Origin of the sequence: Allokutzneria oryzae (genome assembly GCF_042429765.1) — a bacterium.
GTDB classification, from domain to species: domain Bacteria; phylum Actinomycetota; class Actinomycetes; order Mycobacteriales; family Pseudonocardiaceae; genus Allokutzneria; species Allokutzneria oryzae.
On the sequence record NZ_JBHLZU010000005.1, the window covers coordinates 57672 to 114617 of the forward strand.

Annotated in this window: 51 protein-coding genes and 2 pseudogenes (2 of these 53 running past the window's edge); 32 read left to right on the forward strand and 21 right to left on the reverse strand. The window is 70.8% G+C overall.

Going from position 1 to position 56946, the window contains the following annotated elements; translation table 11 throughout:
• Positions 1-648: pseudogene (locus tag ACFFQA_RS05610) on the forward strand (ABC transporter ATP-binding protein); its annotated part reaches 1212 nt to the left of the window's first position; the annotation flags it as partial.
• A gap of 299 nt (positions 649-947) precedes the next feature.
• Here the strand turns inward: ACFFQA_RS05610 and ACFFQA_RS05615 are convergent.
• Positions 948-1664, reverse strand: coding sequence for a sugar isomerase domain-containing protein (locus tag ACFFQA_RS05615; RefSeq protein ID WP_377850552.1), 717 nt, complete (start codon positions 1662-1664; stop codon positions 948-950).
• Between the two features lie 171 nt (positions 1665-1835).
• Here ACFFQA_RS05615 and ACFFQA_RS05620 point away from each other — a divergent pair, with 171 nt between their 5' ends.
• Genes ACFFQA_RS05620 through ACFFQA_RS05630 form a run of 3 tightly spaced genes read left to right on the forward strand, consistent with a single transcriptional unit; the run spans position 1836 to position 4252 of the window.
• Positions 1836-2291, forward strand: a complete 456-nt coding sequence (locus ACFFQA_RS05620) for a GNAT family N-acetyltransferase (RefSeq protein WP_377850553.1) — start codon at positions 1836-1838, stop codon at positions 2289-2291.
• Positions 2292-2316: 25 nt separating this feature from the next.
• Complete coding sequence (locus ACFFQA_RS05625; protein ID WP_377850554.1) at positions 2317-3072, forward strand: DeoR/GlpR family DNA-binding transcription regulator; 756 nt, start codon at positions 2317-2319, stop codon at positions 3070-3072.
• A complete protein-coding gene (locus ACFFQA_RS05630; RefSeq protein WP_377850555.1) occupies positions 3065-4252 on the forward strand; it encodes an MFS transporter in 1188 nt (395 codons plus the stop codon). Before ACFFQA_RS05625 ends, ACFFQA_RS05630 begins: the two co-directional genes overlap by 8 nt.
• On the opposite strand, the gene ACFFQA_RS05635 is transcribed toward ACFFQA_RS05630, so the two are convergent.
• Positions 4227-4772 carry a CGNR zinc finger domain-containing protein gene (locus tag ACFFQA_RS05635; RefSeq protein ID WP_377850556.1) on the reverse strand — a complete coding sequence of 182 codons (546 nt, stop codon included), beginning with the start codon at positions 4770-4772 and terminating at the stop codon, positions 4227-4229. The two genes, ACFFQA_RS05630 and ACFFQA_RS05635, sit on opposite strands and share 26 nt — an antisense overlap.
• 25 nt (positions 4773-4797) lie before the next feature.
• Here ACFFQA_RS05635 and ACFFQA_RS05640 point away from each other — a divergent pair, with 25 nt between their 5' ends.
• Both ACFFQA_RS05640 and ACFFQA_RS05645 read left to right on the forward strand, forming a co-directional pair.
• The gene (locus tag ACFFQA_RS05640) at positions 4798-5022 is read left to right on the forward strand and encodes a hypothetical protein (RefSeq protein WP_377850557.1); all 225 of its coding nucleotides are present in this window, start codon (positions 4798-4800) and stop codon (positions 5020-5022) included.
• Between the two features lie 140 nt (positions 5023-5162).
• On the forward strand, positions 5163-5651 hold the full coding sequence (locus ACFFQA_RS05645; RefSeq protein ID WP_377850558.1) for a DUF2505 family protein: 489 nt from the start codon (positions 5163-5165) through the stop codon (positions 5649-5651).
• 303 nt (positions 5652-5954) lie between these two features.
• Here ACFFQA_RS05645 and ACFFQA_RS05650 read toward each other — a convergent pair whose 3' ends face one another.
• A complete protein-coding gene (locus tag ACFFQA_RS05650; RefSeq protein ID WP_377850560.1) occupies positions 5955-6479 on the reverse strand; it encodes a DinB family protein in 525 nt (174 codons plus the stop codon).
• Positions 6480-6627: 148 nt separating this feature from the next.
• On the opposite strand from ACFFQA_RS05650, the gene ACFFQA_RS05655 reads away from it, so the two are divergent.
• Positions 6628-7359 carry a TetR/AcrR family transcriptional regulator gene (locus ACFFQA_RS05655; protein ID WP_377850561.1) on the forward strand — a complete coding sequence of 244 codons (732 nt, stop codon included), beginning with the start codon at positions 6628-6630 and terminating at the stop codon, positions 7357-7359.
• On the opposite strand, the pseudogene ACFFQA_RS05660 reads toward ACFFQA_RS05655, so the two are convergent.
• Together ACFFQA_RS05660 and ACFFQA_RS05665 are read right to left on the reverse strand one after the other, a co-directional pair.
• Positions 7315-7695 (reverse strand): annotated as a pseudogene (locus ACFFQA_RS05660) (CPBP family intramembrane glutamic endopeptidase); the annotation flags it as partial. The gene ACFFQA_RS05655 and the pseudogene ACFFQA_RS05660 sit on opposite strands and share 45 nt — an antisense overlap.
• Before the next feature lie 585 nt (positions 7696-8280).
• Positions 8281-8952 carry a GbsR/MarR family transcriptional regulator gene (locus ACFFQA_RS05665; RefSeq protein WP_377850562.1) on the reverse strand — a complete coding sequence of 224 codons (672 nt, stop codon included), beginning with the start codon at positions 8950-8952 and terminating at the stop codon, positions 8281-8283.
• A 149-nt stretch (positions 8953-9101) separates the two neighbouring features.
• On the opposite strand from ACFFQA_RS05665, the gene ACFFQA_RS05670 reads away from it, so the two are divergent.
• The gene (locus ACFFQA_RS05670) at positions 9102-9917 is read left to right on the forward strand and encodes a class I SAM-dependent methyltransferase (RefSeq protein WP_377850563.1); all 816 of its coding nucleotides are present in this window, start codon (positions 9102-9104) and stop codon (positions 9915-9917) included.
• Positions 9918-10206: 289 nt separating this feature from the next.
• Here the strand turns inward: ACFFQA_RS05670 and ACFFQA_RS05675 are convergent, their stop codons facing one another.
• Entirely contained in the window at positions 10207-11097 is an 891-nt protein-coding gene (locus ACFFQA_RS05675) for a ferredoxin family protein (RefSeq protein ID WP_377850565.1), read from the reverse strand.
• Positions 11094-12512 carry an MFS transporter gene (locus ACFFQA_RS05680; protein WP_377850566.1) on the reverse strand — a complete coding sequence of 473 codons (1419 nt, stop codon included), beginning with the start codon at positions 12510-12512 and terminating at the stop codon, positions 11094-11096. The genes ACFFQA_RS05675 and ACFFQA_RS05680 overlap by 4 nt, the downstream gene beginning before the upstream one ends.
• 66 nt (positions 12513-12578) lie before the next feature.
• Here ACFFQA_RS05680 and ACFFQA_RS05685 point away from each other — a divergent pair, with 66 nt between their 5' ends.
• From ACFFQA_RS05685 to ACFFQA_RS05710, 6 genes are all read left to right on the forward strand, one after another.
• Positions 12579-13475, forward strand: a complete 897-nt coding sequence (locus tag ACFFQA_RS05685; protein WP_377850567.1) for a LysR family transcriptional regulator — start codon at positions 12579-12581, stop codon at positions 13473-13475.
• A complete protein-coding gene (locus ACFFQA_RS05690; protein WP_377850568.1) occupies positions 13472-14716 on the forward strand; it encodes a glycosyltransferase in 1245 nt (414 codons plus the stop codon). Before ACFFQA_RS05685 ends, ACFFQA_RS05690 begins: the two co-directional genes overlap by 4 nt.
• 51 nt (positions 14717-14767) lie before the next feature.
• Entirely contained in the window at positions 14768-16720 is a 1953-nt protein-coding gene (locus ACFFQA_RS05695; RefSeq protein WP_377850796.1) for a hypothetical protein, read from the forward strand.
• A gap of 239 nt (positions 16721-16959) precedes the next feature.
• Positions 16960-19080 carry an MMPL family transporter gene (locus tag ACFFQA_RS05700; RefSeq protein WP_377850797.1) on the forward strand — a complete coding sequence of 707 codons (2121 nt, stop codon included), beginning with the start codon at positions 16960-16962 and terminating at the stop codon, positions 19078-19080.
• A gap of 2 nt (positions 19081-19082) precedes the next feature.
• On the forward strand, positions 19083-20318 hold the full coding sequence (gene mshC, locus ACFFQA_RS05705; RefSeq protein ID WP_377850569.1) for a cysteine--1-D-myo-inosityl 2-amino-2-deoxy-alpha-D-glucopyranoside ligase: 1236 nt from the start codon (positions 19083-19085) through the stop codon (positions 20316-20318).
• Between the two features lie 142 nt (positions 20319-20460).
• The gene (locus ACFFQA_RS05710) at positions 20461-20718 is read left to right on the forward strand and encodes a hypothetical protein (RefSeq protein WP_377850570.1); all 258 of its coding nucleotides are present in this window, start codon (positions 20461-20463) and stop codon (positions 20716-20718) included.
• A 2-nt stretch (positions 20719-20720) separates the two neighbouring features.
• Here the strand turns inward: ACFFQA_RS05710 and ACFFQA_RS05715 are convergent, their stop codons facing one another.
• The 5 genes from ACFFQA_RS05715 to ACFFQA_RS05735 all read right to left on the reverse strand — a co-directional run bounded on the left by ACFFQA_RS05715 (position 20721) and on the right by ACFFQA_RS05735 (position 28749).
• A complete protein-coding gene (locus ACFFQA_RS05715; protein ID WP_377850571.1) occupies positions 20721-21299 on the reverse strand; it encodes a class I SAM-dependent methyltransferase in 579 nt (192 codons plus the stop codon).
• Entirely contained in the window at positions 21286-22818 is a 1533-nt protein-coding gene (locus tag ACFFQA_RS05720) for an MFS transporter (protein WP_377850572.1), read from the reverse strand. Before ACFFQA_RS05720 ends, ACFFQA_RS05715 begins: the two co-directional genes overlap by 14 nt.
• Before the next feature lie 163 nt (positions 22819-22981).
• The gene (lysX, locus tag ACFFQA_RS05725; protein ID WP_377850573.1) at positions 22982-26398 is read right to left on the reverse strand and encodes a bifunctional lysylphosphatidylglycerol synthetase/lysine--tRNA ligase LysX; all 3417 of its coding nucleotides are present in this window, start codon (positions 26396-26398) and stop codon (positions 22982-22984) included.
• 297 nt (positions 26399-26695) lie between these two features.
• On the reverse strand, positions 26696-27835 hold the full coding sequence (locus tag ACFFQA_RS05730) for an MFS transporter (protein ID WP_377850574.1): 1140 nt from the start codon (positions 27833-27835) through the stop codon (positions 26696-26698).
• Positions 27832-28749 (reverse strand): PAC2 family protein, encoded by a 918-nt coding sequence (locus ACFFQA_RS05735; RefSeq protein ID WP_377850575.1) that lies wholly within the window; start codon positions 28747-28749, stop codon positions 27832-27834. Before ACFFQA_RS05735 ends, ACFFQA_RS05730 begins: the two co-directional genes overlap by 4 nt.
• Positions 28750-28892: 143 nt before the next feature.
• Between ACFFQA_RS05735 and metH the strand changes: the two genes are divergently transcribed.
• The 8 genes from metH to ACFFQA_RS05775 all read left to right on the forward strand — a co-directional run bounded on the left by metH (position 28893) and on the right by ACFFQA_RS05775 (position 37349).
• Entirely contained in the window at positions 28893-32468 is a 3576-nt protein-coding gene (gene metH / locus ACFFQA_RS05740; RefSeq protein WP_377850576.1) for a methionine synthase, read from the forward strand.
• 10 nt (positions 32469-32478) lie between these two features.
• The gene (locus ACFFQA_RS05745) at positions 32479-33159 is read left to right on the forward strand and encodes an HAD family hydrolase (RefSeq protein WP_377850577.1); all 681 of its coding nucleotides are present in this window, start codon (positions 32479-32481) and stop codon (positions 33157-33159) included.
• 67 nt (positions 33160-33226) lie between these two features.
• Positions 33227-33628, forward strand: coding sequence for a hypothetical protein (locus ACFFQA_RS05750; protein WP_377850578.1), 402 nt, complete (start codon positions 33227-33229; stop codon positions 33626-33628).
• Entirely contained in the window at positions 33628-34215 is a 588-nt protein-coding gene (locus tag ACFFQA_RS05755) for a DUF3558 domain-containing protein (protein WP_377850579.1), read from the forward strand. Before ACFFQA_RS05750 ends, ACFFQA_RS05755 begins: the two co-directional genes overlap by 1 nt.
• 246 nt (positions 34216-34461) lie before the next feature.
• Positions 34462-34863: a hypothetical protein gene (locus tag ACFFQA_RS05760; RefSeq protein WP_377850580.1), complete on the forward strand. Its 402-nt coding sequence runs from the start codon at positions 34462-34464 to the stop codon at positions 34861-34863.
• A gap of 11 nt (positions 34864-34874) precedes the next feature.
• Complete coding sequence (locus tag ACFFQA_RS05765; protein WP_377850798.1) at positions 34875-35450, forward strand: DUF3558 domain-containing protein; 576 nt, start codon at positions 34875-34877, stop codon at positions 35448-35450.
• Positions 35451-35453: 3 nt separating this feature from the next.
• Positions 35454-36650 (forward strand): hypothetical protein, encoded by a 1197-nt coding sequence (locus ACFFQA_RS05770; protein WP_377850581.1) that lies wholly within the window; start codon positions 35454-35456, stop codon positions 36648-36650.
• A gap of 3 nt (positions 36651-36653) precedes the next feature.
• A complete protein-coding gene (locus ACFFQA_RS05775; RefSeq protein ID WP_377850582.1) occupies positions 36654-37349 on the forward strand; it encodes an ESX secretion-associated protein EspG in 696 nt (231 codons plus the stop codon).
• Here the strand turns inward: ACFFQA_RS05775 and ACFFQA_RS05780 are convergent.
• Positions 37327-37887, reverse strand: coding sequence for a GrpB family protein (locus ACFFQA_RS05780; protein WP_377850583.1), 561 nt, complete (start codon positions 37885-37887; stop codon positions 37327-37329). The genes ACFFQA_RS05775 and ACFFQA_RS05780 overlap by 23 nt on opposite strands.
• Positions 37888-38162: 275 nt before the next feature.
• Between ACFFQA_RS05780 and ACFFQA_RS05785 the strand changes: the two genes are divergently transcribed.
• Both ACFFQA_RS05785 and hisG read left to right on the forward strand, forming a co-directional pair.
• On the forward strand, positions 38163-38426 hold the full coding sequence (locus ACFFQA_RS05785) for a phosphoribosyl-ATP diphosphatase (RefSeq protein ID WP_377850584.1): 264 nt from the start codon (positions 38163-38165) through the stop codon (positions 38424-38426).
• A 19-nt stretch (positions 38427-38445) separates the two neighbouring features.
• The gene (gene hisG, locus ACFFQA_RS05790; RefSeq protein WP_377850585.1) at positions 38446-39294 is read left to right on the forward strand and encodes an ATP phosphoribosyltransferase; all 849 of its coding nucleotides are present in this window, start codon (positions 38446-38448) and stop codon (positions 39292-39294) included.
• A 15-nt stretch (positions 39295-39309) separates the two neighbouring features.
• Here hisG and ACFFQA_RS05795 read toward each other — a convergent pair whose 3' ends face one another.
• Both ACFFQA_RS05795 and ACFFQA_RS05800 read right to left on the reverse strand, forming a co-directional pair.
• A complete protein-coding gene (locus ACFFQA_RS05795; RefSeq protein ID WP_377850586.1) occupies positions 39310-40509 on the reverse strand; it encodes a galactose oxidase in 1200 nt (399 codons plus the stop codon).
• A gap of 82 nt (positions 40510-40591) precedes the next feature.
• Positions 40592-41347 carry a YlbL family protein gene (locus tag ACFFQA_RS05800; RefSeq protein WP_377850587.1) on the reverse strand — a complete coding sequence of 252 codons (756 nt, stop codon included), beginning with the start codon at positions 41345-41347 and terminating at the stop codon, positions 40592-40594.
• A gap of 160 nt (positions 41348-41507) precedes the next feature.
• On the opposite strand from ACFFQA_RS05800, the gene ACFFQA_RS05805 reads away from it, so the two are divergent.
• Positions 41508-42512 (forward strand): LacI family DNA-binding transcriptional regulator, encoded by a 1005-nt coding sequence (locus ACFFQA_RS05805; protein WP_377850588.1) that lies wholly within the window; start codon positions 41508-41510, stop codon positions 42510-42512.
• Between the two features lie 20 nt (positions 42513-42532).
• Positions 42533-43780 (forward strand): ABC transporter substrate-binding protein, encoded by a 1248-nt coding sequence (locus tag ACFFQA_RS05810; RefSeq protein WP_377850589.1) that lies wholly within the window; start codon positions 42533-42535, stop codon positions 43778-43780.
• A gap of 1 nt (position 43781) precedes the next feature.
• On the opposite strand, the gene ACFFQA_RS05815 is transcribed toward ACFFQA_RS05810, so the two are convergent.
• From ACFFQA_RS05815 to ACFFQA_RS05825, 3 genes are all read right to left on the reverse strand, one after another.
• Entirely contained in the window at positions 43782-44078 is a 297-nt protein-coding gene (locus tag ACFFQA_RS05815; protein ID WP_377850590.1) for a holin, read from the reverse strand.
• Between the two features lie 27 nt (positions 44079-44105).
• A complete protein-coding gene (locus tag ACFFQA_RS05820) occupies positions 44106-44708 on the reverse strand; it encodes a glycoside hydrolase family 25 protein (protein WP_377850591.1) in 603 nt (200 codons plus the stop codon).
• A gap of 137 nt (positions 44709-44845) precedes the next feature.
• Positions 44846-45745 (reverse strand): RecB family exonuclease, encoded by a 900-nt coding sequence (locus ACFFQA_RS05825; RefSeq protein WP_446681671.1) that lies wholly within the window; start codon positions 45743-45745, stop codon positions 44846-44848.
• 122 nt (positions 45746-45867) lie between these two features.
• Here ACFFQA_RS05825 and ACFFQA_RS05830 point away from each other — a divergent pair, with 122 nt between their 5' ends.
• On the forward strand, positions 45868-47007 hold the full coding sequence (locus ACFFQA_RS05830) for a site-2 protease family protein (RefSeq protein WP_377850592.1): 1140 nt from the start codon (positions 45868-45870) through the stop codon (positions 47005-47007).
• Between the two features lie 60 nt (positions 47008-47067).
• On the forward strand, positions 47068-47898 hold the full coding sequence (locus ACFFQA_RS05835) for a tRNA (adenine-N1)-methyltransferase (protein WP_377850593.1): 831 nt from the start codon (positions 47068-47070) through the stop codon (positions 47896-47898).
• Between the two features lie 66 nt (positions 47899-47964).
• On the opposite strand, the gene ACFFQA_RS05840 is transcribed toward ACFFQA_RS05835, so the two are convergent.
• Together ACFFQA_RS05840 and ACFFQA_RS05845 are read right to left on the reverse strand one after the other, a co-directional pair.
• Positions 47965-48918 (reverse strand): Rv0361 family membrane protein, encoded by a 954-nt coding sequence (locus ACFFQA_RS05840; protein WP_377850594.1) that lies wholly within the window; start codon positions 48916-48918, stop codon positions 47965-47967.
• A 37-nt stretch (positions 48919-48955) separates the two neighbouring features.
• Positions 48956-49432 carry a hypothetical protein gene (locus ACFFQA_RS05845; RefSeq protein WP_377850595.1) on the reverse strand — a complete coding sequence of 159 codons (477 nt, stop codon included), beginning with the start codon at positions 49430-49432 and terminating at the stop codon, positions 48956-48958.
• A 414-nt stretch (positions 49433-49846) separates the two neighbouring features.
• Here ACFFQA_RS05845 and arc point away from each other — a divergent pair, with 414 nt between their 5' ends.
• The 4 genes from arc (at position 49847) to ACFFQA_RS05865 (ending at position 56614) form a co-directional block, all read left to right on the forward strand.
• The gene (gene arc, locus ACFFQA_RS05850) at positions 49847-51649 is read left to right on the forward strand and encodes a proteasome ATPase (protein ID WP_377850596.1); all 1803 of its coding nucleotides are present in this window, start codon (positions 49847-49849) and stop codon (positions 51647-51649) included.
• Positions 51650-52001: 352 nt separating this feature from the next.
• Positions 52002-53207: an MFS transporter gene (locus ACFFQA_RS05855; RefSeq protein ID WP_377850597.1), complete on the forward strand. Its 1206-nt coding sequence runs from the start codon at positions 52002-52004 to the stop codon at positions 53205-53207.
• Between the two features lie 145 nt (positions 53208-53352).
• The gene (locus ACFFQA_RS05860) at positions 53353-54114 is read left to right on the forward strand and encodes an ABC transporter ATP-binding protein (protein ID WP_377850598.1); all 762 of its coding nucleotides are present in this window, start codon (positions 53353-53355) and stop codon (positions 54112-54114) included.
• Positions 54115-54118: 4 nt separating this feature from the next.
• Positions 54119-56614, forward strand: coding sequence for an FtsX-like permease family protein (locus tag ACFFQA_RS05865; RefSeq protein ID WP_377850599.1), 2496 nt, complete (start codon positions 54119-54121; stop codon positions 56612-56614).
• A gap of 53 nt (positions 56615-56667) precedes the next feature.
• Here the strand turns inward: ACFFQA_RS05865 and ACFFQA_RS05870 are convergent, their stop codons facing one another.
• Positions 56668-56946: the 3' portion of a helix-turn-helix domain-containing protein gene (locus ACFFQA_RS05870; protein WP_377850600.1), read on the reverse strand. 264 nt of this gene lie beyond the right edge of the window; 279 of the gene's 543 nt are visible here — the last part of the coding sequence; its start codon lies off the right edge, out of view; it ends in the stop codon at positions 56668-56670.

Consider the following 56946-nt stretch of genomic DNA (forward strand, 5'->3'; position numbering starts at 1 on the left):
CAGCTCGTCGCGCTCGTCGGCTCCTCCGGCGCGGGCAAGTCCACCATCGCCAGCCTGGTTCCCCGGCTCTACGACGTGAACTCCGGCGCGGTCCGGCTGTCCGATGTGGACGTTCGGGAGCTGTCGTTCGAGTCGATCAGGCAGACCGTGGGCGTGGTCACCCAGGACGGGCACCTCTTCCACGACACCATCGGCGCCAACCTGCGCTACGCGCGGCCGGAGGCCACTGACGAGGAGATCTGGGACGCGCTGCGCGGCGCCCGACTCGCCGACCTGGTGCGCTCCCTGCCGGATGGCCTGGAAACCGTTGTGGGAGAACGGGGTTACCGGCTCTCCGGCGGTGAGCGGCAGCGGTTGACCATCGCCAGGCTGCTGCTGGCGCGGCAGCGCGTGGTGATCCTCGACGAGGCCACAGCGCACCTGGACTCGGAGTCCGAGGCGGCCGTGCAGGAGGCGCTGGCCGAGGCGTTGTCCGGCCGGACCGCGCTGGTGATCGCGCACCGGCTGTCCACGATCCGCGCCGCCGACCAGATCCTGGTCGTGGAGGCGGGGGAGATCGTGGAGCGCGGCACGCACGACGAGCTGCTCGCCGCGAACGGCCGCTACGCCGAGCTGTACCGCACGCAGTTCCAGGACGCGCCTGCCTCCGGCGCGGCGGTTCCGGCGGCGCTGCCGCACTCGCTCGACGACTTCGGCGCGTTGTGGCGGCGCAGCCTCGTCGACGTCCAGCGGGTGCTCCCGACCCGGTTGCGGCTCGTGCTCGACGGGGGCAAGGGGACCGAGGCGCAGCTGCGCGACCTGGTGCGGCGCGAGGAGGAGTGCTGCCCGTTCTTCGCCTTCACGGTGACGCGGGACGGCGACCGGCTCGTGCTGGACACCGACGTGCCGGAGACCGCGGCCGTCATCCTCGACGAGATGGCGACCGCGGCCCTGGAGTCACGCGGGGATCAGGCCAGCCTGGGGACGCGCTTGCCGTAGTGCGCGAGCAGGTCCTTGTTGGCCTGGTCGCCGCCCTCGGTGTTGGCGCTGCGCCACAACGGCAGCTCGATGCCGTCGCGTTCGGCCCGCGTGTGCAGTCCGACGAGCAGCAGGTTCCACACGAACATCGTGGACAGCGAGGACAGCGGCGCGGTGACCGGCGCGGCGGCCGGGTGGGCGGCGTCGCCCGGCGGGACCAGGGTGTCCAGCACGATCGAGGACTCGGCGGCCAGCGTGGTGCCCGCCCGCTTGGGCGCCGCGGCGCTGGCGGGCCCGGAGGTCACGCCGATCACCGGCAGCCCTGCGGCGCGCCCGGCCTTGGCGAGCTCGACGGGGTAGGGGTTCACACCCGAGGTGGAGAAGACGATCAGCACGTCGTTCTCGTCGAGCGGGTCCTCTGCCAGCACCTCGGCGGCGAGGCCGCTCCGCCGCTCGGCATCGGTGCTGGACTTCGCGCCGTGCATGGGCAGCAGGTCGGGGTGGTAGAGCGGCCGCACGCAGGACAGCCCGCCCGCGCGGTAGAAGGTCTCGGCGACGGCCGCCAGCGAGTGGCCCGCGCCCGCGGTGACGATCAGCCCGTCCGAGGTGATCGCGCCCAGCAGCGCGTCGATCGCCCGTTCCACGGTGTCGGCGTTGTGCCGCTCCACCGCGCTGAGGTGCTCGTGCACCGTCCCGGCGTATCCCATCCCAACCTCCGCACTCTCCGACTCCCACGTGGTCTAAACCACTCCGCCACCCCCTGTCAACCCACCGCCATTCGCGGGCTTATGGACCGCTGAGCGCGCTCGAAAAGGTCCATAAGCCCGCGAATGGCGTCATTTGCGTGGGGTGTCAGGGGGTGGTTCTACGGTGCGGGGATGAGGGAGATGCGGATTCGGCCCGCGCGGCCGGTGGACGCCGAGGGGATCACCTCGTTGCTGCACGCCTCGTCGGCTTACCAGGGGCGGTATTCGTCCATTTTGGACGGTTATGAGTTCACCGAGGACCAGGTGCGGGACACGGTGTGCTTCCTCGCCGAGGATGCGGACGGGCGGCTGGCCGGGTACTACAGCCTGGTCCCCGACCCGGCCGAGCTCGACCTGCTGCTGGTCGCCGACGCCGAACAGGGGAGCGGGCTGGGGGCGCGGCTGGTCCGGCACATGCTGGAGCAGGCGAGGAACCTCGGGCTGGCCTCGGTGCGCGTGGTCTCGCACCCGCCCGCCGAGGGGTTCTACCTGCGCATGGGCGCCCGCCGGGTGGGCGTCGTGCCGCCGAGGCCGCCCAAGGTGGACTACGAGCGGCCCGAACTGGTCTGGGACCTGCTTGTCGAATGAACGACTGCCGTGTTCGTATGAACAGGTGGAGAGTGCGCAACGGTATGAACTGATCGCGGGTGCGCTGCGGGAACGGGAGCGGGTGGAGGTCGCCGAGCTCGCCGAGCTGACCGGCTGCTCGGAGATGACCATCCGCCGCGACCTGGACGTGCTGGAGCGCGACGGGCTGCTGCGTCGCGTCCGGGGTGGGGCGGTGAGCACGCTCAGCGGGGAGGAGGCGCCCTACGGTGTGCGGACCCGCCAGCGGGTTGACGCCAAGCAGCGGATCGGCAAGGCGGTCGGCGAGCTGCTCGACGACGGCGAGAGCGTGGTGATCGACGCGGGCACCACGACGCTGGAGGTCGCCCGTGCGGTCGCGGGCCGCAGGCTGACCGTGCTGCCGCTGTCGCTGCACATCGCCAACGCCGTCAGCGAGGTCCAGGGCACCAAGCTCGTGCTGCCCGGTGGTGAGGTGCGCCCGCGCGAGCTGACCTTCCACGGCCCGCTCACCCTCCATGCTTTCGACCGGATGCGCTTCGACACCGTGGTCCTCGGCATCTGCGGGGTCACCGCCGAGGACGGCGTGACCGCGTACGACCTCGCTGACGCCGAGACGAAGGCGGGCGCGATCCGCGCGTCCACCAGGGTGATCGCCGCGACCGACTCGGCCAAGCTCGGCCGGATCGCCTTCGGCCGGGTCTGCCCGGTCAGCGACCTCGACGTCCTGGTCACCGACCGGGACGCGCCATCCGACCAGCTAGACCGGTTCCGCGAAGCCGGTGTGGAGGTGCACCTTGCCTAGTCCCGACTCCGCGCTCGCCGTGCCCGGCCCGGTGCGCGCCGCGCGCCGCGCCACCTCGGTGGTCTTCGGCGTGCACGCGGGCCTGTTCGCAGCGTGGACGCCGCACATCCCGCTGGTCAAGGAGCGCCTCGGAGTGGGAGACGGCGTGCTGGGCGTGCTCTTGCTCGGCGCCCCGCTCGGCGCGCTGCTGGCGATCCTGCTCGCCGGTCCGATGATCGCCCGCTGGGGCAGCAGACCGATGATGATGGTCACCGCCGTCGGCTACGGCGGGGTGTCGTTCCTGCTCGGCCTCGCCGACTCCGGGGTCGCGCTGTTCCTCGCGCTGATGGTGTGGGGCGCGTTCCAGAGCGCGCTCGACGTGGCGATGAACGCCCAGGCCGTGCTCGTGGAGCGGCACTACGACCGACCGGTCATGTCCAGCTTCCACGGGTTCTGGAGCCTCGGTGGTTTCATCGGGGCCGGTGTGGGAGCGCTCGCAGTGGGCGCGAACATCGGTCTGACGGCGCAGATGCTGGTGCTGGGCGCCCTCTTGGTCGCTGTCGTGTTCGGGGCCGGCCGGGTGCTGCTGAGCGGTGACCACTCCGAGGTGAGCGACGATCAGCCCAAGGTCCGCACCCGCGACGTGTTGCGCGACGGCCGGTTGCTGGCGCTGGGAGCGCTCATGTTCGCCGCGCTGCTGTGCGAGGGCGCTGCGGCGGACTGGGCCGCGATCTACCTGCGCGACTGGCTGGACACGACGGCGTCCTTCGCCGGAGCGGGCTACTCGGTGTTCGCGGTCGCGATGTTCGCGGGCCGGGGGATGGGGGACCGGTGGGTCGCCAAGCACGGCCCGCGCCTGGTGGTCGGCGGCCTCTCGGCGCTGGCGGCCGTGGTCTTCGCCGTGGGTCTCGCGGTGGCGCAACCGTGGGCCGCGCTGCTCGGCTTCGCCGCGCTCGGCCTCGGCGTGGCGTGCGCGGTGCCGGTGGTGTTCTCCAGCGCGGCCGAGCTGCCCGGCAGGCATCCCGCGCAGTCCATCGCGGCGGTCTCGGCCATCGCCTGGCCCGGGTTCCTGCTCGGCCCGACGGTGATCGGCGGCCTCTCCGAGGCGGTCACGCTGCCGTTCGCGCTGCTCCTGCTTCCGTTGCTGTGCATGGCGATCGCGCTCGGCGCGCGGCTCATCCTCCGGAGCCGCCTCGGGTGAGGCCGGCACGGGCGCGGTGGTCGGCGACGTAGACCCGGTTGGCGCACTGCGTCGAGCAGAACCGCCTGCGGCCGTTGCGCGAGGTGTCGATGAACACCACCGTGCAGCCCGCGCGGTCGCAGCACCCCAGCCGCCCGCCACCGGACGCGCAGATCACGTGCGCCAGTCCGGTGGCGGTCCGCGCCTTCACCCGCTTCACCACGTCGTCGGTGTCCAGGGAGTAGTGCAGGTGCGGTGTCATCTCGCCCTCGTGCCGCGCGATGGTCGGCCGGATCGCCGCCTCGTCGAGCAGCTGGTTGACCGTGGAGATCCGCACGTCGAGGTCATCGGCCTCGAAGGCGACGCGCAGTTTCGCCGCCCACGCGAGGAGATCCGCGGTCTGCGCGGCGTCGACCACGGGCTGGCGGGTGTTGTAGGACTCCAGCAGCTCACCCATCTCCGGCGGGCTGATCGCCGGGTCGGCGTTGACCAGTCCGACGGCGAGCGAGGCCTTGTCGCTGCCGTAAGGGTTGATGTGCACTAACCCATGACAGCAGGCTGGGGGCATGCAGCGCAATGAGATTCCGGACGCGGTGGCCTGCCCGAACTGCGGATGGCCCGTCGGGGACGCGGGCCCGTCGACGATGTCCTCGCACCTCACCTCCGCCGGCGCGGTGCGATACGTGCGCTGTGTCTGCGGCCTGCGCCTGGTGCTGCTGGGCGGAGCGCTCGTCGGCACCGCCGGGTCGCCGGACGGGCCACTCGCGGTCGGTATGTCCACAAAGGACTGACCGGTCGCGCCACGACGCCCTCCGCCTCGTTTGCCGTTGGCACGGTGAGAAATCCCGGATTGGGCGCATGCCCTACACGTGCTGTGCCGACCGGGTGGCGGGTCTTCCACGGAAGATCAACGCGTTCCTACCGTTGCCGCATGGGCAGATTCACGATGGCGCACGAGGTCTCGACCGACGAAGCCGGGTTCTGGGCGCTGTTCCTCGACGACGAGCTCAGCAAGCAGGTGTTCGTGGGCGAGGTGGGCTACCACCGCTGGGAGGTCGCCGACCGCTCGGGTTCGGGGCAGGACACGAAGCGGACGGTGGCGTTCGACCCCGCCCGCTCGTGGCCCGGCCCTGTGCGGAAGCTGTTCGGCTCCTCCTACGGGGAGACCGAGAAGGCCGGGTTCGCCGCGCCGGGGGTCTGGACGTGGGCGCGGACGCCGTCGGTCCAGAGCGACAAGATCCGCATGGAGGGCGCGCTCCGCGTCGAGCCCGTGGCCGGAGGCAGATGCCGGGCGGTCGCCGAGGTCGCCGTGGAAGCCAGGATCTTCGGTGTGGGCGGCCTCCTGGAAAGCAGCCTGGAGAAGGCGTTCCGCGAGGACCAGAACCGCCTCGTCGCCGCCTACAACCGCCGCCTCCGGTAGGCCTTGCCCCGCACGTCGCCCCGCACGTCGCCCTGGTGCCGCCCTGCTCCGCGTGCTGGCGTGGTCAGACTTTTCGCGTTTTGTCACCTTGATGCGCAAAAGAGCGCTCCCATTTCGCATTAAGGCTACAAAACGCGAACGAAGGGGTGGGGGCGGTGGGCGGTGGGCGGCGGGGAAGGGGGGAGTCGCTATTTGCGGGCGAGGCCTGGGACCTGCCCACGCGTTTCGGCGCGGCGATGGGGTGCCGGACACTGCCTGGGCGATGTCCGGCCACAGCCGGTCGTGATCGGGTAGGGGCGACGGTCACGCGGAGGAGGCGCGGATCATTCGGATCTCGCCGATCTCGGCGACGTTCTTCATCAGCTCGGAGTTCACCCAGGCGATCATGTGGGCAACGCGGTGCTCGGGGTCGTTCTGCCACGGGAACGGGGCGACCGGGTCGAGGTCGGCGTCGGTGAGCCGGTCCAGCACCGCCACCCACTCCGCGCGCAGCTCGCGCAGCCACGTCACGGCCCGCTCGCCGTCGCCGGGCCAGGTGATCTCCGTCCGCTCCCTCGGCGCGTGTCCGCACGCGTGGTCCAGCGTGACGCTCCACCACCAGCCGATGTGCCAGGTGAGCCAGGCGATCGTGGGGACCGGGACGGGGTCGAGCTCGGCCTCGTCCCAGTCCGGCCGCCACGCGCCGTCGGGGTGGCGCCGGACCGTCCAGCAGACGGCGGCGGGCTCCCACAGGAAGTCCTCCTCGACCAGTCGCTCCAGGTGGAACTCGAACAACGACCAGGTCAGGTCGAACTGCCAATGCAGCAACGAACAACGCGAAGCGGACACGGCGGAGACCATGGCACACCGGGTCGGCACCCTCGAAGCGGTTTTCGCGGGCGTGCCGGCCGTCCGGGGCCAAGATCCGCCCCGACGAGCGAGAACGCGACCACCACAGCTAGGGTGGTCGTGTCGTGGTGGCGGGTCGGGGACGGCGATGACTTCTGGAGCACGGGCACACTCGCGGCGCGAGCTGCTCGCCGACGCCGCGATCGAGGTGCTGGCCAGGGAGGGCGGCCGAGGCCTCACCCACCGAGCCGTCGACCGCGAGGCCGAGGTGCCGATCGGCACCGCCAAGAACTACTTCCCCACCCGCAATTCCCTGTTGGTCGCGGCGGCGCAGCGGATGGCGGACGAGCACGACGCGGCCGTCCAGGTCCTGCGGGAGACCACCCCGGCCGGTGTGACGCCGGACCAGGTCGGCGCGCTCTACCCCGCGATGCTGGCGCGGGCGCTCTCCGGTGACCGCACCCAGACGCTGGCGATGTTCGAGCTCTACCTGGAGGGTGTGCGCCGTCCCGAGGTGCGCGCCGCGCTCGGCGAGATGGTCAAGGCCAACGCCGAGGGCGTGGTCGCGGTGCACCGATTCGCCGGTCTGGACACCACGCCGCGCGACGCCGGGCTGCTCGACGCCTACTTCCTCGGGGTGTCGATCTCGTTGCTGGCGTTGCCCGACGACGCGTTGAGCGCGCTCGGCATGGACGATCCGCACACCCTGGGCCGGGCGCTGTTCGCCGCCGCCGTTCCCGGCGTGTCAGACCATCGCGATGATCATGCCGATCGGTGCGTTGACCAGGCCGTGGGCCAGGACGAGCGCCCAGGGATTGCGGTGCAGGGACCAGAGATAGCCGAGGAAGATCCCGGCGACCCCCTGGTTGACCACGACTGAGTCCAGGTCGATCGGCAGGCCGTCGCCGCCTTGGATGGCGACGTGCCACGACGCCCACAGCAGCGAGCTGAGCAGGATCGCGGGCCAGCGCCCGTACCGGGACTCCAGCCTGGTCTGCAACCAGAAGCGGTAGAACACCTCTTCCAGGAACGAGTTCGCCAGGAACACGAACAGGACCACCAGCAGGTCCGGTGCGCGGCTTCCGGTCCACGGCGTGAGCGTGGAGACCAGTCCGATGTAGACGGCCACAGCCAGCAGCGGGCGCAGCCAACGGCCTCGCAGATCCACTGTGGACCATTCCCGCCATGTGACCTTCACCAGCACGAGCGGGATCATCAGGAGCAGCAACCACTTCAGGCCGACGAACCACAGGTCTCCGCGCGGCGAGAGGTAGTAGCCCACGGCGAAGGCGACCGCGAGCCCGGCCAGTGACCAGGCCTGTGAGGTGGTCTTGCGGGGTTCTGTTCCTGCGAACGGATCGGGCGCGGGGTTTTTGGGCGGTAGCAGCCAGGCCACCAGAAACCCTGCCAGCACTGGGATCCACACCAGCCACAGTGGACGGGTGTCGTCATGGTCGGCGGTGTAGCGCACCCCTGTGTTGCCGGTGAGGAGCACCGTCAGCAGCGCCGCTGCGTACACCGCGACCCCGCCCAGCAACAGCACCCTGCCGGTTCTGTTCTCCCCCACGGTGATCAGCCTAGGTCGTGTCCTGTAAGTGGTAACACCGCCTCACTCCCCTGGAGCCCTCTCGCGCGTGCCCCCATTTCACGTTATGGAGCCTTAACGCGATTTGGGAGCGCTCTTTTGCGCAATAAGGTGACAAAACGCGAAAACGCCGACCACGTTGGCCAGTCCACGTGCGCACGGGGGTACGGGGGCGGTGCGCCGCATAGGGGATCGGGACGGCTTGCAGGACAGGCGCTAGTGAGTGACGCGCTCCCGCCATGTCCTCGCCGTCACCATCATGTCGTGGTGCACGACCTCGAAGAACTGGCTCATCTCGGTCAGTCTCGCGGCGAAAGGGGTTTCCGCGTCGAGCAGGGCCGCGCTCGCCTTCGCCTCCTCGGCCCAGCTCCGCATCGACTCCGCGCTGTGCAGCCACGCGCGTTCCCAGATGTCGCCGTCGACGACGTACCGCTCCCGCCGGCCGTCGCGTTCGCGTCGCACCATGCTCAGCTGTTCGAGCCAGCTGATCGCCTTGGACACCGACGCCGGGCTGACCTGGAGCCGCCGCACCAGCTCCGCGGCAGTGCGACCGCCGGTCCCCGCGCTGAACAGGCACACCAGCACCCGGCTCGTCATCTTGGGGAAGCCGGTCAGCGTCATCTTCTCCGCGAAGCGCTCTTCGAGGTCGTCGGTGACGTTCCTCCGTGGCGGTGGGGTCGTCGGTGGTCGTCTGCTCGCGCGCACATCGGCCGCCTGCTGCGCGTGGTCGGCGCGGTAGTGCTCCGGTCCTCCGTTGCGAGCCACCTCGCGGCTGATCGTCGACGTCGGGCGGCCCAGCTCTCTGGCGATCTCGGCGTAGCCCTTGCCGTGCGCCAGCCCGGCGGCGACGCGGTCTCGATCGGTGTGGGTGAGGCGTCTTCCCGGCATGTGCCCAGTGTGCTTTCACCCGCAGCTCATTGCAACTATGTCGTCGTTGCATTTCCGTTCACCACCATTGCAAACAGGTATTTCCGGGTTGTTGGTCCACCGTTGCGGGGTGTAGCTTTCGAATTGATGAAACAGAAAAGGAGGGGCTCATGGGAATCACGGCCGAGCACCTGACACCGGTGCAGGACACGCTCTTCATCACGCTCATCAACAGGGCTGCCGACGCCGCGCTGCCGCGCCCGATCCTCGGGGACACCACGGCGGCCGAGCTGGTCAAGGAGATCGACCACGACTACGCCAAGCTCGCGCAGGGGGCGAGCATCGTCGGGCAGGTCGCACTGCGGGCCCTGCTGCTGGACCGAGCCGTGCGGCGGTTCGTCGCCGAGCACCCGGACGCGGTCGTCGTCGACCTCGGCGCAGGGCTCGACAGCAGGATGGTCCGCATCGCCCCACCGGCGACCGTCGACTGGTACGACGTGGACTTCCCCGAGGTCATCGCGCTCAGGGACCGCTTGCTGCCGCCGTCGCACACCGTTGGCGCGTCCGTCGCCGATCCCCATTGGCTGGACGGGATCCCCCGCGACCGGCCGACAGTGGTCGTGGCCGACGGCCTGTTCGCGTTCCTGTCCGAGCAGGAGATCAGCACGCTGTTCCGCGCGTTGACCGACCACTTCGCCAGCGGGGAGCTGGTGTTCAACGACTACGGCCGGATGGCGTTCGCCCTGTGGCTGATGCGGCTCTTCCCGCGCACCAGGGGCATCACCGACCTGCGGAGCTACGCCGGGTTCAACGACCCGCGCACGCCCGAACGCTGGGCGCCGCGACTGCGGCTCGTCGAGGAGACCAGCCTCGCCCACGTCCCCGAGGTCGACCTGTTCCCGCTGTGGCTGCGCGTGACGACGCGATTGTGCGGACACGTCAAGGCGATCGCCCGCAAGGCCAGGATTCTGCGCTACCGCTTCTAGTCGTGTCCCGCACGTGGCAACCCCACCTCACCACCCCCTGACGCCCTCACCACCCCCTGACGCCCTCACCACCCCCTGGCGCCCTCACCACCCCCTGGCGCCCTCACCCCCCTGGCGCCCTCTCCACTCCGCGTGCCTCCTTTTCGCGTTTTGTAGCCATAGCGCGAAATGGGAGCGCTCTTTCGCGCATCAAGGTGACAAAACGCGAGAAGCCCGGCCGCGCCAGCTGGTCCATGAGGGCGGGGGCGGTGGTGCCTCGGGGGGATCGGGACGGTTTGCGGGGCAGGTGTTAGAGGATCGCGCGGAAGGACACGGGTTCCGTCGGGGCCTTGCCGCAGCTGTTCGCGCGCGGAGGCCGCTGGATTTCCTCCACCACGCGCACGCGCCACAGCCTGCCGTCGTTGTGGGCGACGGTGACCATGTGCTCGCCGCTCGGCAGTGCCTCGTCACCTTGTACCGCAAGGGAATTCGCGTCGCGGTCGCCGGTCAGCTCGCGCACCGCGAGTTCCGCTGCCTGTCCGGCGCGGGTCCACGTCGCCCGCCCCCGGCAGCCCTCCGCCAGTATCTCGCCCGCCGCCGTCGCCGTGAGCAGCCGGCGGGTCTGCTGCCCGTCCAGCCTGCCGTGCACGTACCCGGTCGGCAGGGCGACAACGGCGGGCGCGAAGCGGTGACCGCCGGTGTGCGTGCTCTCCCAGACCGCTTCACCGTGCTGCGCGGCGAGCTCTGCGGCGATCGGCCTGCCGAGCAGCGCGCAGCACCGGTCCCGCTTTCCGTTGGTGCACACCAGCAGCAGCGGGTCGGCGGTCAGGGTGCCGAAGCCCTGCCGGTCGCCGTGGGCGAGTGCGGTGAAGTCCAGGTCCAGCAGCTGCTTGGCGTCGTCGACGGTGTTCCGGGCCAGCCAGCTCGCGCCGGGGCGGGTCGAGGCGAGGTAGACCCGGCGCGGGCGCGGCCGGTGCAGGTCGGGGTGACGTCCCGGGCGGCGGATCAGCACGACCCGCACGCCGGTGCCCTTCATCCGCCGGTTCAGCTCGGCGCCGGTCCCGGAGTCGAGATGGCTGTCCGCGAGGGCGTCGTTGCCCCACGGGCCTGGCTGCTCAAGGCAGAGCCAGGCGGGCGCCACCGGGGCGGTTCCCGCCAGGGGCTCGGCCAGGGCGGCGGCGAGCGCGGCGCAGTCGGTCACGGGCTCTCCGCGAGGCTGGTGGTGTGCATGTGCGCTCCATCATCACCCGTTCGGGTCTTGATTGGCACTCCGGGGCGCCAACAGACCACGGGTACCCCGGCGACCAGCACCATAGCCGCCACAACACGCAGGCCCGCACCCATCGCGTCCGGGAACGCGCCACCGGCACCGGACATGACCGTGGCCAGGACGGCGACGCCCAACGCGCTGCCCAGTTCGCGCGCGGTGCCGCTCAGCCCGGACGCCACACCGGACTGCCGAGCCGGTAGTGCGGCGACCACGTCACCGGAGAGCGTCGGGTTGGCCAGGCCGACCCCGAAGCCGGTCACCACCAGCAGCAGTGCGTAGACCCAGTACGGCGTCTCGGTTCCACTCAACGACAACAAGGCCAACCCACTGCCGACGAGCAGCAGGCCCGTCGCGACCAGCCCGCGCTCGCCGATCCGCCGCCCCAGCCGGGCACTGCCCTTGACCCCGGCCACCATGGCCACGGCCATCGGCAGCACGCCCGCGCCGGAGCCCATCGGGCCGAAGCCGTGGACGTACTGCAAGTACTGCCCGTTGACGAAGAACAGCGCGAACATCCCGAAGAACACAACGGCGATGCCCGTCGTCCCGGCCCGCAGCATCGGCGACCGGAACACGCGTGGGTCGAGAAGGGGACGCGAGCGCCGCAGTTCCACCAGGACGAACAGCGCCAGCAGCGCGGCGGCCGTGCCGAAGGCGACCACGACGGTGGCGGAGCCCCATCCGAGCTCGGGGGCTTCGATGATCCCGAACAGCAACGCGCCGAACCCGAGCACCAGAAGCGCGGTCCCCGGCAGGTCGATCGGAGTGTCACTGGTCGGTGTGCGCGGGGTCCAGAGCAGGGTGGCTGCCAGCGCGAGCAGGGCGAGCGGCGCCACGGCGGCGAACAGGCCGCGCCACGAGGTGAGCTCGACCAGCAGGCCGCCGCCGAGGTTGCCGACGATGCCGCCGATGCCGGTCGCGGACGCCCACGTCGCGACGGCCGCCTTGCGCTTGTCCCGCGGGACGACCGCGACGATCAGCGCCAGGGTGTTCGGCAGCACCATGGCCGCGCCGGTGCCGCTGACCGCGCGCGCCGCGAGCAGCGTGGACACGTCCGAGGTGATCCCGGCGACCGCCGAACCGGCCGCGAAGACCGCGAGGCCGGTGGCCAGCACGCGCCGTCTGCCGTAGCGGTCGCCGAGCGCGCCGCCGGGGATCAGCAGGCACGCGAACGCGAGCAGGTAGCCGTCGACGATCCAGACGAGCTCGGTGCGCGACGGGCGCAGGGGGCTCGCGGCGAGCTGGGGGAGGGCCAGGTTGATCGCGGCCACCATGCCGACGACCAGGACGACGCACAGCGTCGTCACCACGAGCACTCGACGGGGGGATGTTCCGGTGTTTCGCACGACCCGAAACTAGGAACCCTATGGATTAACGACAAGTGAAACATCTGCAAGGGTAAGTTGCGCTGCATGCAACCCACGATGGACCTGAACCTGCTGGTCGCGCTGGACGTGCTGCTTGAGGAGGGCAGCGTGACCGGGGCGGCGCGGCGGTTGCACCTGTCGGTGCCTGCGACCAGCAGGACCCTGGGCCGCATCCGGGCCGCGCTGTCCGACCCGGTGCTGGTGCGCTCCGGGCGCGGGCTGGTGCCGACCCCGAGAGCGCTGGCGTTGCAGGGCAAGGTGCGCGCGCTCGTCGAGCAGGCCAGGGCCGTGCTCGTCGAGGGCGCCGAGGTCGAGCCGGCCACGATGACGCGCTCGTTCTCCTTGCAGGTCAACGACTCCATGATCGGCGTGCTGGGAGGCAAGCTCGTGGAACGCGCCGCCGCTGAGGCCCCGAACGTGACACTGCGCTTCCTCGCCGAGGGCATCGAGGACTCCACCGCCTTGCAGGACGGCGCGATCGACCTCGAAGTGGGCGTGCTCGGCCCGACCGGCCCCGCGGTCCGCGTGGAGCAGCTGTACTCCGAGCACGTCGTCGGAGTGGCCCGCGCCGGGCACCCGCTGACGAAGGGCCGCGTGAGCGCCGAGCGCTTCGCCGAGGCGAGCCACCTGCTCGTCACCCGGCGCGGCAGGACCAGCGGCCCGATCGACGCGCTGCTCGCCGAACGCGGGCTGCGGCGGCGGGTGGCGGTGACCGTGCCGACCTACGCGGCAGCCGCGCACATGCTGGCCGGAACCGACGCTGTGGCAACGTTTCCGAGCGGCTTCGCCACCGCGGTCGCGGACCGGCTCGGCCTTCGCGTCTTCGACGTGCCGCTCCCGTTGGAACCGCTGCCGATGTCGATGGCATGGCACCGCCGCTACGACGCGGACGCCGCGCACGGGTGGCTGCGCGAGCGCGTGCGCGAGGTGGTCGTGGGATGAGAGTCCTGATCTTCACCGCGGGCAGCCGGGGGGACACCCAGCCGTACCTCGGGCTGGCCGAGGCGCTCGGCAAGGCGGGGCACGACGCGGTGCTGGCGGTCTCGACGCGTTCGCTGGGCTACGCCGAGCACAGTGGCGTTCGCCTCGCGCGGCTGCGCCAGGGGCCGGTCCCAGTGAGCGACAGCCGGGATCTGCGCACGGTGATGGAGGGCAGCACGTACGCCACGATGAAGCTGTTCCGCACGGCGCGCAGGACCGCGCGGCCGATGTTCGAGGACGCCTGGCGGATCGCCTCGGAAGGCGCGGACCTCGTGGTGCACAACCCTTTCGCGATCGTCGGATCGCACATCGCGGAAGCCCTTGGCGTGCCTTCGGTTCCAGCCCCGCTGGTGCCGGTGTGGTTGCCCACCAAGGAGTTCCCGTGTCCCTACGTGCCAGGTCGGCTGCCGAGAGCGCTCAACTGGCTGAGCTACGGCGTGACCATCGTGCCGGTGCTCAGCCTCGCACGCGCGACCGACGCGTGGCGCGAAGAGCTCGGGCTGCCCAGGCGACGAGCGCGGCACAACCCGTTGCGGTTGCCCGACGGAAGCCCCGCGCCGGTGCTGAACGCGTTCAGCGGGCACGTGGTCCCGGTGCCCACCGACTGGCCGGACCGGACGCACACCACGGGCTACTGGTTCTCCTCGGTGACACCGGGATGGCAGCCCGCCCGTGAGCTGACGACCTTCCTCGACGCGGGCCCGCCGCCGGTCTACATCGGCTTCGGCAGCATGGTCGGCCGCGACCCGCGCCGTCTGACCTCGGCGGTCCTGGACGCGATCCGGCTCGCGGGAGTGCGCGCGGTGGTCGCGACGGGCTGGGGCGGCCTGCGTCCGCACGAGCTGCCGCCAGAAGTGCTGATGGTCGACGAAGTCCCGCACGACTGGCTGTTCCCGCAGATGGCGGCGATCGTCCACCACGGAGGAGCAGGCACCGTGGCCGCCGCGACCGCCGCAGGGCGCCCGCAGGTGGTGTGCCCGTTCTTCGCCGACCAGCCGTACTGGGGCCGACGGCTGCACGCGCTCGGTGTCGCGGCGGAACCACTGGGGCAGCGTCGGCTGACGGCACGGTCCCTGGCCTCGGCGATCCGCTCGGTCCTCGGTGATCCGTCGACGGCCACCCGCGCAGCCCGCCTCGGCGAAGCCGTGAGCGCGGAGGACGGGGCGCAGGCCGCGGTCGCGGTCCTCGAACGCCTCGCGTAGCGCACTGGCGTTGCCCGGGTTGGGAGTGACAGGGTGGAGGTGGAGGTGGGCATGGCCGAGTCGGGCAGCTATCGGTACGGACCGTGGGACGGTGGCCGTGATCCGCTCGCGCCGCCGCCGGACCTGCGGGCGGCGCTCGACGCGATCGGCCGGGAGGTGATGGCCGGGTCGTCGCCCGAGTCCGCGTTGCGGGAGCTGCTGCGGCAGGGCATGCCCGGCACCCGGGGGCTGGACGAGCTGACCCGGCAGGTGTGGCAGCGGCGTGCGGCGTTGCAGCGGCGGCACCGGCTCGACGGGACCGTGCAGGAGGTGCGGCGCCTGCTGGACCGGGCGCTGGAGGCGGAACGCCGTGCGCTGGACTCCGACAGCAGCGAGGACGGTCAGTTCCGGCGGCTGCGGCTGGACATGGTGCCCTCCGACGCCGGTGGGGCCGTGCGGGAGCTGGCCGACTACGACTGGCGGTCGGCCGAGGCCGCCGAGGCCTACCAACAGATCCAGCAGATGCTCGGCCAGCAGATGGTGGAGCAGCGGTTCAAGGGCATGCGCGAGGCACTGAAACAGGCGCGGCCGGAGGACTCCGAGCGGGTGCGGCGCATGCTCGCCGACCTCGACGACCTGCTCGCCGCGCACGCGCAGGGGCGCGCCGACACGCAGCAGCGGTTCGAGCGGTTCATGCGGGAGCACGGCGAGTTCTTCCCGGAGAACCCGAAGAACACCGACGAGCTGGTCGACATGCTCGCCGCCCGGTCGGCCGCCGCGCAGCGGTTGCTGAACTCGATGACGCCGGAGCAGCGCGCGGAGCTGGCCGCGTTGTCACAGCAGGCTTTCGGCGATCCGCGGCTTGCGGAAGCACTGTCTGGAGTGGACGCGAAGCTGCGGGCGCTGCGGCCGGGGGAGGACTGGTCGGGGCGGGGCCGCTTCCGCGGCGGCGAGTCGATGGGGCTGGCCGAGGCGACCGAGGCGTTGCAGGAGCTCGGGGAGCTGGACCGGTTGGCCGAACAGCTCGCGCAGTCCCATCCCGGTGCGCGGCTGGAGGACATCGACACCGAGCTCCTGGAGCGCCACCTCGGTGAACAGTCCACTGTGGACGCGCGGGCGCTCGCCGAGCTGGAGCGGCAGCTGCGGGCCCAGGGCATGGTGGAGCGCGGCCCGGACGGCGACCTCCGGTTGAGCCCCAAGGCGTTGCGGCGGCTGGGTGAGGACACCCTGCGCGATGTCCTCGGTCAGCTGCGGGCCACGCGGGGCGAACGCGACTCCCACCGCGCGGGGGCTGCGGGGGAGCCGACCGGCTCGACGAGACCGTGGCGCTTCGGCGACACCGAGCCGTGGGACGCCGCCCGGACCGTCGGCAACGCGGTCCTGCGCACGGCGGGAACCGGTGGCGCGCTGTCGATCGACGTGACCGACGTGGAGATCACCGAGACGGAGCAGCGGTCGCGAGCCGTCGTGGCGCTGTGCGTGGACACCTCGTGGTCGATGGTCCAGGACGGACGGTGGGTGCCGATGAAGCGCACCGCGCTCGCCCTGCACCACCTGGTGCGCACCCGTTTCCGCACCGACGAGCTCCAGCTGATCACCTTCGGCAGGCACGCGGCGAGCGTGGACATCGGCGAGCTGACTTCTCTGGAGGGCGCCCACGAACAGGGAACCAACCTGCACCACGCCCTGCTGCTCGCCGGTCGGCACCTGCGCCGTCATCCGGACGCGCATCCCGTGGTGCTGGTGGTGACCGACGGGGAGCCCACCGCGCACCTCGAACCCGACGGCGAGGCGGTCTTCGACTACCCGCCGCGCCGGGAGACGATCGCGAAAACCCTGGTGGAGGTCGACGCGCTGACCAGGCTGGGCGCGGGCATCACGGTGTTCATGCTGGGGGAGAACCCCAGGCTGGCGGCGTTCGTGGACACCGTCGCGCGGCGTTCCGGCGGACGTGTGCTCGCGCCGACGGTGGACGGGCTCGGCGCGGCCGTTGTCGCGGACTACTTGCGCAATCGGCGTAGCTGAGGCCGCTAAACATCCGCGCGCGGAGTGCGCCCGATAGGTGGACCGTCCATCTGGGACATTGCACCGCCGCTGTGTCGGTGCGCGGAACAGTTGATCACCCGGCATGATGGCTGCCTGGTACAACGAGAGCGACGCTAGAGGAGAGGACTTCTCCCGTGGCCGTGCGCAGCGACACCAACCCGTCGGTAGCGCTCCCGAAGGAGCGGCGACCGCGCTGGCGGTGGGTGCTTCCCACGCTGATGGTGCTGGCCTGGCTGGTTTTCGGCGGGTTCAGCGGGCAGTTCCAGAGCCGGCTCGCGGAGGTGCAGAAGAACGACAACGCCTCCTTCCTGCCCGCCAGCGCCGAGTCCACCGAGGCGACGAAGCTCCAGGAGGGCTTCGCCGACAAGCGGGTGCTGCCCGCCGTGCTGGTCTTCGAGCGTCCCGCCGGGCTGACCATGACCGACCAGAACGCCCTGCAGGAGCGGCTGGCCCAGCTCGCGGCGCTGCCCGGCGTCGGAGGCAGGATCTCCCCGCCGGACCTGGCCAAGGACGGCATGGCGGTGCAGGCCGTGGCCGCGCTGGACGCCCAGGACGGGGCGCAGCTGGCCAGGACCATCGCCGAGCTGCGCGAGGTCGTCGGCAAGAACCTGCCCGCAGGGCTCAACGCCTACGTCACCGGTCCCGCCGGTCTGCTCGGCGACCTGGCCGACATCTTCAAGGGCATCGACGAGCTGCTGCTCGGGGTGACCGCCGCCGTGGTCGCGCTGATCCTGGTCGTGGTCTACCGCAGCCCCCTGCTGCCCATCCTGGTGCTCGCCTCGGCCGGGCTCGCGCTGGCCAGCTCCACCTTCGTGGTCTACGAGCTCGCGGCGAACGAGGTCCTCACCCTCTCCGGCTCCAGCCAGGGCATCCTGTTCATCCTGGTCTTCGGCGCCGCGACCGACTACGCGCTGCTGCTGGTCGCGCGCTACCGCGAGGAGCTGCGCAGGCACGCCTCCCCGTACACCGCGATGGGCAGGGCCTACCGCGCCTCCTTCGAACCGATCCTGGCCTCGGCGGGCACCGTCGTGCTCGGCCTGATGTGCCTGCTGCTGTCGGAGCTGAACTCCAACCGCGGCCTCGGCCCGGTCGCGGCCACCGGCATCGTGATGTCGCTGCTGGCCTCGCTGACCTTCCTGCCCGCCGTCCTGGTGATCTTCGGGCGGGTCGCCTTCTGGCCCTTTCGGCCGATGGCGGTCACCGGCAAGCACGCCAAGGTGCCCAGCGACGTCGAGCAGCACGGCTCCTGGGCCAAGGTCTCCGCTGCGGTGGGCAGGCGGCCACGGCTGATCTGGATGGTCACCGCCCTGGTGCTGCTCGGCGGCGCGGCGCTGCTGCCGCAGTTCACGTCCGCTGGCACCTCGCAGACCGACCTGTTCCTCACCAAGGTCGAGTCCGTGACCGGCCAGAACGCCTTGTCCGCGCACTTCCCCGGCGGCATCGGCAGCCCGGCGGCGATCATCGCCAACGCGCAGGCCGCCCCGGCGGTGATGGCGGCGGCCAAGGTGCAGGGCATCGCCGACGTCTCGATCGGCCTGGACCTGCCCGTTGGCGCGCCGCCGCCGAGCGACCCGAGCGCGCTGCGGCCCAAGGTCGTCAACGGGAAGGTCCAGATCTTCGCCACCTTCTCCGCTCCGGCCGACTCCCCGGAGTCCGTCGCTGCGGTGCGGACGCTGCGCGAGGCCGTGCACGCCGTCCCCGGCGCGGAGGCCAAGGTCGGCGGGTTCACCGCCCTGCAGTACGACGTGCAGGAGGCGTCGTCGCGGGACCGCTGGGTGATCATCCCGGCTGTGCTCGTGGTGATCGTCATCGTGCTGGCGCTGCTGCTGCGCTCGCTGCTGGCGCCGCTGCTGCTGACCGCGACGGTGGTGCTGTCCTTCGCGGCGACCCTCGGCGTCAGCGGGCTGATCTTCGAGCACGTGCTCGGCTGGCCGGGGGCGGACCCGAGCGTGCCGCTGTTCGCGTTCGTCTTCCTCGTCGCGCTCGGCATCGACTACAACATCTTCCTGATGACCCGGGTCCGCGAGGAGGCGGTCCACCACGGCACCGTCAACGGCACGCTGCGCGGGCTGACCGTGACCGGCGGCGTGATCACCTCGGCCGGGGTGGTGCTCGCGGCGACCTTCGCGGCGCTTGCCGTGCTGCCGCTGCTGTTCCTGGCGCAGCTGGCGTTCCTGGTCGCCTTCGGTGTGCTGCTGGACACCCTCGTGGTCCGGTCGCTGCTCGTGCCGGCGCTGACCATCCACATCGGGCGCTCCGTGTGGTGGCCGGGCAGGCTCGCGCGGGCCGAACCCCCTCGGCGGGCAGACGATGAGCCAGGTAATTGTCTAGGGTCGTAGCCATGCAACCCTGGTCATCTGTCCCGGTCCCGCGCGTCCCCGGCGCGCCCCGTCCGCTTCGGCTGTACGACACCGCATCCGGCGAGGTCAGGCCGACCTCGCCGGGGCAGGTGGCCAAGCTCTACGTCTGCGGCATCACCCCGTACGACGCCACCCACCTCGGGCACGCCTCGACCTACCTCGCCTTCGACCTGGTGCACCGGATCTGGCTGGACAACGGCCACGAGGTGCACTACGTGCAGAACGTCACCGACATCGACGACCCGCTGCTGGAGCGGGCGCAGCGGGACAACCAGGACTGGGTCGTGCTCGGCCTGCGGGAGACCGCGCTGTTCCGCGAGGACATGGAGGCGCTGCGGGTCGTGCCGCCCAGGGACTACGTCGGCGCGGTCGCGGCGATCCCGGAGATCATCGAGGCGGTCGGCAAGCTCCTGGCCTCCGGTGCCGCCTACCGGCTCGACGACGAGTACCCCGACATCTACTTCGACCACACCGCGACGGGCCGCTTCGGCTACGAGTCCAACTACGACGAGCAGACGATGCTCAGGTTCTTCGCCGAGCGCGGCGGCGACCCCGACCGGCCGGGCAAGCGGCACCCGCTGGACGCGCTGCTGTGGCGGGTGGCCCGTGACGGGGAGCCCTCCTGGGACGGCGAGCTCGGCCCCGGCCGCCCCGGCTGGCACATCGAGTGCACCGCGATCGCGGTCAACCGCCTCGGCGGCACGATCGACGTGCAGGGCGGCGGTTCCGACCTCATCTTCCCGCACCACGAGTTCAGCGCGGCGCACGCGGAGCAGCTGACCGGCCAGGCGCCCTTCGCCCGGCACTACAGCCACAGCGGCATGATCGGCCTCGACGGCGAGAAGATGTCGAAGTCCAAGGGAAACCTGGTCTTCGTGTCCAAGCTGCGCGCCGACAAGGTCGACTCGATGGCGGTGCGCCTGGCGCTGCTGGCCGACCACTACCGCAGCGACCGCTCCTGGACCGCCGAGTTGCTGGCGACGGCGGAGAACCGCCTGTCCCGCTGGCGCGAGGCGGTGTCGCTGCCGGCGGGGCCGGCGGCGGAGTCCCTTGTGGAGCGTCTGCGCGACCACCTCAGCGACGACCTGGACACCCCGCGCGCGCTCGCGGCGGTGGACGGCTGGGTCGCGGAGGCGCTCACCCGGCGCGGCGGCGACACCGCCGCCCCCGCCCTGGTCCGCGACGCGGTGGACGCCCTGCTCGGCATCGCCCTGTAGGCCAGGAAGAACCCCTCGGCACCCACCGGGGGCGGTTGCGTCTGGCGACGATCTTGTTAAGAGATGTTTGACACGCAACCGCCTCCGGGAAGTCCACGTCCAACAAGTGATCACGACGGGGACCTCAGGGGGAGGACAAGCGATGAGTACGCCGGCTCACGCCTACCGATACGGCTCGACCGCACGCGCGCCGCAGCGCCGTCGTCAGGCCCCGCCGCGCGGCTCGCTGCGCAGCCGGCCCGCGCACCTCGCGCGTCCGGCCGAGAGCTGCTACTGCCCCGAGTGCTACCGCCCGACCAGCGCGGGCGACATGCTCTTCGGTGTGGTCGGCGGTCTGCTGCTGGCGGGCCTGATCATCAGCTCCGGCTGGCTGTTCGGCTTCTACAACCTCTTCGCCTGAGGTCAGGGCTTGCGGTAGGAGAGCCGGATGTTCTGCGGTCCCCTGCGCACCACGTGCCGGGTGAACATCTCGTCCAGCAGCCGCTGCACCGGGGCGCGCCGGGACCGCATGATCACCGGTCGCCACAGGAAGACCACCAGCTGGCCGCCCGGCTTGAGGACGCGGTGCGCCTCGGTCAGCGCTGCCAGCGGGTCGGGGACCTCCTCCAGGCTGTAGCCGTAGAACATGGTGTCGATGCTGTCGCTGGCGAAGGGCAGCTTGCAGCCGTCGCCGCCGAGGTAGAGCATGCTCGCGCCGTCCACAGTGGACAGCTTCTCGCGCAGCGCCATCATGCTCGACGCGGCGGGGTCCAGCGCCACGAGCGTGTTCTTCTCACCCAGGTGCGCGCGCAGCGGCCTGGTGTAGAAGCCGCCGCCGCTGCCGATCTCGACGCAGGTCGTTCCGGTACCCGGCTCGACCCACTGCCTCAGGTTGTGGGCGGGGAAGTCCCAGCCCAGCACCGCGCGCAGCACGCTGCTGCTGATCAGCCGGTAGAACACGGCCGGCGTGCGCCAGCCCTTGCGGATCTCAGTGGTGGTCATGCTGGCCGGGACCTGTCTTCGGTAGGAGGCGGGCTGCTGCGAAGGACGCCACGGCGAACACGCAGACACTGACGATAAGGGTGACGTGCAGGCCGAGGACGAACGCCTCACGGGCGGCGGTGAGCACCTGCTCGGTCAGCGGAGCGGGCAGACCGCCGACGGAGGCCGCGGCGTCGGTGAGGCCCCTGCGGGCGTTCTCCAGCACCTCCGGCGGCACGTCCGGGAGCACGGGGAAGTTCGCCGAGTAGACCACGGCCATGATGCTGCCCAGAATGGCGATGCCCAGGCCCGCGCCCAGCTCGTAGGCGGTCTCCTCGGTCGCCGACGCGGCGCCCGCCTGTTCGGCCGGCGCGGCGGCGAGGAGCGCGTCCGAGGCCGCGGTCAGCGCGATGGAGATACCGAACCCGACACCCGCCAGCACCGGCGCCAGCAGCGCGTTGTTGTCCGTGGTGTCCAGCCACAGCACCGCGGGGACCAGGCTCAGCCCGGTCACCGCGAACCCCGCCACGGTGAGCAGCCGGTTGTTGAACCGTTGCAGCAGCGGCCCCGCGACGAGGCTGCCGATCACCGCGGCGCCGGTCACCCACAGCAGCCTGAGCGCCGCGTCCAGCGGTTCCAGCACGAGCACCAGCTGGAGGTACTGGGCGAAGAACAGGCCGAGACCGACCAGGGAGAGCATCACCAGCAGCACGCTGCCGACGGCGACGCTGAACGGCGCGCGGGTGAACAGCGCGACGTCCAGCAGCGGGTGCTCCAGCCGCCGCTGCCTGCGCACGAAGGCGACCAGCAGCAGCACGCCCGCGAGCCCGGCAAGCGGCCCGAGCACGGACATCAGCCCGCCGTGCCCGGTCTGCTTGATCGCGAACGCGATGCCGACGACACCCAGCGCCGAGAGCGCCGCGCTGGTGATGTCCCACCGGCCGCCCGGCGGGTTGGACGACTCCGGGATGAGCCAGAACGTCAGCGGCAGCGCGACCAGCATGACCGGCACGTTGATCAGGAACGCCGCGTGCCAGGAGAAGTTCTGCACCAGGAAGCCACCGAGCAGGGGACCGACCACCGCGCCGGAGCCCGCGACCCCGCTCCACACGCCGATGGCCATCCGGCGCTCGGCGCGGTCGGGGAAGGCCTGTCGCAGGATCGACAGCGTCGCCGGCATGATCATCGCGCCGCCGACGCCGAGGGCCGCCCGGGAGGCGATCAGCATCGGCACCGTGGTGGACAGCGCGGCGGCCAGCGACGCCAGGCCGAAGACCACGTAGCCGAGCACCAGCACCCGCCTGCGGCCGAAGTGGTCGCCGAGCGTGCCGAAGGCCAGCAGCAGCGGCGCGGCGAGCAGGGAGTAGATATCGATGATCCACAGCTGCTCGGTGTAGTTCGGCTTCAACTCATCGGCGATGGCGGGAATCGCCATGTGCAGCACGGTGGCGTCGATCGAGACCAGCAACAAGCTGGTGCACAGGATCGCCAGCACCCCCCAGCGGCGCCGAACCATCGCTTCGACCTGCTTGTTCGTCATGTGGCGCAAGTCCCCCGCTCGCTCCAGAAAAGTCCCTCGTTCACTCTAGCGAAACAGTGGAACGCGGAGATCGGGCGCCCACGCGTATTTCCTTGCTGGCGCACGCAGGCATCCGGTTCCCCTTTCTTTGTCCATTTTTCCGATCGTCGGAACGACGGTGGACTCAGTGCGGGACGTTCTCCGGCCGGACGAAGGGAAAGAGCACCGTCTGCCGGATCGAGCCGCCGCAGAGCATCATCATCAGCCGGTCCACCCCCATGCCGAGGCCCCCGGTCGGCGGCATGCCGTACTCCAGCGCCCGCAGGAAGTCCTCGTCCAGCTCCATCGCCTCCACGTCGCCGCTGGCCGCCTTCATCGACTGGGCCAGCAGCCGCGCCCGCTGCTCCAGCGGGTCGGTCAGCTCCGAGTACGCCGTGGCGATCTCCGCGCCGAAGGCCACCAGGTCCCAGCGCTCGGCGAGCCGGGGGTCACCTCGGTGCTGGCGGGTCAGCGGCGAGACCTCGGTGGGGTAGTCGCGGTAGAACGTCGGCAGCACCGTCGAGCCCTCCACCAGGTGCTCGAACGCCTCCACCACGTACTTCCCCCGGCTCCACCCGTCCTGGTACGCCACCCCGGCCTTGCCGAAGAGCGCGCGGAGCTCGGCGAGCGAGGTGTCCGGGGTGACCTCCTCGCCGATCCGGCCCGCGAGCGCCTCGTGCACCCCGATGACGGGCCACTCGCCGCTGATGTCGTACTCGGTGACCACGCCGTCCGGACCGAGGTGCCGCGCGACCTGCGCCCCGTGCGCGGCGACCGCCGCCTCCTGGATGAGCTCGCGGACGGTGTGCAGCATCGTGGTGTAGTCGGCGTAGGACTGGTAGGCCTCCAGCATCGTGAACTCGGGGTTGTGCGTGGCGTCCGCGCCCTCGTTGCGGAAGTTGCGGTTCAGCTCGAAGACCCGGTCCACACCGGCGACGCAGAGCCGTTTGAGGTAGAGCTCCGGCGCGATCCGGAGGTACATCCGCATGTCGTAGGCGTTGATGTTGGTGATGAACGGCCGTGCGCTCGCGCCTCCGTGCACGGCTTGCAGCATCGGCGTCTCGACTTCGAGAAAACCCCTGGCGTGCAAGGAACCCCGCAGTGTGCGCACCACCTCCGAGCGCACCAGCAGCATGTTCCGCGACTCCGCGTTGACGACGAGGTCCAGGTACCGCCTGCGCACCCTGGCCTCGGCGTCGGAGAGGCCCTTCCGCTTGTCCGGCAACGGGTGCAGGCACTTCGCGGTGATCACCCACTTCGCCACGGACACCGAGAGCTCGCCGCGCTTGGACGTGACCACCTCGCCCTCGACGCCCACCTGGTCGCCGAGGTCGATCGCGGACTTCCACGCGGCCAGCTGCCGTTCGCCGAGCTCGTCGACCGACAGCATGAGCTGGAGCTCGCCGCTGAAGTCGCGCAGCACCGCGAAGCACAGCCTGCCCACCTCGCGCTTGGCCACGACCCGGCCCGCGACGCTGACCCGCTTGCCCGTCCTGGTGTCTGGCGGCAGCTCGCCGACCTGGCCGCGCACGTCGCCGAGGCGGCAGCTCCTGGTGAAGCCGACGGGATACGCGTCGATCCCCTCGGCGCGAAGCCTGTCGAGCTTGTCCAGCCGCACCCGCACCTGCTCGGGCAGCCGTCGCCGCACCCGCGGCTCGCGGACCCGGTTCTCGATGGCGTGCACCTGCCGCACGAACTCCTCGGCCACCTCGGGCGTGTGCAGCTCCCGCCGCGCCGTGCTCGGGCGCAGCAGCGCGCGCCGGCTCGGGACGAAGCCCTCCGCGACACCGGCGATGATGCTGACCCGCGCGAGCTGGCGACCCCGTTGGTAGCACAGGAAACGCGGGTCCCAGCGCGGTCCGTACTTCGCGTTGGACCGGTACAGCGACTCCAGCTGGAAGAACCGCGACGCGATGCTCAACGCGCGCCGCCACAGCCGCAGCACCGGCCCGGCGCCGATCCGGGCGCCTTCCTCGAAGACCGCGCGGAACATCGCGAAGTTCAGCGAGATGTGCTGCACGCCAAGGCGGCCGCTGGCCTCGACGAGCTCACAGATCATGTACTCGTTCAGTCCGTTCTCCGCGGCGCGGTCACGGCGCATCAGGTCCATGGACAGGCCGGTCCGCGCCCACGGCACGAACGAGAGCAGCCCGCGCAGCGTCCCTTCGGAGTCGTAGGCCTCGACCATCACGCACCGCGCGTCCGACGGGTCGCCGAGCCTGCCCAGCGCCATGGAGAACCCGCGCTCGCTGCCCTCACCGCGCCACTCCCGCGCCGCTGTGATCAGGCGGTTCATCTCCTCGGCCGGGATCTCCCCGTGCCTGCGCACGCGCGAGGTGTACCCGGCCCGCTCGACCCGGCTGACCGCTTGGCGGACGCTGCGGCGCTGCCTGCCGATCAGCGAGAACTCGCGGACGTCGAGGATCGCCTCGTCACCGATCTCCAGCGCCTTGAGCCCCGCGTTGGCGTAGGCCTCCGCGCCGCTCTCGCTCGCGCCGAGCACGCCGGGCACCCAGCCGTAGCTGTAGCTCTCGGCGAGCCATGCCTCGATCGCCGAGGACCACGCGTCCTCATCACCGATGGGGTCGCCGCTGGCCAGGCAGGTACCGCCGATGACCCGGTAGGTGACCGCGGCGCGGCCGGAAGGCGCGAAGACGACGGACTTGTCCCTGCGGGTGGCGAAGTAGCCGAGTGAGTCGTTCTCCCCGTGCTCGGCGAGCAGCTCCCGCAGCACCAGCTCCTCCTCGGAGCTGAGCAGGCGCTTGCTGCGCGCCGACCGGAAGAACCTGGCGAGGGCGTACGCGCCGACCACCGTTCCGCCCAGCTCCAGCAGGAAGCTCAGCCAGGAGGTGGACGCCAGCTGGATGCCGAGCTGCTCGATCGGGATCCAGTTGCCGGTGACGTGGTTGAAGGACCAGACCAGCTGGTGCAGCGAGTCGGTGGGCGCGTCCGGGAAGAACGGCGCGGCGATCCAGCCGACGAGGGTCATCAGCAGCATGCCGACGGCCAGCGAGCCCAGCGCCCGCCAGCCAGCGCCCTCGTTGAGCCGCGCGGGGAACGCCGGGCGCAGGATCAGCAGGAACACGATCAGCCCGATGCTGACCAGGTTGGCCATCACCAGGTCCCACAGCGTGTCCGAGACCGCGAGCTCCCGCAGGTCGTCCTCTGAGACCGCGGGGTCGCCGATGGCCAGCAGGTACAGCCAGATCAGCGAGACGATCGCGTTGTAGACCACGACGTAGAGCACCTGGAAGAGCACCAGGACCCACAGCGCGGCCCGCTTGCGCCTGCGCAGCGCCGCGCCGAGCACGACGAGCACCAGCACCATGAAGACGTTGCCGTCCACCGGGAGACCGGTCAGGTCGAAGGTGGACTTGATGATGTCGACGACGTCCGGGGCGCTGTCGCCGAGCAGCACGAGCAGCAGCGAGCAGAACGCGCCGATCTCCACCACCGTCGCCACCACGGCGGCGGCGGTGTGCTTCCACGCGGGCACCTCGTGCCGCGGCGGTCTGCTGGACTTCCTCGGCTTCCCCGCCGCGGACTCGGAGGTCGGGTTCATGACGATCCGCGGTTGCTGCGCATGTTCCGACTTCTCCACCTCGTCGCACGGTCGTCCTCCGGCGAGACTAGCCGAACGGCTGTCGGCGACCGGCCGCCTTCGACCGCTCCGACGTGGTCACCGAGGAGATCCACCGGGTGGGTGTCGGACCCATGGCGCTGCACGACCTCACCGTCGTCAGCCACGTCCTCGCCCAGACAGAACGGTGGGCCGAGGCCAGGGAGTTGTTCTCGCACATGGGAAACCGGGCCCACGAGTATCCGTGGTGCTACCCGTGCATGCACGATTCGACGGCCGTCAAGGACTGTCCAGCTCTGGTCGCTGCCGGGGAAGCACCACGGGAGCGCTGACCGCGAGCAGGACGGCTGGCAGAGCGAACGCCGCGCCAGGGCTGAGGTGGTAGACCGGGACCAGCGCGGCGGGGGAGAGCGCGCCGCCGAGGAAGCGCAGCGACTGCAACACCGACACCGCCCCGCCCCGGTTGCCGCCGTGCGAGGTCAGCACGAGCGCGTTGAGCCCGACCAGCATCAGCTGCGTGGCCGCGCCCGCGAACGCCCACGCCAGTGCGACCGTCGGCAGCCAGGGCAGCACGCCGACCAGCAGCACCAGCCCACCCCCGACGACCGCTCCCGCCACCACGCACCGCGTCGAGCCGAAGCGGTCGACGGCCCGGCCCACCGCGCGCGCCGTGAGCAACCCGCACACGCCGAACCCGGTCAGCAGTGCGCCCCGGGTGCTCGCGCCGAGCTCGAAGCCGTCGGTCAGCCTCAGCGCGACCAGGAACGACAACCCGCCGAGACAGCCCCAGCAGAGCATCGCCACGACGCCGGACCGCAGCACCCTCGGCTGCCACGCGCTGCGCAGGCTGGGCCTGCTCGTCGCGGCGGACCGCTCGCCCCCGGGCACGCCGAGCACGGCGAGTCCCATCGCCACGACCGCGACACCGACGAAGGCCCACCGCCACGACACCTCCGCGGTGAGCCCGCCGACCAACGGCGAGAACGTCTGGCCGGCCGCCTGCATCGAGGCGAACCACCCCAACGCCGTGCCCAGTCGCTCCGTGGGGGTGACCGCGGCGACCGCGGACAGCAACAGGGGAGTGGTGAACGCGTTCGCCGCGCCCTGAACCGCTCGTCCGGCAAGGAAGAGCGCCTCCGAACCGGCGAACGCGCAGCACAACGACGCGACCACGTACACCAGGTACGCGAGGACCACCGTGCGCTTCGCGCCCCATCGCTCGCCGTAGGTGCCCGAGACGAGCATCAACGCCGCGAACGGGATCATGTAGACGGTCAGCGACGCCGACGCCGCGCCCGCCGACACCCCGAAGGCGTCACCCAGTTCGGGCAGCATCGCGGTCACCACGCCGCCGCCGAACGGCCCGAGGAACCCGCCCGCGTACAGCCCAGCCGTGCGAACCCGCCCGCCAGCGGTCACATGCCCGAGCGCGGAGGCTCGCCGCCGCCCCACCGTCTGCGCAGGTAGCGCTCGAACTCCGCCGCGATGGCGTCGCCGCTGGCCTCGGTCAGCTTGCTCTCCTGGTCCTGGTCACCGCGCTCCTCGAGGGACCGGACGTAGTCGCGCACGTCCTCGTCCTCCTCGGCCATCTCGCTGACCGTCTGCTCCCACTCCTCCGCCTGCTCCGGCAGCGCGCCGAGCGGGACCTCCACGTCGAGCACGTCCTCGACCCGGTGCAGCAGGGCCAGCGTGGTCTTGGGCGCGGGCGGCTGGGACACGTAGTGCGGGACGGCCGCCCAGAAGGAAATCGCGGGCACCCCGGACTGCACACAGGCGTCCTGGAAGACGCCGACGATCCCGGTCGGGCCCTCGTAGCGCGAGCGCTCCAGCGAGTACCTGGCCGCCGACTCCGCGTCGTAGGCCGTCCCGGTGACCGGCACCGGCCTGGTGTGCGGGTTGTCCATCAGCAGCGCGCCGAGCGTGATCACGGTGGTGATCTCCAGCTCGTTGACGTAGCGCAGCAGCTCGGCGCAGAAGGCGCGCCAGCGCATGTTCGGCTCGATCCCGTGCACCAGCACGATGTCCCGGTCGGAGCCGGGCGGGCGGCACACCGACAGCCGGGTGGTCGGCCACTCGATCCGCCTGGTCACGCCGTCGACGTTCTTCACGGACGGCCGGGTGACCTGGAAGTCGTAGTACTCGTCCGGATCGATCTCGGCGAGCGGCGAGGCGTCCCAGATCAGCAGCAGGTGCTCGATCGCGGTGCTCGCCGCGTCACCGGCGTCGTTCCACCCCTCGAACGCCGCCACCATCACCGGGTTGTTCAGTTTCGGCAGCCCGCCGGGGTCGCCGGAGGCCCGATGCGCGCCGCTCGTGAGATCTGGATCTGTCACCTCGCCAGCCTACGACCCCGGTGTGACAACCCCCTGGCAAAGGGTCGCGCCGGGCGCGCGCATCAACGGCGCTGATCCCACCCAGCGGACGCCGCCGTCGCCGTCGTGGGCCGCGCCCGGAGGCTCCCACTACGCTGGGCCGTATGGCTGACCGCGTCACATCGCCGCTGCTAGACGTCCTCGACCAGCGAATTCTGGTTGCCGACGGTGCGATGGGAACGATGCTGCAGGCGTGGCCGCTGTCGCTGGACGACTTCCAGGGACTGGAAGGCTGCAACGAGGTCCTCAACGTCACCCGGCCCGAGGTCGTCGCCTCGGTGCACCGCGCCTACTTCGAGGCGGGCGCCGACGCGGTCGAGACCAACACCTTCGGCGCGAACTGGGCCAACCTCGCCGAGTACGACTGCCCGGAGCGGATCTTCGAGCTGGCCGAGGCGGGCGCCAGGATCGCCCGCGAGGTGGCCGACGAGTTCGGCACCGCCGACCGGCCCCGGTTCGTGCTCGGCTCGATCGGCCCCGGCACCAAGCTGCCCACCCTGGGCCACGTGCGCTTCGCCAAGCTCCGCGACGCCTACCAGGGGCAGGCCAAGGGCATGCTGGTCGGCGGCGTCGACGTGATGCTGGTGGAGACCTGCCAGGACCTGCTGCAGACCAAGGCCGCGATCATCGGCTGCAAGCGCGCCATGGCCGAGGAGGGCAGGGCCGTCCCGGTCATCGCCCACGTCACCGTGGAGACCACCGGCACGATGCTGGTCGGCAGCGAGATCGGCGCCGCGCTCAACGCGCTCGAACCGCTGGGCATCGACCTGATCGGCCTGAACTGCGCCACCGGTCCCGCCGAGATGAGCGAGCACCTGCGCCAGCTGTCCAAGCACTCCAGGGTGCCGCTGTCGGTGATGCCCAACGCGGGCCTGCCGCAGCTCGGCCCGGACGGCGCGGTCTACCCGCTCGGCGCGGACGAGCTCGCCGAGGCCCTTGCGGGCTTCGCGACCGAGTTCGGCGTCCGCCTGCTCGGCGGCTGTTGCGGCACCACGCCGGAGCACATCCGCGCGGTCGCCGAGGCCGCGAAGGGGCTCACGCCCGCCGAGCGCAGGCCGCGGCCGGAACCGGGCGCGTCCTCGGTCTACCAGGCCGTCCCGTTCCAGCAGGACTCGTCGGTGCTGATGATCGGCGAGCGCACCAACGCCAACGGCTCCAAGGCCTTCCGCGAGGCGATGCTGGCAGGCCGCTTCGACGACTGCGTGGAGATCGCGCGCGGCCAGACCCGCGACGGCGCGCACATGCTCGACCTCTGCGTCGACTACGTCGGCCGCGACGGCACCGAGGACATGTCCGAGCTGGCCGGGCGGCTGGCCACCGCGTCGACGTTGCCGATCATGCTCGACTCCACCGAGCCGGAGGTGCTGCGCGCGGGCCTGGAGCGGCTCGGCGGCCGCTGCATCGTCAACTCGGTCAACCACGAGGACGGCGCCGGCCCCGACTCGCGGTTCCAGCGGATCATGCGCCACGTCAAGGAGCACGGCGCGTCCGTGGTCGCGCTGTGCATCGACGAGGAGGGCCAGGCCCGCACCGCCGAGTGGAAGGTCCGCGTCGCCACCAGGCTGATCGAGGACCTGACCACCAACTGGGGCATGCGCGTCAGCGACATCGTGGTCGACACGCTGACCTTCCCGATCTCCACCGGCCAGGAGGAGGTCCGCCGCGACGGCGTCGAGACCATCGAGGCCATCCGCGAGCTCAACCGCCGCTTCCCCGAGGTGCAGACCACCCTCGGCCTGTCCAACATCTCCTTCGGCCTCAACCCGGCCGCCCGCCAGGTGCTCAACTCCGTGTTCCTGCACGAGTGCGTGCAGGCGGGCCTGACCACCGCGATCGCGCACTCCTCGAAGATCCTGCCGATGGCGCGCATCCCCGACGAGCAGCGCGCGGTCGCGCTCGACCTGGTCTACGACCGCCGCCGCGAGGGCTACGACCCGTTGCAGCGCTTCATGGAGCTCTTCGAGGGCGTCAGCGCGTCATCGGCCAAGGCATCCCGCGCCGAGGAGCTGGCCGCGCTGCCGCTGTTCGAGCGGCTGGAGCGGCGCATCGTCGACGGCGAGCGCAAGGGCCTCGAAGCCGACCTCGACGCGGCACTGGAACAGCGGCCCGCGTTGCAGATCATCAACGACACGCTGCTCGGCGGCATGAAGACCGTCGGTGAGCTGTTCGGCTCCGGGCAGATGCAGCTGCCGTTCGTGCTCCAGTCCGCCGAGGTGATGAAGACGTCGGTGGCCTACCTGGAGCCGCACATGGAGCGCACCGACGACGACGGCAAGGGCAAGCTGCTGCTGGCGACCGTCAAGGGCGACGTGCACGACATCGGCAAGAACCTGGTGGACATCATCCTGTCCAACAACGGCTACGACGTGGTCAACATCGGCATCAAGCAGCCGATCAGCACGATCCTGGACGCCGCCGCCGAGCACAGCGCCGACGTGATCGGCATGTCCGGCCTGCTGGTGAAGTCCACCGTGATCATGAAGGAGAACCTGCAGGAGATGAACTCCCGCGGGGTGGCGCGGCGGTGGCCGGTGATGCTCGGCGGCGCCGCGCTGACCCGGTCCTACGTGGAGAACGACCTCGCGGAGATCTACGAGGGCGAGGTCCGCTACGCCAGGGACGCCTTCGAGGGCCTGCGGCTGATGGACTCGATCATGGCGACCAAGCGCGGTGGCGGCGAGCCCACGCTCTCGCCGGAGGAGCGGGCCAAGGCGGCCGAGCGCAAGGCCCGCCACGAGCGCTCCCGCCGCATCGCCGAGGAGCGCAGGGCCAAGGCCGCCGAGACCGAGGAAGACCCAGCGGACGGCCGCACAGCGCTGAGATCGGACGTGGCCGTCGACCTGCCGCTGCCGACGCCGCCGTTCTGGGGCACCCGCGTAATCAAGGGTGTCCCGCTGGCCGACTACGCGGCGCTGCTGGACGAGCGCGCGACCTTCCTCGGTCAGTGGGGCCTGCGCGGCAGCCGCGGCGGCGAGGGACCCAGCTACGAGGAGCTGGTGGAGACGGAGGGCCGCCCGCGCCTGCGCTACTGGCTGGAGCGGCTGGCCACGGAGAACATCCTCCAGCACGCCGCGGTGGTCTACGGCTACTTCCCGGTGGTCGCCGAGGGCAACGCCGTGCACGTCCTGACCGAGCCCCGCCCGGACGCCCCGGTGCGGCACACCTTCGAGTTCCCGCGCCAGCGCCGGGACCGCAGGCTGTGCATCGCCGACTTCTTCCGCCCCCGCGACCTGGCCCTCCAGGCAGGCGAGGTGGACGTGATGCCGTTCCACCTGGTCACCATGGGCCAGCCGATCGCGGACTTCGCCAACGAGCTGTTCGCCAAGGACGCCTACCGGGACTACCTGGAGGTGCACGGCCTCGGCGTGCAGCTGACCGAGGCGCTCGCGGAGTACTGGCACAAGCGCATCCGCGAGGAGCTGGTCTGGCCGGACGGCGGCACCGTTGCCGGTGAGGACCCCGAGAACGTCGAGGACTTCTTCAAGCTCGGCTACCGGGGGGCCCGCTACTCGCTGGGGTACGGCGCCTGCCCGAACCTGGAGGACCGCAGGAAGCTGGTGGACCTGCTGGAGCCGGGCCGGATCGGTGTGGAGCTCTCCGAGGAGCTCCAGCTGCACCCCGAGCAGTCCACCGACGCCTTCGTCCTGCACCACCGCGAGGCGAAGTACTTCAACGCGTAAGGAGATCACCGTGAACCGACCGTCCACTGTGGACGGCCCGGCGGCCGTGCTGTGGGACATGGACGGCACGCTGGTGGACTCGGAGAAGATCTGGGACATCCCCCTGGCCGAGCTCGCGGTCCGCCTCGGCGGCCGGTTGTCGGAAGCCACCAGGGCGGCCATGGTCGGCTCCAACCAGGAGCGCACCCTCCGGCTGCTCTTCGCCGAGGTCGGCCTGCCCCCGGAACCGGAGGCGCTGGCCGACGCGGGCCGGTGGCTGACGGCGCGCACGGGCGAGCTGTTCACGGCGGGCCTGCCCTGGCGCCCGGGCGCTCCGGAGGCGCTGCGCGCGGTCCGCGACAGCGGGGTGCCCACCGCGCTGGTCACCTCCACGGTGCGCGAACTCACCGAACTCGCCCTGGAGTCCATCGGCCGCGAGCACTTCGACATCACGATCTGCGGCGACGAGGTCACCGACCCCAAGCCGAACCCGGAGCCGTACCTGACGGCGGCGACCCGCCTCGGTGTGGACATCACCCGCTGCGTGGTCGTGGAGGACTCCCCGACGGGCGTGGCCGCCGGAGTCGCGGCGGGCGCGACCGTGCTCGTCGTCCCGTGCGACGTGCCCGTAGAGCCGGGAGAGCGCCGCGTCTTCCGCGAATCCCTCGTGGAAGTGGACATCTCCGTGTTGTCGGCGGTTCTGTCCCGCTGACGCGATTCGCCCCTGCTGTCCTCGTGTGATTCTGTGGGTTGCGGGGACGCAAAGCGGGGGTGGGGGAATGGCGGGGTCAGGCTCTGGGCAGGGCGCGTCGGAATACGAGGTTGCGGAGATACCGCAGGTCAACATCGGTAGCGCGCCCGCGGGAGGCGGTTACACAGTCGACCCCGAGCGCGCGCCGCGCTTGATCCAGGCCCTGAAGGACGCGCGCAGCATGCTCGGCGAACTGCGTGACCGTCACGAGGATCTTAGGTACATACCTAAGCCTGACGGTGATCCCTTCAGCATCGCCGCAGCCGATGCCGTGCGACGGATGCTGGGCAACGAGCCCGGTGGATACGAATACGCGAACCGGTCGGCGCGTGACCAGTTGACCGCGCTGATCGACAAGTTGGAGGCGTCGCTGAAGGTGTACCGGGACAACGAGGAACGTAGTCGTCGCAACTTCACGCGGGGGGTGTGATGCGTCGCTGGCTGCTGTGCTGCGCGCTGGCAACGGTTGTGGTGTCGGGATGCAGTTCTGTCGGTGTGGAACAAGCGCCGCCGGAAACCGGAAGCGCTGACAGTACGACTCCTCCGGAAATCACACAGCCCGCACTCACCTTTGGTCGATTCATCTCTGACCCTTGTCAGCTCGTGTCACGTGAGCAGTTGGCCACGATCGGGATCATCGCGGACCCAGGTAAGGCGACTACGGAAGTCATCGGACCCGAATGCTCGTGGGAAGCCGACAAGACCACCGACACCGGTATCGCCGTGATCCTGATGACCAACTCCGCTGGCCTCGACTCGGTGTACATGACCCGAGCTGAGGGCTACTTCGCGGAGACGCGGATCGGGAACTACCCAGCGGTGAACACCGACAACAAGAAGCCAGTCGGTCGCACGACGCCGTTCGGTGACTGCTCCACGGCTGTGGCGATCGCGAAGTCGGTGGCGTTCAGGGTGACGGCGCACGCGTACAAGCCGAACCCGGACTACGAAGAGCCGTGCAGGGCGTCGGACCGGGTGGCGAACTGGGTGTTGGAGACGCTGAAAGCGGGGGCGTGACCGGTGCCCACCTTGGTGTCGAGGGAGGCGTCGTCCACGGGCTGGGAAGCGGAGACGATCTCCGCCTAGTTGCGCTGACGTACTCGGTTCCCGAGACCCTGCCGAAGCAGGTCACTGCCAGACGCGGTGAGAGCTCGAGCCGGAATGGGCCGCAGGGATCTGCTGACTGTTCCGTCCTCCGTGATTGGCCGCTTCTGTCCTGGTGTGATTCTGTGGGTTGCGGGGAGCGCAAAGCGGGGGTGGGGAATGGCGGGGTCGGGTTCTGGGCAGGGCGCGTCGGAATACGAGGTTGCGGAGATACCGCAGGTCAGCATCGGTAGCGCGCCCGCGGGAGGCGGTTACACCGTCGACCCCGAGCGCGCGCCGCGCTTGATCCAGGCCCTGAAGGACGCACGCAGCGAGCTTCAGGAGGTCGGCAAGCGTCGTGAGGACCTCAGGTATGTGCCTAAGCCCAATGGTGACCCGTTCAGCATTGCCGCAGCGGAGGCGGTGCAGCGGACGCTCGGGGACGAGCCCGGCGGATATGGTTACGCGAATCAGCGCGCACTCAACCAACTGAGTGTCCTTATCGACAAGCTGGAGGCGTCGCTGAGGGTGTATCGGGACAATGAGGAACGAAGCCGTCGCAAGTTCACTCGGGGGGTGTGATGCGTCTTCGAATGGTGTGCGTGCTGGCAATATTGGCGCTTTCTGGCTGTGCTCCGACGAGCTCCGGACAGGCGACACCAGAAACCAGGAGTGCCGACAGTGCAATCGCGCCTCCGATCACTCAACCCGCACTGTCCTTTGGGCGGTTCACTTCCGAACCGTGTCAGCTTGTGCGGCGTGAACAACTGGCCACGATCGGTATCGTGGCGGATCCCGGCAAGGTGACAACGGAGATCATCGGACCTGAATGCACGTGGCACGCTGACAAGTCCAATGACACCACGATCGCGGTCACGTTGATGGTCGACTCTGCTGGTCTGGACTCCGCGTACATGTCTCGGAACGACGGGTACTTCGCGGAGACCCGGATCGGCGGCTATCCGGCGGTCAACACCGACATCAAGAAGCCGCCAGCTGGCCGGACGACTGCGTTCGGAAGCTGCTTCACCGCAGTGGGAATCGCCAAGTCGGTGGCCTTCAGGGTGTCCGCCCACGCGAGTGTGCTGCACCCGGACTACGAAGAGCCGTGCAGGGCGTCGGACCGGGTGGCGAACTGGGTGTTGGAGACGCTGAAAGCGGGGGCGTGAGCGGTGTTCACCAGGGTGGTCGCGGGGGAGGCCCGGCCTGCGGGCTGGGACGCGGAGACGATCTACAACTGGTTCCACAAGCACCGGGGGCCGCAGCCCACCTACTCGGCCGCCGAGGCGGTGCTGAAACAGATCATCGACAAGCACGACAAGGTCAACGAGATCCTCAAGAAGGGGATCGAGGAGTCGCGAGCGGTGTGGACCGGGCAGGCCGCCGACGCAGCACGGGGTGGGATCAGCCCGATGGTCGCGTGGGCCGACCAGGTCAAGCAGGTGGCGGACAACGCCCAGGGGCAGATCACCGCCATGCGGGACGGCTACCTGCGTGCCAAGAACGAGGTGGAGCCGCCTCGGCCCACTCCGGACCCGAAGAATGTCAGTTTCGGGTTCATGGGCTCCGGTGCCGCTGACTTCGTCAAGGAGATGCAGCGCTGGCAGGCGAACCAGGTGCACAACATTCGCGTTGTCGAGGGCTACGGGAGCAACACCAACACCGCGGTTCAGACCTTGCCGCAGTTCGGTGCGCCCGACGGGGTCGATGGTGCCGTGAAGCCCGCCGAGCAACCGCCGCGTGATCCGGGTGGTCCGCCGATCGGCCAGCCCCGTGACCCGCGTGGCGGTGGTGGTCGTGGTGGCGGCGTGGTCGGCCACGGTGGCAGCGAACAAGGCAGTGAACAAGGCAGCGCGCACGGCGGCGAGCAGGGCGGCGAGCAGGGCGGGCGGTCGGAGAGCGCCGCATTCGAGCCGCCGCGTCCCGGCCAGAGCGGACAAGGCGGGCCGCTGCCCTGGCAGCCCGAGCCGGGCGCTCAAGGCGGCACGGGGCAGGGTGGGTTCACCGGAGCGGTCGGCGGCCCAGGCTTCGGCGGCGCGGGCGTCGGAGGGGGTGCGGGCGGCGGTGCGGGCGGCCGGGCCGGTGGCCTCGGCGGAAGAAGCGGGACCGGAGGGGCACCCGGAAGCGGGGCCGGTCAGGGTGGACGCGGCGGAGTGGGGGAGAGCAGCCGTGGTGTCACCGGCGCCGCGTCGGTCGCGAGAGCGCCGGGGAAGCCTGGGATGCCCATGGCCGGGCCGATGGCGGGTGGGCAGGCGAACAAGACCGAGGACGACGAGCACCAGCGGCCGTCGTGGCTGGTGGAGGTCGACGACGTCTTCACCAACGACATGCAGAAGGTCGCGCCTCCGGTCATCGGCGAGGAGTGCTGACGGATGCGCGTGACGATCTCCGCGCTGGCTTTCGACGTGTTGTGGCAGCACCACGCGCTCGGGGAGAAACCGCCCGCGCTGGCGACCGTGCCCTCGCCGGGCGCCACCATGGAGGAGCGGCGCGAGCTGGAACGCCGGGCGTGGCGCGAGATCCAGCCCTTGGGCGTCAACCTGACCGCGGCGATGTCGTTGCTGCGCAAGCCACCCGTGGAGTACTTCGGGTGGTTCGGCGGAGTCGACCGGAGCTGTTCGGCGCACGTGGCCGTGGTCGGCACGGCCGCGCTGCTCGTGGTGGTCGCCCAGGACCAGGTCACGCTGGAGACGGTTCCCGCCGCGCTGGCGGCCGAGGCACTGGTCTCCGCGCTGCCGCCCATGCCACCAGGACGTGGTGGGTTGTTCTCGGTGCCCGAGAAGCCGGTCGCGCAGGACTCGCTGCTGGTGCGCGTGCATCCCGAGGACGCCGACGTGCGGCGTTGTCGTCAGCTGCTGGAGCAGCCGAGGACCGGTGCCGGGTTCTTCGTCTCCGCGACTCGGGACCGGACCGGCCGTCGCCGCACCTCCTCGGCCGCCGTGCACTACTTCGACACCGGTGGCGGCCGGTACCTGTGCGTGCGGCAGGCCGGGGCCGACGGAGCGCCGTGGCTGCTCGTCGGCCCGGCCGCGGCGGGTGACCTGGTCAGCCGCCTGCGCGCCGCGTGATCTCCTGGATGACCTCGGTCTTCGCGTCGGCGTAGTTCTGGACGTACTTCCACGTCCTGGTCGCCAGCTCGCGTTTGGCCCGCTCGTAGAGCTCGCGGTCCTCGTCGTTGGCCCGGAGGTGGTCACGGAAGCGGGTCATCCGCTCGATCTCCGGGCAGCCCTCGGTGAACACGTGCATGTTGATGTTGGTGTCGGGGCCCTTGAACAGCCGGTGCTCGAACCATTCGGGCTCGCGGACGCGCAGCACGTAGCCTGCCGCCTCCAGCCGCGGCACGTAGCTCGCCTCGTCGCTGGAGTCCCGCACGGCGACGCTCATGTCGATGATCGGCTTCGCGGCCAGGCCCGGCACCGAGGTCGAGCCGGTGTGCTCCGCGAGCACCAGGGTGTCGCCGAGCACCTCACGCAGTCGTCTCACCTCGCGCTCGTAGAGCTTCGGCCACTCGGGGTCGTACTCGGCCAGGGTGATCGTGGCGTTGTGCGTGGGGTCGCCGCCCACGTTGGCTTTCAGGATCTCTTCGTCGGTCAGGGGAGCGGACATCGTCGTGGTTCCTTCCTGAAGGCAGTCGGCCAGAATATCAAGTGCCGCGCCTCCAGGAGTGCCGCCAGGCTCGTCCCACGAGCATGAACAACCAGCCGCTCCGAGCAGGCCCCAGAGCGCCTGGTCGGCCACATGGGCGAGGGCAGCAGCCAGTGCCCCGCTGACCGCCGAAGAGGTCATCAGCGCCGTCTGGGTCACCGGAAAGGGGGCCGCTCCGGGTGAGGCCGACCACCCGGGGCGGCCCCCGCGGGTTTCAGGATGAAAGGATTCAGGGCGTGAAGACGTTCGACGGGTTGTTCGCCGAGCTGGCCGAGCGGGCCGCCACCAGACCGGAGGGGTCCGGAACGGTCGCCGCGCTCGACGCCGGTGTGCACGCGCAGGGCAAGAAGGTGCTGGAGGAGGCGGGCGAGGTCTGGATCGCCGCCGAGTACCAGTCCGACGAGCAGCTGGCCGAGGAGATCTCGCAGCTGCTCTACCGCCTGCAGGTGCTGATGATCGGCCGCGGCCTCACCCTCGACGACGTCTACCGCTACCTCTAGACCCACCGGGAGAAGACCAATGTTGCGTGTCGCTGTGCCCAACAAGGGCACACTGGCCGGCCCCGCCTCCGAGATGCTGACCGAGGCGGGTTACCGGCAGCGGCATGAGCAGCGGGACCTGACCGTGCTTGACCCGGTCAACGAGGTCGAGTTCTTCTTCCTGCGCCCCAAGGACATCGCCATCTACGTCGGTTCCGGCGAGCTGGACCTCGGCATCACCGGCCGCGACCTCGCGCAGGAGTCCGGGGCTCCGGTCGCCGAGGCGCTGTCGCTGGGCTTCGGCTTCTCCACCTTCCGCTACGCGGGCCCCGGCGAGCGCGAGTGGAAGGTCACCGACCTGGAGGGCAGGCGGATCGCCACCGCCTACCCCCGCCTGGTCCGCAACGACCTCGCCCGGCACGGGGTCAGGGCGGCCGAGGTGATCCGGCTCGACGGCGCGGTGGAGATCTCCATCCAGCTCGGGGTCGCCGACGCCATCGCCGACGTGGTGGGCTCCGGTCGCACGCTGCGCCAGCACGGGCTCGCCGCCTTCGGTGAGGAGATCTGCCGCTCCGAGGCGGTGCTGATCGAGCGCGCGGACTCCCCGGCCTCGCCGGAGAAGTCCCAGCTCGCCGGGCGCCTGCAGGGCGTGGTGTTCGCCCAGCAGTACATGATGCTGGACTACAACTGCCCGCAGGACCTGCTCGACGCGGCCGTGGAGATCACCCCGGGGCTGGACTCGCCGACGATGTCGCCGCTGGCCGACCCGCAGTGGGTCGCGGTGCGCGCCATGGTCGCCCGCAAGGAGGCCAACCTGGTGATGGACCGGCTGATCGCCTTGGGCGCCAAGGCGATCCTGGTCTCCGACATCCGCTCCTGCCGCCTCTGAGACCGATCAGGACGGTCAGGACAGTCGCAGCACCTCCGGGGTTCGCACCCCCGGCCTGATCTCGCCGCTGACCACGACGGGGCGCTGGTTCCACAGCACCGCCGGAGTGGTCGCGGGCGGCGGGCCGGGGAAGTGCCCGGCCGTGCGCCACGAGTCCCGCGCGGGGTCGTAGCGCAGCATCTCCGTGGTGAACCCGGTGTGGTGGTCGTAGACCCAGGTGATCACGTCGTTGTGCTCGTGCCATCCCGGCGAGTTCTTCGGCTCCCGGTCGCGCAGCGCGGTCTGCTCCTGGATCAGGTTCCACCGCGCCAGGTCGCGGTCGCCGCCGAGCACGAGCAGCCCGTCGCCGGTGGGGTAGGCCAGGCCCGCCGTCACGCACCACGGCAGGTCGGCGATCCGCCGCCAGGAGCGCTGCCGGGGCGTGTACGCGTAGGCGTCGCGGTGGAACTGCCAGCCCGCTGCGGTCTGCGAACGCCCGCTGAGCAGGTAGAACCGTCCACTGTGGGCGGCTCCGACTGCGACCGAGCGGGGATCTCCCGGCCACGCGGGCAGGCTCTGCCAGCCGCCACCGGGGTGGGCCAGGTCGAGGGCGTAGAAGTCCGCGCCCTCTGCCACGTGCACGACGTCGTCGACGATGCCGGCCACTGCGTAGGACATCGTGCGCGGCAGCGCGGGAAGTCGCTCCTGCTCGATCATGCGGCGCCTCGGGTCGAAGCGGAGGTAGAAGACGTCGGCGAACTTCTGCACCGGAGCGAGCGCGGAACCGTTGGGGCCACCGGGAAATCCTTCGCCGCCGAGCACCAGCACCCCGCGCGCGGTGCTCAAGCAGGCCGCATAGGCGATGCTGTTGGGCAGCGTGAACGTGGTCGGTAACCAGGAACCGCCGGGGTCCATGACGAACACGTCGTTCCAGTAGACCTTGCCGAGGGTGTTCGCCCGGTTCGAGGTCTTGGCCGGTTCGGGGAAGTTGGCGCCACCCGCTGCGATCAGGTGCCCGGCGTGGACCCCGGCGATCGGCCCCGCGAGTCCGAGCTGGCGCCAGTACGGCGCGCCGACCGGGACGGCCGGGTGCCAGGCGGTGGAGTTCGGCGGCACCGGTGCCAGCCGCGTCCACTCGGAGGTGGCCGGACCGGCGGCCGCCGTGCCCGGGACGAGGGGCAGGGCGGAGGCGGCCGCGAGGCTCGTCGCGAACGTGCGCCTGCTGAGCTCGGCCATGCGGCCCTCCCGAGACATAGGACGTGGGATGTCCGGCGGGCAGCACGGTAGGCGCTCGTGGCGGTTCAGGGCAAGGGGCCGGTCAGCAGCCGGGAGCGTCGCGGCCCGCGGCGAGCGCGGTCAGCGCGTCGACCGCCTCGGTCAGCGTGGAGACCCGCACCAGCCGCAGTCCGTCCGGGACGGTCTGCGTGGCCTCCTTGCAGTTGTCCGCGGGGGAGAGGAAGACGGTCGCGCCGACCTCCTTGGCGGCGATCATCTTCATCCGGATGCCGCCGATCGAGCCGACCTTGCCGTCCTGGCTGATCTCGCCCGTGCCCGCGACGGACATGCCGTGGAGCAGGTCGCCGGGAGTCAGTTTGTCCACAATGGTCAGTGCGAACACCAGTCCGGCGGAGGGTCCGCCGATGTCCTTGATGTTCACCGTGACCCGGATCGGGGACTGCGGTTTCAGATACGTCCGCGCGGCCGCCTCCGCGACCGACTGCGAGCCGGTGAACGCCTGCGCGTTCTCCTGCTGCACCTGCTGGAAGGTCTTGTCGGCGGGGAAGATCTGCTCGCGCGGGGCGAGCGCGAACCTCGGGGAGAGCCACATCTGCGCCGCGTCCAAGAGGGTCAGCTCGTCGGTGACCGAGACGGTCGGCATGAACAGCCTGCCCGAGGTGGGGTAGGTCTGGGCGCCGGCGACGTCGATGACCGGCTTGCCGTCCACGGTGCCGAGGGTGTCCCGGATCTCGCCGGGGCCGAGCGCCACGTACGGCACCACCAGGGTGGTCGAACCGAGGGCGAGTCCCGCGGCCAGGAACGCACTCAACACCAAGGTCACGACGCGGCGGCTCACGGTCCACACGCTACAAGCACCGCCGGTGAAGCCCGTGTCGAGTTGGCAGTAAGCGCTTGCACGAGCATGACCAAAGCGCCATCCCGTAGTTGTCAGTGTCGTGCGATCACATGATGTAAGCGCTTGCATTGGTGTTGCCTCGCGGTCTAGCGTGTCCGGCGTGGCCACCATCGACGACGTCGCCAGGCGGGCCGGGGTCTCCACCGCCACGGTCTCCCGCGCCCTGCGTGGCCTGCCGAACGTGGCCGAGGCGACAAGGGAGCACGTGCGGCGGGTCGCCGCCGAGCTGAACTTCGCCGCCTCCCGCTCCGCCTCCAGCCTCGCCTCCGGCCGCACGAACACCGTCGCGATCGTCGTCCCGCACGTGACCAGGTGGTTCTTCGGCAAGGTGATCAGCGGTGCGGAGGAGGTCCTGCGCACCGCCGGCTACGACGTGCTGCTCTACTCCATCTGCGACGCGCGGGCGCGCGAGCGGTTCTTCGCGAAGCTGCCGCTGCGCGGGCGTGCCGACGCCGTGCTCGTGCTCGCCCTGCCGGTCACGGCGGAAGAGGTCGGCCTGCTCGAAGGGCTCGGCGTGCCGGTGGGCCTGGTCGGGCACCGCGCCCGGGGCCTGATCTCGGTCGGCATCGACGACGAGGCGGGCGCGCGGTTGGCAGCGCAGCACCTGGTCAACCTCGGGCACAAGCGGATCGGGCTGATCACCGGCGACGACGACCCGCTCCGCTTCACCACGCCGAGGACACGCCGCACCGCCTTTCGTGAAGTGTTGCGCGCCAACGGTTTGCCTTCCGGTCCGGAGCTGGAGGCCGAGGGCGGCTTCACCTTCGCGGGCGGTGAGCGCGCGATGACCGAACTGCTGTCGAGGCCGTCGCCGCCCACGGCCGTGTTCGCCATCTCCGACGAGATGGCGGTCGGGGCGATGAAGTCGTTGCGCCGACACGCTCTCGAACCCGGCAGGGCCGTCTCGGTTGTCGGGTTCGACGACCACGAGATGGCCGAGGTGCTCGACCTCACGACCGTGGCGCAGCCCGTCGCGGAGCAGGGCAGCACCGCCGCGTCCCTGCTGCTCCGGCAGGTGAGCGGGCACCGTCCCGACCGGCCGGAGCGAATCGTGTTGCCGGTAAGGCTGATCGTCAGAGGAACCACCGCGCCGCCGTCGAGCTGACAAGCAGAACGGGAGCAACGATGCCCTCCACCGCTGTTCGACTCACCGCACTCGCACTTGCCGCCACCGCGCTCACCAGTTGCGCGCCCGCGGTCGGCTCCATCCCCACGCTCGCCGTCTACAAGTACCCGCAGGAACACTTCCAGTCCATTGTGGATAACTGCAACGAGCGGGCGGCCGGGCGCTACAAACTGGTCTACCGCAAGCTTCCCCGCGAGGCCGACGGTCAGCGCGAACAGCTCGTGCGCAGGCTCGCCGCCGAGGACGAGGACATCGACATCATGGGGCTGGACGTCACGTGGGTCGCGGAGATGGCCGAGGCTCGGTGGATCAGGGAGGTCCCCGCCGGGGTGCGTGAGGAGATCGAACGCGGAACGCTGGAGATCCCACTGGAAACCGCGCGCTGGAAGGGAAAGCTCTACGGGGCGCCGGACAACACCAACGTGCAGCTGCTGTGGTACCGCTCCGACCTGGTGTCAAAGCCGCCGGCGACGTGGACGGAGCTGCTGGCCGTGGCGGGTGAGCTGAAGCGCCAGGGCAAGCCGTACTACGTGGAGGCGCAGGGCAAGTCCTACGAGGGGCTGACCGTGCTGGTCAACACGCTGGTGAACTCCGCGGGCGGCAGCCTGGTCAGCGCGGACGGCCAGAAGTCCACAGTGGACGATGGAGCGATGGAAGCGTTGCGGCAGCTGAAGGAGATCGCCGCCTCGCCGGTGGTCAACCCGGCGTTCGCGAGCAGCGCCGAGGACGAGGGCCGGCTGGCCATGCAGGCCGGACGGTCCGCCTTCATGGTCAACTGGCCCTACGTCTACCCGGCGATGCGCTCGCAGAACCCGCAGCTGTTCCCGCACTTCACCTGGGCGCCGTACCCGAGGATCTCCGCCGAGGATCCCGCGAGGGTCACCGTCGGCGGCATCGACTACGCCGTCAGCAGCTACTCGCGGTACCCGGCCGAGTCCTTCGACGCCGTGCTGTGCTTGCGGAACAAGGAGAACCAGCGCATCGGAGCGGTCGAGGGCGGCGTCCCGCCGACCCTGGAGTCGGTCTACGACGATCCGGGCATCGCGGAGTCGGTCCCGATGAAGGACGCGATCCTGAGCACCCTGCGCCAGTCGAGCACGCGCCCGAAGGTGCCGTCCTACCAGACGGTCTCGTCGATGATCTCCACCCTGCTGGCCAACCCCGCGCGCCTGGACCCGGCCGCCGCGGCGGCCGGGCTGCGCACCGCGATCCAGGACGCCCTGGACTCCAGGGGCGTCATTCCCTGACTCAGGTCATCGGTCCCGGCGAGGGCGTCCGGGTGTCGGGCGGCGTCGTCGACAACACCGCCGCCCCCGCCGCTGGCGCGGTCCTGACCAGGCTGGGGCTGTTGTGCTCACCCACCGTCGCCGACCCGATGGAGGTGAGCACGGACAGCACCGCCGCCATGCCCGCCGCCGAGGCCGCCGCGCCCCACGGTGCGTCCAGGAGGCCGACGGAGTTGGCCGCGAGCACCGCGACCGCCGCCTGCGCGAAGGTCTTGATCGCGCGCTCAAGCGTTCCGAGCCAGAACAGTTTCGTCCACATAGGAGTGTCCCTTCTCCCGTTGTGCCGCTACCGCTTCAGGTCGTCGAGCTCGACCATGCACAGGTTGAGGTCGACGTAGCCGTCGATGCCAGGCAGCCTGCCCTCGTCGGTGTACTGGTGCGCGCACACCTTGTCGGTGAGGTAGCCGGGCTGGCCCGGCGGCCGCCCGTAGTGCGCCACCCACAGCCGGACGTCGTCGTCGAGCCAGTGGTCCGGGTTGAGCTTGTCTTGGAACCAGCTGGTGCTCGCGTAGACCACCATCTGGTTCCGGCCGGTGATCCGGCGCGTCTCGGCGATGAACACCCGCACCCACTCCGCGAGGTCGCCGCCGTTGTCCCGCTCGATGTCCAGGCAGGGCGGCAGGTTCCCCTCCCCGGCCAGCCCGCGCGCGTTCAACTCCGTCGCGAAGTGCTCGGCGTCGGCCTCCGGCGGGTTCGTGTCGGGGCGGGCGAAGTGGTAGCCGCCGATGGTGAAGCCGACCGAGCGCGCCGCGTTCACATGCGCGTCGAAACGCGGGTCCACATAACCGATTCCCTCGGTCGCCTTGATGTAGGCCCACTCGTACCCGGCGTCGCGGACGCCGTACCAGTTCACGTCCTGATGCCGTGAGACATCGATTCCGGAGCTCATAGTCTTCCTCCCCCGGGACACCTGGCTAACGGCTTCTCCGTGCCATTCATGGATACCTTGGCACTGATGTCGCCGAATACCGCCTACCGAGGGGAAAGCCTGCACTTTCGCGCGAACGGACGTGATCGGTGTTCGTGTCAGTCCGCCCGGTCTGCCAGTGTCTCCGTGCCCGCGTCGGGCTCCGGCCAGCCCGGATAGTCCGGGGGTGTGCCGCCGAAAGCCGGGCAGAGCGCTTTGTGGTCGCAGTAGTCGCACAGTTTGCCCGGATTGGGGCGGAAATCGCCGGTGCGGCCCGCGCGCAGGATCGCCTGCCAGATCGCGTCGAGAGTTCGCTCGAAGCGGACCAGCTCACCCTCGTCCGGGGTGTAGGCCAGGTTCTGCCGGTCGGAGAGATACATCAGCAGCAATTGCCTCGGAACCACTCCGCGCAGCCGCCACAGCACCAACGCGTAGAACTTCATCTGGAACAGCGCCTTGGCCTCACCGATTTCCCGGGGCGCCGCACCGGTCTTGTAGTCCACGACGCGGATCTCGCCGGTCGGGGCGACGTCGATGCGGTCGATGTAGCCGCGCAGCAGCACGCCGGAGGACAGCTCGGTCTCCACCAGCTGCTCGCACGCCTCGGGTTCGAGGCGACGCGGGTCCTCCAGCACGAAGTAACCGTCCACAAGGGACTTCGCCGACTCCAGCCAGCTGACCAGCTCCGGGTCGTCCGCGCCGGAGAACATCTCGGCCAGCTCGGGCCGCTCGGCGAGCAGGTCCACCCACGACGGCTCCACCAGGTCCTTCGCGGTGCCGGGCACCCGCTGCGCCGCGGGCATGCCGAACAGCCGCTCCAGCACGGAGTGCACCACCGTGCCGCGCACCTGCGCCCTGGTCGCCTTCTCCGGCAGCCGGTCCACCGCGCGGAACCGGTACAGCAGCGGGCACTGCTTGAAGTCGCTGGCCCGCGACGGCGACAGCGCGGGCCGCCGGACCGGCCGCAGGGACCCGCGCTCGTCCGGGGCAGCCCCGGAGGCGCCGTCGGAACCCGTCACTGGAGGGTCGTTCGCGATCTCCGCCACGCCTGGCACCCTAGGCCAGCCCACCGACAAGACCGGTCAAGCCCCACCGCGCGCCAACACGGCAACACAACACCGTGACCCCTAGGCTGCTGCGCGTGACGACCGCCGGAGGCTGGAGCGCACCGAACAGCGGCAGGGGCGGACTGCTCCTGGCGCGGGTGTCCGGTGTCCCCGTCCTGCTGGCGCCGTCCTGGTGGCTCTTCGCCGTGCTGGTGGTGCTGTTCTACACGCCGCTGGTCGGTCTGCTGCTGCCCGGCAGCCCGCTGTGGGTGTCGGCGTCGCTGGCCGCCGTCTTCGCCGTGCTGCTCGCGGTCTCGGTGCTGCTGCACGAGCTCGGGCACTGCTTCGCCGCGCTGCGCCTCGGTCTTCCGGTCCGCCGGGTGCGGCTGCAGATGCTCGGCGGTGTCTCCGAGGTGGTGCGCACCCCTTCGACTCCCAGCCACGAGGGGATCGTCGCCGCGGCCGGGCCGGTGGTGTCGCTGCTGCTGACCGGGGTCTTCGGCCTCGGCCTGCTGCTGTCGGAGCCGGAGACCGTGGCCTGGGTGCTGCTGCTCCAGGCCACCATCGCCAACGGCGCGGTGGCGCTGTTCAACCTGCTGCCCGGCCTGCCGCTGGACGGTGGGCGGATCGTGCGGGCCGCCGTCTGGGGCGCCACCGGGCACCGGGGAGCCGGGACGCGGGCCGCGGTGATCGGCGCGGGCCTGGTGGCCGCCGGGCTGGTGTGGTGGGCCGTGCGGGGCCTCGTCGACGGCGGGCCGGACCAGTGGCTGCGGCTGGGCGTGTGCGTGCTGATGGCGGTGTTCGTGGTGATGGGCGCCAGCTCCGAGTACGCCGCCGAGCGCCGCACCGGCTGGCCGCCCGGCCTCACCCTGGCCGAGCTGCTGCGCCCGGTGCTGCAGCTGCCCGCGGAGAGCCCGGTCGCCGACGCGCTCGCCGCGGCCGCGGGCCGGGGGGTCGTGCTGGTGCGCGCCGACGGGATCGCGGTCGGGCTGCTGGACACCGCCGTCGCGGAGCGGCTGGCCGCTGCCCAGCCGAACACCCCCGCCGAGCAGGCGGCCGAGCCGATCACCGCCGAGACCGTGCTGCTCGCCGCCGACTCCGGTGAGGAGGTCGCCGAGCGGGTGCGCACCACCGCCGCGTGGCAGTTCCTCGTCGTTGACGAGGACGGCAGGCCGAGCGGGGTGCTGCGCCGCGAGGACCTGCTGGCCGCGCTGGGCTCCGCTCGCGGCCGCTGAGCACGCGTCTGCGACGATCGTGCGCCGACAGCACGCACGTCCTCCCGGAGGTAGACAGCAGTGAGCAGGACCAGTGGCCCGTTCCAGCCCGGCGACCGGGTCCAGCTCACCGACCCGAAGGGCCGCAAGTACACCGTGGTGCTGGAGGCGGGCAAGGACTACCACACCCACCGCGGCGCCATCGCCCACGACGACCTGATCGGCAAGCCCGAGGGCAGCGTGGTCACCTCGGTCGGCAACACCCAGTTCCTGGCGCTGCGGCCGCTGCTGGCGGACTACGTGCTGTCCATGCCGCGCGGCGCCCAGGTGATCTACCCCAAGGACGCGGCGCAGATCGTGATGTGGGGCGACATCTTCCCCGGCGCGCGGGTGCTGGAGGCCGGGGCCGGGTCAGGTGCGCTGACCTGCTCGCTGCTGCGCGCGGTCGGGGAGAAGGGCCAGGTCACCTCCTACGAGGTGCGCGAGGACCACCTGGAGCACGCCGAGCGCAACGTGCAGCGCTTCTTCGGCGAGCACCCGGCCAACTGGGACCTGCACCTCGGCGACGCGGCCGAGTACTCCGGCGAGCAGCTGGACCGCGTGGTGCTGGACATGCTCGCCCCGTGGGACATGCTGCCGATGATCCGGGAGAACCTGGTGCCCGGCGGCGTGCTCACCGTCTACGTGGCCACCACGACGCAGCTGTCCAGGATCACCGAGGCGCTGCGCGAGCAGACCTGCTGGACCGAGCCGCAGTCCTGGGAGACGCTGATGCGCCCGTGGCACTCGGTCGGGCTCGCGGTCCGCCCCGAGCACCGCATGGTCGCGCACACCGCGTTCCTGCTCACCGCCCGGTTGCTCGCCGAGGGCGTGACCGCGCCGAAGCCGCAGCGCCGTCCCAGCAAGGGCTGAGCCACCCCGGACACCACGAAGGGCGCCCTCTCGGGAGCGCCCTTCGTGGTGTGTGACCGACCCGGGTCAGCTGGTGGGAACCGGGAGGGTGAGCGACGGCATCGGCGGAAGGGTGAGCGACGGCATCGACGGCAGGGTGAACGACGGACGCGGCCGCGTGGTGGACGGCGCCTGGCTACCGGACGAACCGCCGGAGCCCGAACTGGTCTTGAAGATGCCGCACACCTTCCAGTCGCCGTTCTCCATGATCACGTCGATGTCCTGGTCCCTGGTCTTCGGCTCCTTGCCCTCGGTGATGGTCTCCTGGCCGACCTTGACCTTGCGCGCGGTGTCGCCTTCGCCGATGACCTCCTTGACCACGTACTTGTAGGTGGTCTTGGGGCGCGGGCTGGTCGTGCGCGTGCTCGGCGTCTGGGTCTTCTTGCGCTCGACCACCTTGTCGTACTGGGTCCGCAGGGCGGTCATGTCCGCCGCGCACGTGAAGGCCTCGAAGTCCGCCGGGGTCATCTCGGCGGTCGGGTCCTCGGAGTTGTCCAGCTTCTCGTAAGCCCGGAAGAAGCTCTCCGCGGCCGCCTTGGGGTCGCTGCCGGAGAACAGGAAGTACGCGCCGATGCCGCCGCCGACCAGCACGACCACCGCGACGACGATGCCGATGATCAGGCCGGTGCGCTTCTTCGGGCCGCCGGGCGGGGTGCCGTAGCCGTCGTAGCCGGGCGGCGGGCCGTAGGGACCCTGCGGGCCTCCGGGGCCGGGCTGGCCCTGCGGCGGGTAGCCGTAGGGACCCGGCTGGCCGGGCTGACCGGGCTGGCCGGGCTGACCCGGGTATCCGCCCTGCTGGCCGGGGTAGCCACCGGGCTGCTGTCCGCCCGGGTATCCGCCCTGCTGCTGGCCGTAGGGGTCCTGCGGCTGGTTGAAGCCACCGGTGTTCGGCGGCTGCTGACCGTAGGGCTGCTGGCCCCCTCCGCCCTGGTTGTAGGGGTCGGGCTGGCCGCCGTAGGGCTGCTGGGGTGGGTAGGTCATCACCGTTCCTGTTTCACTCGTCGCTCACTGCCGGACATCAGCGGTCACCGCTCGGGCCGCCCAGGTTGCCGAGCAGGCCGAGCCCCCTGGTCACACCGCAGATCCGCCAGCCCCCGTCCTCCATGACGAGGTCGTACTTCTCGGTCACCGGCCGGGAGGAGCCGCTGACCCGCATCTGGAACGTCGCCGTCCCGGTGTCCCCGTCGGCCGTCACCGCGGTCACGGTGGCGCTCTCCGGGGTGAACAGGCCGGAACCCGCGCCGAGCCCGAGGCCCTTCGCCAGCTCGCCGAGGCCCTTCGTCACCTGTTCCATCGCCTCCATGGCTGTCCTGTCCTTGGCGCACACCAGCTTCTTGTCGCTGCCGTCCGCCTTGGACAGTGCGGCGGCGTAGGCCTCCGCGACCACCCGAGGATCGTCCTTTTCGGAGCCATTGAGCACGAAGACCGAGGTCACTGCCACTCCAGCGGCCAGAAGCGCGCCGCCGACCGCGATCCACGGCCACGTCCGCCGCACGGGTTGTGCGTGTTCGGGACGTCGCGCTCCGTGATCAACTACGCCCGGTCCGATCGGGGGAAACCCTTGGGGCTGTTGGTGTTGCCAGCGCATGCCGACCGATCCCTGCTGCTGGTGACTTCCCAGCTCGGACGGGGTGCCGGGCGACTGCCCGGACTGCCCACCCTCCCAAGGCGGTGTCGACATCGGGTCTCCTGAAGGCCTCTGTCTGGAAAACGCCCGATCGGACGCTGGAGAACGGCTACTGGACGCACGGTAGTGGGTACCTGGTTCCCACCGTGACCGAGATGGAGCAGTTCATCCCGCCGAGCGGGCGTTTATCAGCTTCGTTACGCCCAAGTGGCCTGGCGGACATCTCCGTTGTCGGTGATCGCCGGTACCGTGGTCACACGAGTGCGGGAGGAGGGTGCCGACATGCAGCACGACCATCCCGGCAGCCGCCCTGAGCAGGGCGGCGAGCGGAAGAGCAGCGGCAGCGCGGCCGAGTTGAGTGCGCAGATCCGATTTCTCGAGGATGAAGTGGCGCTGTTGCGCCGCAAACTGACCGAGTCGCCACGGCACGTCCGGCTGCTGGAGCAGCGGCTGGCCGAGGCGTCCAACCGGGTGAGCCAGCTCACCGAGCGCAACACCAAGCTCGTGGAGACGCTCAAGGAGGCCCGGGGTCAGCTCCTCGCCCTGCGAGAGGAGGTGGACCGGCTCGCCCAGCCGCCCAGCGGCTACGGCGTGTTCCTGGCCAGGCATCCCGACAACACCGTCGACGTGTTCACGTCGGGAAGACGCATGCGCGTCGCGGTCTCGCCCGCCGTGGAGTCCGAGACCCTCCGGCAAGGGCAGTCCGTCCGCCTCAACGAGGCGCTGACGGTCGTCGAGGGCGGCGACTTCGAGCGCATCGGGGAGGTGTGCACCCTCCGGGAGCTGCTCACCACCGAGGCGGACGTGGACGGCGCGACCAGGGCGCTGGTCGTCGGGCACGCCGACGAGGAGCGGGTCGTCCTGCTGGCGCACCCCCTGCTGGACGCGCCGCTGAAGCCGGGTGACTCCCTGCTCGTGGACAGCAAGGCCGGCTACGCCTACGAGCGGGTGCCCAAGGCCGAGGTCGAGGACCTGGTGCTGGAGGAGGTGCCCGACGTCCGCTACGAGGACATCGGTGGCCTGTTCCGGCAGATCGAACAGATCCGCGACGCCGTCGAGCTGCCGTTCCTGCACGCGGACCTGTTCCGCGAGTACGAGCTGCGGCCGCCGAAGGGTGTTCTGCTCTACGGACCTCCCGGCTGTGGAAAGACGCTCATCGCCAAGGCGGTCGCCAACTCCCTCGCGAAGAAGGTCGCGGCGGCCAGGGGCGACACCAACAGCGACCAGGCGAAGTCCTACTTCCTCAACATCAAGGGTCCGGAGCTGCTCAACAAGTTCGTCGGGGAGACCGAGCGGCACATCCGCCTGATCTTCCAGCGGGCGCGGGAGAAGGCGTCCGAGGGCACCCCGGTGATCGTGTTCTTCGACGAGATGGACTCGATCTTCCGGACCCGTGGCAGCGGTGTCAGCTCCGACGTCGAGACGACGATCGTGCCGCAGCTGCTCAGCGAGATCGACGGTGTCGAGGGCCTGGAGAACGTCATCGTCATCGGCGCCTCCAACCGCGAGGACATGATCGACCCGGCGATCCTGCGGCCAGGCAGGCTCGACGTGAAGATCAAGATCGAGCGGCCGGACGCCGAGGCGGCCACGGACATCTTCTCCAAGTACCTGACCGACAACCTGCCGATCCACGAGGACGACCTCGCCGAGTTCGCCGGGGACAAGCGCGCCTGCATCGACGCGATGGTCCAGCACACGGTGGAGCGGATGTACGAGGAGTCCGACGAGAACCGCTTCCTGGAGGTCACCTACGCCAACGGTGACAAGGAGGTCCTGTACTTCCGGGACTTCAACTCCGGCGCGATGATCCAGAACATCGTGGACCGGGCGAAGAAGTCCGCCATCAAGTCGGTGCTGGACCACCAGCAGTCGGGTCTGCGCGTGCAGCACCTGCTCGACGCGATCGTGGACGAGTTCGCCGAGAACGAGGACCTGCCCAACACGACCAACCCGGACGACTGGGCACGGATCTCCGGCAAGAAGGGCGAGCGCATCGTCTACATCCGCACCCTGGTGACCGGCAAGAACCAGGAGACCGGACGGGCGATCGACAACGCCAACAACACCGGTCAGTACCTCTAGCACGGCCCGGCGAAAGGCCCCCGCCTGAACGAGGTGGGGGCCTTTCGTCTGTCGCCGAAACCTTTCGGGCCGAGCGCGTCCGGCGCTTTCCGGAGGGGAGAGCCTGGCCCGGCGGGAAGGGGCTTGCACGCTGCGTTACAGTGGCGGCCGGTATTTCTCGATCGATGGGGTGATAGCGCCGCACTGGCGAGTGGGACGTGGCCCACTCGGTTCCGGCCGATCGCACCCTGGTGTCCGAACTGGACTCTTTCGCGTCGCAGTGGCGTTTCACAGCGCGAATTCCCGTTCCCCGTGGTGTCCTTCTCGTCGTGTCCCCAGTCAGCGGCGTTCACCCCTGGGAAGGGTGATCCCGGTGGCCACCACCGGAGTAGCGCGCGCACGTCGGTCCACAGCGGCCACGTTCGCGCTCGTGGGTTTCGTCTTCGGCGTCTGGACCGTGCGCATTCCCGCGCTGGCCGACCGGCTCTCCCTCGGCGAGAGCGCGGTCGGGTTCACCGTGTTCGCGTGGGGGATCGGCGCGCTGACGTGCATGCAGCTGACCCGGTCCGTGCTGGCCAGGTCGGGCAGCCGGACCGTGCTGCGGCTGGCGGCCCCCGCTGTCGGGCTCGGCGTGCTGCTGGTCTCGGTCGCCGACTCCTACCCGGTGCTGCTCGCGTTCGCCGTGCTGTTCGGGATGGCCTTCGGCCTCACCGACATCGCGATGAACGCGCAGGCGTCCACTGTGGAGCTCGCCATGGGGCGGCCGGTGATGAACGGCATGCACGCGGGGTGGAGCGCCGGCGCCGTGCTCGGTGGTCTGGCCGGGGCCGCGGCGGCCGCCGCCGGGCTGGGCTTCACGCCGACGCTCGCGCTCGCCGGCGCGCTCAGCGTCCCGGTCGCCGTGCTGCTCGGCCGGGACTACCTCTGCGATCCCACCGGGACCGGGGCGGGGGAACCGGTGCGCGGCCGGGTGCGGCTGCCCGCCGCGGTCTACCTCGTCGGGGCGCTGTGCTTCATCGCCTTCCTGATCGAGGGTTCCGTCGCCGACTGGAGCGGGCTGTACCTGCGGGACGCGCTCGGGGCCGGGGACTCGCTCGCGGCACTGGGATATCCGGCCTTCGAGGTGGCGATGCTCGCGGGCAGGCTGGTCGGTGACCGGGCCAGCGCGCGGTACGGCGCGCGGCATCTCCTCGGTGCCGCCGGGGTGGGGACGGCGGGTGCCTTCGTCCTCGTCGTCGCCTCCGGCTCGCCGTGGTCGGCGTTGCTGGGCTTCGCCCTGGTCGGCGCGGCGGTGTGCGTCGCGGTGCCGTTGACGTTCTCGCTCGCTGGCACGGTTGTGCCGCAACGGTTGGCCGGTGTCGCCATCGCGCAGGTGGGCGCGCTCGGCTACACGGGGCTGCTGCTCGGCCCTGTCCTCATTGGACTGGTCGCGGAGGCGAGCGACCTCAGGGTGGGGATGGCCGCCGTCGCGGGGCTCGCTCTGGTGATCTCCGCGGGAGCCGTGCTGTTGCGGACGGAGGCCGGGACCGGCGGTGTGAGGCCGGTCTCAGAACCGACCCCGAGGGCGCTGAAACAGTGAACTCCGGGTCTGTATCCGGGATGGACCTGAGGACGGGCTCAGCAACGATGCGCAGACTGTGCACCGGGTGCCGTCCCACCGGGACACCTTTCGGGCTTGTCCGAAGTGGACGAATGAGCATGGCTACGAACGCAAGGAGACACCAGTGACTTCAGCTCCGCCGGTCGGCGGTCGCACCGGTCTGCGCGTGGCGGCGCGCACGGTCGACCTCGTCAAGGTCTACGGCAGCGGCGAGGCCGCGGTGCGGGCGCTGGACGGGGTCAGCCTGGACATCCACGCGGGCAAGTTCACCGCGATCATGGGGCCCTCCGGCTCCGGCAAGTCCACGATGATGCACTGCCTCGCCGGGCTCGACGCGGCCAGCGGCGGAGCGGTGCTGCTCGGGGACACCGACCTCACCAAGCTCTCCGACCGCGACCTGACCACGCTGCGCCGGGACCGCGTCGGCTTCGTCTTCCAGTCGTTCAACCTGCTCCCGCAGCTGACCGCGCTGCAGAACATCCTGCTGCCGCTGGAGCTGGCGGGCAGGCAGCCGGACCGGCAGTGGCTGGACATGCTCATCGGCGTGCTCGGCCTCGGCCAGCGGCTCGGGCACCGGCCCTCGGAGCTCTCCGGCGGCCAGCAGCAGCGCGTCGCGGTGGCCCGCGCCCTGGTCACCCGGCCCGAGGTGGTCTTCGCCGACGAGCCGACCGGCAACCTGGACTCCCGCAGCGGCCACGAGCTGCTGGCGCTGCTGCGCCGCTCGGTGCACGAGTTCGGCCAGACCGTGGTGATGGTGACCCACGACCCGGCGGCGGCCACCTTCGCCGACCGCGTGGTGCTGCTCGCCGACGGCAGGCTGGCCGGCGAGATCTTCCGGCCGACCCAGGACAGCGTGCTCGACGCGCTGCGCCGCCTGGGGGTGTGACGGCGTGGCCCGTTCCCCCCTCACCTCGGCAGTGCTCGCCGAGGCGCGGCAGCGGCCGACGCGGCTGCTGCTGACCGGACTCGCGGTCGTCGTGGCGACCCTGTTCACCGCGGGCACGTTCATGTTCGCCGACACCCTGCGCAAGGGCCTGGAGATGCAGGCCAGCATCACGCCCGCGGACGCGGCCGTGGTCGTCTACGGCTCCGACAAGCCGCTCGACGACAAGGTCGTGAGCACCGTGCGCGCCGTTCCCGGCGTCGCCGAGGTCGCGCCGGTCACGAGGAGCTCGATCGTGGTGGCCAAGGCGGGTGGCACCGCCGAGCCCGGCTACTGGAGCCTCGCCTCCGATGTCGGCAAGGGCCCGCTCTCGCGCTACTCCGTGGTCGCTGGCTCGGCCCCCGCAGGGCCGGACCAGGTCGCGATCACCGACGGGACCGCGAAGGCCAGCGGCATCGCCGTCGGCGCCAAGCTGTCGGTGTCGCAGTACGGCGCCCGGGGCTCGAAGGACGTCACCGTCACCGCCGTGGTCAAGGGCAAGGCGGACTACGGCTCCGTGCTGGTGGCCCAGCCCGCGACGGTCGTCGCGCTCTCCGGCCGCGACAGCTGGTCCCAGGTCGACGTGGCCGCCGCCCCCGGTGTCTCGGAGAGCGCCCTGCTGAGCTCGGTGAAGTCGGCCGCCGGTGACCAGCTCCGCGTGCGCACCGGTGTCGAGCAGCGCGCCGCCGAGGTCAAGGCCCAGCTCAGCGTGGTCGACGTGCTCTTCGCGGTGCTGGCGGTGTTCACCGGTGTCGCGTTGGTCGCCGCCGCGCTCGTGGTGGCGTCGACGTTCCGGATCGTGGTTGCGCAGCGTCGTCGCCGCACAGCCCTGATGCGCTGTGTCGGCGCGACCAGAGCCCAGGTGCTGCGGTCGCTGCTGTTCGAGGCGGCGCTGTCCGGGCTCGTGGCCGGTGTGGTCGGCGTGCTGGCCGCGGTCGGTCTCGGCTACGCGGGTCTGGCGATCGCCGGGCGGTTCACCGAGGACCCGCTGCCGCCGCTCCAGGTCTCCGTGCCGGACCTGCTGTTGTGCGTGCTGCTCGCCATGGTGGTCACCGTGGTCGCGGCACTGTCCCCGGCGATCGGCGGCACCAGGGTCCCGCCGATCGCGGCCCTCGGCGCCGCCAAGGTCACCGATGCCGGTCAGGCGCGCTTCGTGCGCCGCATGGTGTTCGCGGTCCTGTTCGCCGCCGTGGCGGTCGGCCTGCTGTTCGTCCCGGTCAGCAAGAACCCGTTCTTCTCGCTCGCGCTCGTCGCCTGTTCCGGTTTGATGGCGTTCTTCGCGCTGATCGCGGCCGGACCGGTGATCATGCCGTTGCTGGCCAAGCTGCTCGGCGGTCTGGTCCGGCTGGTCGGCGGCACCCCGGGCCGGCTCGCGGTGGGCAACGCGCTGCGGGTGCCCAAGCGCACGGCGAACACCACCACGGTGCTCACCCTCGGCGTCGTGCTGGTCACGGCGGTGCTGGTCGGCATGAGCTCGATCGCGGCCAGCTCCGCCGAGCGGATCGCCTCGCAGTACCCCGCCGCCGTCCAGATCGAGGCCAGCGGCGGCACCGGCATCGCGACCGCCGCGGCCGACAAGATCCGCGCGCTGCCCGAGACCGGCTCGTTCTCGCTGGTCTCCCGGGGGAGCGTCAAGGTCAAGGGCGTCGACGTCTACGCGACGGGCATGGACGTGGCCGCCTACCCGCCGATCGCGAACACCACGGCCGACGAGGGGGCGCTGCGCAACCTGGTCCCCGGCACGATCGCGATCAGCCGCAGCGGCGCCAAGGACCTGGGCGCGAAGGTCGGCGACGTCCTGCCGATCACCGGCACGGGCGGTCAGTCGGTGCAGGCCAAGGTGATCGCGATCTACCGGGGCAACGGCGCGCTCGGCTCGGCGGCGCTGCACCCCTCGGACTTCGCCACGGTGGTGCCCACCGCGAAGCCCAGGGTCATGCTCGTCGACCCGGCCTCCGGAGTGGACAAGGACAAGCTCAAGTCGGCGGTCCGGGCCGCGCTCGGCAGTGACAGCACCCTGACCATCGAGTCGCCGGGCGACCAGAAGGCGGAGATGGAGAAGATCCTCACCACGATGACGCTGGTCGCGCTCGGCCTGGTCGGGATGACCGTGCTGGTCGCGGTGGTCGGGGTCGCGGTCACGCTGTCGCTGTCGGTGGTCGAGCGCACCCAGGAGAACGGTCTGCTGCGCGCGTTGGGCCTGACCCGCGGGGGCATGCGGGCGACGCTGGCGTGGGAGGCGGTGGTCTTCGGCGCCTGCGCCGCAGTGCTCGGCCTGCTGCTCGGCGGCCTCTACGGCGCGCTCGGGGTCAGCTCGCTCGGCGAGTTCGACGTCATCAGCATCCCGTACGGCCAGCTGGCCGTGGTGGGTGGCGGCCTGCTGCTGCTCACCCTCGTCGCGGCGGTCGGGCCGGCGCGCAGGTCCGCGCGCACCAGCCCCTTGCAGGCGCTGGCGACGGACTGACCGAACGAAAGGCGCCCACCGTCCATTATGGATGGTGGGCGCCTTTGCTTCGCCTACAGCGTGTTCGTGAAGTGCTCGCGCGCGTGGTCGGTGCGGCCGTTGCCGTAGACGCGCAGGAACGTCGCCAGGCCCGGGGAGTCCGCCTCCAGGCGCGCCGCGGCGGCCTCGATCTCCGCGGCGGAGGCCAGCGCCCGCAGCAGCGCCTGGATCGCGGGCACCGGGTCCGCGGGCGGCTGCGGCACCGGCTGGGCGGCAGAGCTCAGCCGCAGGGTCGAGGAGGTCGGCGGGGTGTCCGCGCGGATCTCGGCGAGGCGGTCCCGCAGCTCGCCCTG

Bases quoted from the DNA above. Each gene is read 5' to 3' on its own strand.
- ACFFQA_RS05765 (WP_377850798.1), top strand. From the start codon at position 34,875: ATGGTGTGCGTGCTGGCAATATTGGCGCTTTCTGGCTGTGCTCCGACG.
- ACFFQA_RS05645 (WP_377850558.1), top strand. From the start codon at position 5,163: ATGGGCAGATTCACGATGGCGCACGAGGTCTCGACCGACGAAGCCGGG.
- ACFFQA_RS05780 (WP_377850583.1), bottom strand. From the start codon at position 37,887: ATGTCCGCTCCCCTGACCGACGAAGAGATCCTGAAAGCCAACGTGGGC.
- ACFFQA_RS05665 (WP_377850562.1), bottom strand. From the start codon at position 8,952: ATGCCGGGAAGACGCCTCACCCACACCGATCGAGACCGCGTCGCCGCC.
- ACFFQA_RS05615 (WP_377850552.1), bottom strand. From the start codon at position 1,664: ATGGGATACGCCGGGACGGTGCACGAGCACCTCAGCGCGGTGGAGCGG.
- ACFFQA_RS05810 (WP_377850589.1), top strand. From the start codon at position 42,533: ATGCCCTCCACCGCTGTTCGACTCACCGCACTCGCACTTGCCGCCACC.
- ACFFQA_RS05685 (WP_377850567.1), top strand. From the start codon at position 12,579: ATGCAACCCACGATGGACCTGAACCTGCTGGTCGCGCTGGACGTGCTG.
- ACFFQA_RS05795 (WP_377850586.1), bottom strand. From the start codon at position 40,509: ATGGCCGAGCTCAGCAGGCGCACGTTCGCGACGAGCCTCGCGGCCGCC.
- ACFFQA_RS05695 (WP_377850796.1), top strand. From the start codon at position 14,768: ATGGCCGAGTCGGGCAGCTATCGGTACGGACCGTGGGACGGTGGCCGT.
- ACFFQA_RS05775 (WP_377850582.1), top strand. From the start codon at position 36,654: ATGCGCGTGACGATCTCCGCGCTGGCTTTCGACGTGTTGTGGCAGCAC.
- metH (WP_377850576.1), top strand. From the start codon at position 28,893: ATGGCTGACCGCGTCACATCGCCGCTGCTAGACGTCCTCGACCAGCGA.
- ACFFQA_RS05700 (WP_377850797.1), top strand. From the start codon at position 16,960: ATGGTGCTGGCCTGGCTGGTTTTCGGCGGGTTCAGCGGGCAGTTCCAG.
- ACFFQA_RS05655 (WP_377850561.1), top strand. From the start codon at position 6,628: ATGACTTCTGGAGCACGGGCACACTCGCGGCGCGAGCTGCTCGCCGAC.
- hisG (WP_377850585.1), top strand. From the start codon at position 38,446: ATGTTGCGTGTCGCTGTGCCCAACAAGGGCACACTGGCCGGCCCCGCC.
- ACFFQA_RS05840 (WP_377850594.1), bottom strand. From the start codon at position 48,918: ATGACCTACCCACCCCAGCAGCCCTACGGCGGCCAGCCCGACCCCTAC.
- ACFFQA_RS05760 (WP_377850580.1), top strand. From the start codon at position 34,462: ATGGCGGGGTCGGGTTCTGGGCAGGGCGCGTCGGAATACGAGGTTGCG.
- ACFFQA_RS05750 (WP_377850578.1), top strand. From the start codon at position 33,227: ATGGCGGGGTCAGGCTCTGGGCAGGGCGCGTCGGAATACGAGGTTGCG.
- ACFFQA_RS05690 (WP_377850568.1), top strand. From the start codon at position 13,472: ATGAGAGTCCTGATCTTCACCGCGGGCAGCCGGGGGGACACCCAGCCG.
- ACFFQA_RS05710 (WP_377850570.1), top strand. From the start codon at position 20,461: ATGAGTACGCCGGCTCACGCCTACCGATACGGCTCGACCGCACGCGCG.
- arc (WP_377850596.1), top strand. From the start codon at position 49,847: ATGCAGCACGACCATCCCGGCAGCCGCCCTGAGCAGGGCGGCGAGCGG.
- ACFFQA_RS05620 (WP_377850553.1), top strand. From the start codon at position 1,836: ATGAGGGAGATGCGGATTCGGCCCGCGCGGCCGGTGGACGCCGAGGGG.
- lysX (WP_377850573.1), bottom strand. From the start codon at position 26,398: ATGAACCCGACCTCCGAGTCCGCGGCGGGGAAGCCGAGGAAGTCCAGC.
- ACFFQA_RS05670 (WP_377850563.1), top strand. From the start codon at position 9,102: ATGGGAATCACGGCCGAGCACCTGACACCGGTGCAGGACACGCTCTTC.
- ACFFQA_RS05820 (WP_377850591.1), bottom strand. From the start codon at position 44,708: ATGAGCTCCGGAATCGATGTCTCACGGCATCAGGACGTGAACTGGTAC.
- ACFFQA_RS05720 (WP_377850572.1), bottom strand. From the start codon at position 22,818: ATGACGAACAAGCAGGTCGAAGCGATGGTTCGGCGCCGCTGGGGGGTG.
- ACFFQA_RS05815 (WP_377850590.1), bottom strand. From the start codon at position 44,078: ATGTGGACGAAACTGTTCTGGCTCGGAACGCTTGAGCGCGCGATCAAG.
- ACFFQA_RS05755 (WP_377850579.1), top strand. From the start codon at position 33,628: ATGCGTCGCTGGCTGCTGTGCTGCGCGCTGGCAACGGTTGTGGTGTCG.
- ACFFQA_RS05715 (WP_377850571.1), bottom strand. From the start codon at position 21,299: ATGACCACCACTGAGATCCGCAAGGGCTGGCGCACGCCGGCCGTGTTC.
- mshC (WP_377850569.1), top strand. From the start codon at position 19,083: ATGCAACCCTGGTCATCTGTCCCGGTCCCGCGCGTCCCCGGCGCGCCC.
- ACFFQA_RS05640 (WP_377850557.1), top strand. From the start codon at position 4,798: ATGCAGCGCAATGAGATTCCGGACGCGGTGGCCTGCCCGAACTGCGGA.